We start from the raw sequence: 57,671 nt of genomic DNA, 5'->3' as shown, positions 1-57,671 counted from the left end.
CAGGTAGCCCTCGGCTTCGTAGACGCCGTCCGGGATGTTGCGCACGGTCGCACGCTCGATTTCCTCCGTTTGGCGGAAAATCTCATCCCTGGCGGCATCGAGCTGTTCCATCCCGTAGCGACCCACGAGCTCCTTCATTCGGGTGGTCCCCATCCGGAGGGCGGCGATCATCGCGTGCATGTCACCAATGGTCTGGTAGGGGAAGCGCACGTTGGTCCGGATCAAGTCCACAACAGAAGTTTCAACTCCGGCCTCGACCAGCTTGACCGGACCCATCCTGAATCCCTCTTGAAAAATGTCCGTCGAGTCCATCGAACCGCCGACATCCTTGGACCCCATGTCCATCCAGTGAGCACGTGTGGCAGCGAATCCGACCACCGCGCCTTCGTCGAAGATCGGAGCAAAAATGGTCACGTCGTTCAGGTGGGTGCCGCCCAGGTATGAATCGTTGAGAATCCAGATGTCCCCTTCCTGCCAGACCGTGCGGCCGTACAGCTCCTCCACGGCAATGGAACAGGTTTCCAGGTTGCCTAGGAACAGCGGCAAACCGGCGGACTGTCCGAGCACGCGGTGCTCGGTGTCAAGCAGGGCCACAACGCAGTCCCCGCCCTCGTAGAGGATGGGTGAGTAAGCGGAGCGGATCAGGGTGGCGTTCATGTCGTCCGCGGCGCTGGTGAGCGCATTGCGGATGATTTCCACCGTAACGGGATCCAGGGTTTTGACTGCTGTAATTGTCATTTTTGTTACCTCACTTGCTTTCGACGTCTTCAGAGCGGATGACCAGGGAGCCGAACTCGTCGACCTTGACGTTGAACCCGGGGGGCACCACGGTGGTGGCAGTCTGCTCCACGATGATGGCGGGTCCTTCGAATGTGTGACCGGCGCCGAGGTCGTCACGGCGGACGACGGTGGTGTCGTGCTCGAAGTGGTCAAAGACCACCCGGCGGATTTCGTGCTTGAAATCCGGTCCCTGCGCGGTTTTGTAACTCGGAGCTTCCAGCCGTCCCAGGTCGCCGACGGCCTGCGTGCGCAGCGTGACGATTTCAATCGGGGCGCCGAGATTGGAATGGCCGTAGCGCTCGTGGTACATCGCGGAGAAACGGACAGCGAGGTTGGCGACGAAGTCCGGAGACTCCGGTTCGTCAGCGGAAGTCAGCGGAACGTTCAGGGAAAACTCCTGCGACTGGTAACGGACGTCCACGGACGCCGTGGTGGCGCGGTTTTCCTCCAGCACGCCTTCCGAGATGAGTGACGACAGGCCTTCGGCTTCCATGGAGCGCAAGATGCCGGCCATGTCTGCGACGTCGATGTCATCGTCGAGGTAGAAGTACGGTTCGGAAAAGTCCTTGCGGATGTTCGTCTGCAGCATGCCCCAGGCGGAGAAAGCACCGGGGAAACGGGGAACGACCGTTTCCGGAATCCCGAGTTCCTTTGCCAGGAACACGGCATGCATGGGTCCTGCACCGCCAAAGGCCACGAGGGCGAAGTCGCGCGGTTCGATGCCGCGGGAGATGGTGATGGTACGGATCGCCTGGGCCATCTGAGAGTTGGCGACGTCGCAGATGCCTTCGGCCATGGCGATGGGGTCCAGGCCCAGCTGATCACCAACTGTCCTCAGGGCTGTGATCGCGGCTTCACGGTCCAAGGCGACCTGCCCGCCGGCGAACCAGTCGGGGTCGACACGGCCGAGCACCAGGTTGGCATCAGTGACTGTCGGTTCCGTCCCGCCGCGGCCGTAGCAGGCCGGCCCGGGGGTGGCTCCTGCGGAACGCGGTCCTACCCGGAGGCCACCGGCTTCGAGCCACGCGACGGAGCCGCCGCCAGCGCCGACGGTGTGGATGTTGACGACGCTCATGAGCATCGGTAGGCCTTCAAGGTGGGCTTCCGTGGAGACGTCCGGCTTGCCGTCGACCACCAAGGACACGTCAAAGGATGTGCCGCCCATGTCCACGCCGATGAGGTTGCGGTTTCCCGAGACACCGGCCAGTTCGACATCGCCCATGGCGCCGCCGACCGGGCCGGAAAGCAGTGTCTGCAGCGGGCGCTTACGGGCGGACTCGGCGGTAAGCACGCCGCCTGAGGACTGCATGATATGCAGCGGGGCTTCCACTCCCCGGTCACCGAGTTTTTCTTCCAAGTCCAGGAGGTAGTTGCGTACGACTGGCCCCGTGTAGGCCTCGACGACGGCGGAGGACGTGCGCTCGTATTCGCGCCACTCCTTGGCTGCTTCGTGCGAAAGGGAGACCGTGAACTCTTCCCCGAGTTCCTCGAGCAGGATTTCGCGGGCCCTGAGTTCGTGTGAGGGGTTCTTGTAGCTGAACAGGAACGCAACGGCGACGGCGCCGTAGCCCTCCTCCACTGCCCGGCGCGCCGCTTGGCGGACTGCAGGTTCGTCCAAGGGCACGAGTTCCTGTCCTTGACTGTCCAGTCTGCCACTGACGCCGATGACGTCCTTGCGCTCGATCAGCGGGGCAGGCTTGCGGTACTGGGCATTGTAGAGCTCAAGACGGGGGCCACGTGCAATGTGATAGGTATCTTCGATGCCGGCGGTTGCCAGCAGTAGCACGGGAACCCCCCGGCGTTCCAGGAACGCATTCAGCCCCTGGGTGGTGCCGTGTACCAGGAAATCGATGTCGGCTAGGTCAACAACAATCGATTCGAGGCCCGCGATGACTCCGGCGCTCAAGTTCCCCGGAGTGGTGGACGCTTTCGTGGCCGCATAGGTTCCGGCGGCTTGGTCGTACGCCACAATGTCTGTGAAGGTTCCGCCGATGTCCATCGACACCCTGTAGTTCGGCATGTGTATCTCCTGATAAGTCCGGGTTTGGAAGGTGGTGTGTGGGAGATCACGCTACCTACAGGGCCGAACCAGACGATGGGCAAAATGCACGATTGGACACTGCTCAAAGCAGCGGCATGCATAAATGGTGGGCGAGAACGCGGCCACAGATGACTCTGCCCGGCACCTCGGAAGTTCGGGTTCGACCCAGCAGTGTGAGGTCTCCTCGTGATAAGCATCACAACGGAATGAGTGAAATTTCCATTTTCCGGACATCATGAATCCTTGTGTCCCCATGAAACACCTGATCACTTTTTCGGTGACAGTGCTTCATGCCCAAAGAGGTGCTCCAAATAAGTGCAATGTGAATACTTCCCGGCAGCCCTCATTTGTAGTGTGAGTGCAATCACTCCGCGGCAGGCTTGGACGAGCTGCTCCGAGGTGCCCCGCGCTTGCATTGATACCCGGCCCCTGTGACCGAAAGCGCTGCATGTCCTTCCCACCCTGTCCTTATTACCGGAGGTCAAAGTCATGTCCAATATCGACCCACGCATTTCAGGGCCAGCACCCGGGACCGCGCGTCCACCGGGCTCCATGGCTGTTGGGCACGCGTTTCGCGACATGCCCTTTGGGTCCATTCACGTCAAGATCGGAGCCGTCCTCTTCTTCGCTTTCGCCATAGAAGCCTGGGAGATGCTCATCCTCACCTACATCGCCGGTGATTTGGCGACCAGCCTTCAAGTCGGCGCAACCCAGGTGGGGATCGCTATCTCGGCGCTCTTCCTCGGCATGATCCCCGGATCACTCCTTTGGGGCCCAATTTCCGACCGGATCGGCCGGAAAGCTACGTGTGCATGGAGCTTTGCCGGTTACGGAGTCATCACCCTTCTCAGCAGCTTCGCACCGAACTTTGAGACCCTCACGGTAGCTCGCTTCCTGTCCGGGTTCTTGTTTAGTGGTCTCTTTACCATCACGTTCCCGTATTTTGAAGAACTCCTGCCGGTCAAGAGCCGCGGAAAGGCTGCGGTTTATCTCGCTGCAGGGTGGCCGGTAGGCATACTGGCAGCCCTCGGAACCACGGCCTTGGTCGGAGACCATGGTTGGCGGTGGGTCATCGCTGTCAGCGCTCTTGCGAGCTTGTGGGGCATCGTTTTGCACAAGGTCGTTCCGGAATCCCCATATTGGCTCGCTCGTCAACACCGCAACGAAGACGCCCACAATGTCCTCGAACGCCTCGGCGCCCAAGGCATTGTCCGTGGCACCGTTTTTACGGTCTCGGAGGGTAAGACGCGGTCCATCTGGAGTCTATTCAAGGGGAGGATGGGCCGGATCACCATGGTCCAAATCCTCATCAACTTCACGTTCTCGTGGGGCTACTGGGGTCTTCAGACCTGGATGCCAACATTGCTTGAAGGCCGAGGTTTGAGCGCCTCATCGAGCCTGTCATTCATCGCACTGAGTGCAGTGATCATGATTCCCGGATACATGACGGCGTCCTTCCTGACAGGAAAATTCGGCCGCAAGTGGGTCTTCACCGCCTACATTCTCGCGGCAGCCGCTGGCGGTTTCTACTTCGCGACGGCCTCAACGGCGACCGAGATGTACATCGGAATGTTCCTCCTAGCATTCTTCGGTCAGGGAGCTTGGGGCGTCTGGGACACATGGATGGGCGAGCTTTACCCCTCCACCATGCGTGGCTCTGGCTTCGGACTTGGCGTCTTCGGCCAGCGCGTCGCGAACACGATCGCACCGAGTCTCGTCGGTTTCCTGCTCGCCTCCGCGACGGGAGTAACGTCGACAATTTTGTTCATCAATACGTTCTTGTTTGTCACGGTCGTCCTCGGCTTGTTTTTGCCCGAAACAGAAGGAAGTGAATTGGAATGAGCACCACTAACAATCTCGACGCCACATCTGACACTGCTCGGATCCTGTGGATCAACCCCCTCTACACCGATGCCTACAACCGTACGATGTCGGACTCCTTCCGGCAGATCGTCCGTCCCGGCACCGAGGTCGACGTCGTCTCCCTCGACGGAGAAGGCCCTTCCCACGTCGAATACAACGCATTCGAAGCACTCATGCTGCCACAGCTCTTACGCACCGTGCGGTGGGCGGAAGAAGAAGGTTATGACGCGACCGTCATAGGTTGTTTTTATGACCCGGCGCTACGGGCGGCACGCGAAATCACCGATCGTATGGTGGTGGTAGGCCCGGCACACTCGGCGCTCAGCATCGCAGGAAGCCTGGGTGAGCGATTCTCCATTCTCGTCGGGCGGAAAAAGTGGATTCCCGAGATGGCCGAAAACGTCCATCGTTGCGGCGCCTCAGAGCGTCTTGCTTCATGGCGCGTGCTCGAGATGGGAGTGGATGACTTCCAGCAGGATCCAGCACTTACCGAAGACCGAATCATGACCGAAGCCCGCAAAGCCGTGGAACAGGACGGCGCAGACGTTATTATCCTCGGCTGCACAGCAGAGTTCGGGTTCTTCCGAACGGTCCAGGAGGAACTTGGCGTCCCGGTGATCGATGCGACCGTTGCGCCGCTAAAACATGCCGAACAGCTTGTCGACTCCGTCCGTCGGTTCGGTTGGACGCATAGCAAGCGTCTGGGCTACGACGGTCCCACCGCCCAGGAACGCGAGCGGTTCTTCCCGGCCTTGGAGCCAAAGCACATGGTGTCAATGACTGCATTGCCCGTGTAAATTTTCCACCTGCCACGCGGACTGCTTGCTCGTATAGAACGTTCATCCACCCGAGGGCAACTAGGGGAGCACCCAAATATGGTGGTTGCCTTGGCTTCCCGGTGGCGAGGCAGATGAGCGGACCCCTAACCCCAACACCATTGCGGTGAGGGTTAGGGGTCCCGCCATCGCCGCGGCAGTACCTGCCCAACCTCATCGCAAGGTCAGTTTGGCATGGACCGCCCCACCACCACTTTGGAGATGAGGTGGACGGACAGCAGCTCGGAGGGGACATCCAGCGGGACGCCAAGATCCCGTGCCCGGTTAAGCCGAGCCTGGAGGGTGTTCCGGTGCAGGTTAAGGGATTTCGCGGCGAGACTGACTGAGCCCCGGTGATCGAGGAAGACAGCCACCGCGGTCAGTATCACGTCGCGGTCAGGCGAGGCCATCAGCCGTGGCAGTGCCAGTTCGGCCACCATTGCCACCGAATCCATGTCGAGGAAGGTCATGGCCGCTGCCACCCCTAGGCTGCCGAAACTTAGGACCGTGCCTGGACCCGTGGAGCGAGCTGTTTCAGAAGCCAGCCGGGCCTCACGCACGATCACGGTCAGGGGCGGGGCCTCCTCATGACATCGGGATAGTCCCGCCACCAAGCCAAGCTCGGCAAGAGCTGGACCAAGACGCGTTCTGATTCGTTTGCCGATCTTGGTCGAGGCGTCTTGGTCGTCGGCTGGTACGAGCGTCAGCCAGCCATCTCGGACCTCGGCTAAGGGGCTGCGTACTGCGACCTTGCGCCAGAGCAGCCGCAACACGGCGGTCAGACCGGGTCGATGGTCTTGCTCCGGCCCACCACGGAAAAACACCGCAATGTAGGGAAGTCCGTCGCGCCAGCCCAACTGGTTCAGCAGATATCGGTGTTTTTCCTCAAACCTCGCGCCTGACGAGTCAGGGTCCGCGTCCAACGCCGCGATCGCCGCTGTTGGAACGGCCTGGGCCGTGCTGAGAATGTCCTCCAGCAGCCAGGCGGCCTTCACCGCGGGGGCGGACACCTCAAGGATCGATTGCACGAGCCGCGAGTTCTGGACGCCGGAGGCGGGCACACGGGCTGTGAAGTCGAAGTGGACGGCGCTATTGGCCTCGCCAACTTCCATGGTGATGACTTCGTCAGCCTCGCGGGCAGGCATGCCGGCGGAGGCCACCTCCACGCCGTCGTATTCCAGCGAAAGTCCAACCCCGTCCAGTTCCCTGGAAATGGTCTTGAGGACATCAGCGAGGTTGGCGTCCTTTGCGACCGTCTTGGCGACTCGCACCAGTTCCGCGTCGACCACCGATAGCGCTGCTCCGATCTCGGCCGCCAACGCCAAGGCAAGCGCCGCAGGGTCCCCATCAGTCGCAAGCAGGGTGACGCCCAGTCGTTCCGCCAGCCCGACCGTAGCGTTGGCATAATCACTGCCGGCAACGACGACGGCACTTGCCCGCCGCTCCCAGGCATGGCGCAGGGCCGCGGACACCAGCCAGCCCCCTGACCCCATCTCCGAGGACAGAACGACCACAGTATTGGGCCGCACCTCCCGGATTGCCTCAAGCTGGGATACAAGAACGACGCTTTCCACTAACCCGCCGGACGGAGTGAGATACAACGGGGTGGTGCCGCGGAGGGAGCCGTGTGCCAATAACCCGGCGACATCGAGGCGGGTTTCGTTCTTAGGTTTGCGCACGTCGCCTCCTCGGGTGCCCGATCGGAATGCCAAAAGCCTTTGGTTCGCTGAGATCAAGCCCTGTCTCGGTATACCATGCCGCATCTGCAGTGATCTTTAAGATGTCGATGACGTCGCCCACCTGAACGTCGTCGATATTTACCACCGTGCCCTGTTCGGAACTGAGCAGAGTCACCATATCCGGAACTGCGGCTGCTACCCCACCATCCACGAGGACCAGCAGAATCTCATTCTGAATTTCAAGGCGAACGATACGTCCGGTGGTTAGGTCTTCGAGCGTAACGCTCGACGGCTGCGCGGGGAGTCCGAGATCGGTGGGCCGGGAGAGGCTTTCGATGTGGCTTACGCGCGCCCGGGCGATGAGCGTGGTCCCGAGGAGATCGGTGAGCAACAACAGCTTCCTTTCAACCGGAGTGGTCGCATTGAGGATTTGCCCGATCCGGATCATTCGGCTGATGGTGCCATGGACGCCATGCTCCTTCAACTGTTGCGCAGAACATGGATACATGGCGGTGGCTGCCCAGCCGCCGAGTTCGGTCACAAGTGCCCGTACCAGGGTTTCGGCCCGCTGCGGGCTTTCGGCCTCAATCACCGCCCGGTCCCCGGTTACCCCCATCAGCGCAATCGGGCCGATCGGCACGTTTCCAATGTTCAGCGTTGTTTGGCTGATCAAAGGGAAGACGCGGCCCATGGGGTCGGAATCGATGACAGGCAGCGAGGACTGCAGCCCAACCATGAGAGGGGCGATTCCGTTGATGTTGGCAGCGGCGAGAGGATAGATCGCCCGCACGGACCGGCCGAGGCTGGTCTCGATGGCACGGATGCAGCCGAGGAATTCGTCGCCCACTGGAGGCATGTCGGCGATGAATAGGCCCTGCGTTACCATTCCGACCGCCACCACCAGGTCGTCGGGAGCGAGCTCATCAACGGTGATGAGTTCCAAGGATCGGTCCTTCATCGCCCGTTGGATCATCTCTGCGTAAATGTAGATAGCCGTTGGGTCGATGGTGCAGGCCAGGAAGTGAGCTCCGGTACGGAGATTCCGGACGTCCTCGGTAGTGAGTACCGTGCTCATGGCGTGGCTCCCGACGTGACTGTGGGTAGCAAGCGAGCTTCCGGCGCGGAAGTTTCTCCTGCAGCTTGGACCCGAATTCGAACGATTCCGGGATTGCCGTAGGGCATGGCATAGACGTTCGATTCAATAATCCGGGTTTGCCCGGGGACAGCGCCCAACTGGACTGCCGCTGAGTGGGCGTCCTCTTCGGCCAGGTTCTGTACCCGTTCCAGATCCAATCGACCGCTGACGGTCGCCAGCCTGTCGATCCATGCTGTCAGTGGCGCCGCGGCGGACCCTACCAGGGCGGCGTCCTGCGCCGCCGACAGTGTGGGCACCAGCCCGAATGGCAACTCAGTCTCCTGCGACTCGCGGAGGTCGGCGATTACGGAGGGGACATCTGTCCGGACCGGATGGTGGACGGTGTACGGCTCGAGAATCGCGGCGTTACTGGCGAGGCTGGCGTCAAATCCTTGGCGGATGAGGCTTCTTGCTACAGGTAGGCCTCCACGGGTGTGGCCAACGGAGACCCCATTCTCTGTGCAGAGAATAACCTCCCCCTCGTCGATTCCCGCCAATGTAATCGCGCCAAGGATTCCCATCGCAGGCTCGGGGCGCAACCCCTGCACAGGAGCCAAAGCCAGTCGGGACAGTGGTGAGCGGCCGCCGTCGTTCTTTGCAAACGACCATTTGGTGGCCGGGAATTGTCGTCGGCCTGCCTTCTCAAGCATGTCCGACAGCATTTCCCCCGTCTCCATGAGAGCGCTGTTCAGGATTGCCGTGTAGTCCCGGTCCCGGAAAACGCTCGAATAGAAGTCACTGGAAATACTGATCCGCATGTCCCTGTCCTTGCCTAAAATGGCGTCGGCTATGCGCGTTTCATGGTCCTTTGACGCCGTCGAACCGACGGAAGTGATCGCTACGCTTCGTACACCGCTACGAAGGACGCCGGGCAGATCGGCTAAAAACGCTTCCAAATCCAACCGAGCCAGAGGCCGTCCACGCAGGTCGTGACCCCCGCCAACATGCAGGGTGCGGCCCACCGCCGGCTCAACCAGGGATGGCAGCACGGTCATGTGGAATACATCCGCGGAGGGACGGGGGGAAATGCGGATGGCAACGACATCGCCCAGTTTCCGCTCCGCCAAGACCCGTCCAACGTCGGCGGTGATTTCCGTGATATTTGACCCGAACTCACGACGGAGCTCTGACAAAGAAGATTCCAGTGCTTCCGGCAAGCTGTCCGCGTGCTCCTCACGAACAGAAGAAACTACCGTACGTCCGTCCAGTACAACGGTCCGGCAGCTGGTTCCCTGTAACCGCAATCCCACTCTCATGCTTCAGTTCCTGCCTAACGGTTACCAACAGTGAGAAATTTCAGATTGGTGAGTATCTATTATGTATAGAGTCCACCAATGGCTTATGTCGCCTAACCAAGAGCCTCGGAATAGACATTCACGACATCCTACGACGGTGATCCGGGATTGAGCCGACCCCTGCCACCTCTGATGTGTTGCTTGGGGAAACACACTTCAACGACAACGGGGAAGGCATGCCCCAACGGAAAGCTCCTTCATTGAGGGAAGGCCGGTCGCGGCACGCGGCGGACCCATTGACGACTCCGATCGTAGCTGCCGCTCAGCGCGCAATAGCTGCCACGGCTCTATACGCAAACGAAGGCGTTCATGGACGCTTTCAGCGTTCATTTAGGCTGGTTTGACCTACTGAAACGCCGGAATCGTTGATACATGGGAGTTCTTGCAACAGCGGGGCCTTGCGAGCGGCCCGGAGTTCGAACCTCAGGCGCTATTACAGTGTTCCCATTTGTGCTCTGACACCTCAGCCCTACGGGCGATTTCGTGAAGGCGTTCTCGTGTCCAGGCTGCTTCGATGGAGCAGACACTTTTGTAATTTAATACCAAAACTGTTCTCTGGCTCGGTTAGACCTGTCGCCTTCTGTGATTACCGACCTTAAGCCCTCGTAAGTCAGTTGTGATCTGCATCGCTGGAGCCTCACGGGCTTGGCGTAAAGACAGTCAATGCCCGCGGAATGCCCCCTGCGCAGTGGACGCGGTGAAGGGAGTACAGGTGGTAGCAACGCAAATCGCTTGGCGTATTTACGACATCTGCGTGGGTGGCAAGGACGATGCTGGAACACTGTTGGTCTATGCGGTCACCTGCAACCGCATCATGATCCTCGCGATCCGAGGGCTCGAAGAAGACAACTCAGGGCGCATCTTGACTTTGACAGAATCATCTTGCTCCCCTGTACCATGTCACATATCAGAAAAGTGGCTGAGGTCACATTTACGAAAAGGGAAATGATGCCAGCTTCTGTTCGAGTCAAAGCGGCGCTATCCATTCTTGGGGCTGCGGTCCTTATAACCTCATCGGCGGGATGCAGCCTAGATGATGCGCAAAACAAAGGGAACACAAAGGGTGAGCCCATAAAAGGCGGGATCCTCAAGGTCGGATCCAACGGAGACATCGATCGACTCGATCCGGCGCTGACCGCCTATGTGCCCGTGAGCGCTCTTATACGTTCAGTCACCCGACAACTCGTCAGCTACGAAACCGCGGAGGACGAATCCGCGCGCATCACTCCCAAAGGCGACCTGGCCAGTGAAGTGCCTGCACCGACCGACGACGGCCGCGCGTATACGTTCAAGTTGCGTGAGGGGGTGCAATGGGACACTCCTAACACAGCGAGGCCCATCGTCGCGGAAGACGTTGAACGCGGCATCAAGCGCCTCTGCAACCCTTACCAGGCAAGCGCACACGTTTCTTATTTCAGCACGCTGGTTAAGGGGATGGACGAGTTTTGCGAGGGTTTCTCGGGCGTATCCCCCGAGCCGGCAGCGATGAAGGAATACATCGAAAAGAACGACATTGCGGGGATCTCGACACCTGATCCCACGACAGTTCGTTTCGATTTGAAGGAGCAGGCAGGTGACTTCGTTTACATGTTGTCGCTGGCTGCCGCTACTCCCGCCCCAGTTGAGGTCTTGGATTACCTTCCTGATTCACCGGAGTACCGCAGCAACTTCATCGCCAGTGGACCCTACAGGGTCGCATCATACACACCGGACAAAGCATTGACGCTGGAGCGCAATCCTTCGTGGAGAGCCGCTTCCGACCCGCTGAGGGCCGCTCACGTCGACGGCGTAGAGATGACGATGGGGTTGTCATCGGACGCCGTGACCCAGCAGCTCCAGACCGGCTCCCTGGATATGGCCTTTGACACCACGATTTCAAGTTCCGTGGCCCAGCAGCTTCGGGCCGCATCGGACCCCAAGATATCGACAGTAGCCTCGGGGCAGGTCAACCCGTTCATTTGGATGAATACCAAAACCGGCAACAACAATGGTGCGTTGAAGAACCTCAAGGTACGGCAGGCTCTTCAATATGCAGTGAACAAGGCGGCAGTTGTGCAGACCTTGGGTGGGACCGAAAACACCAAAGTTCAGCACGGCATTTTTGGACCCGGAATCCTCGGTTTTCACGAGTTCAATCTGTACCCAACTCCGGATGACAAGGGAGACCCAGCCAAAGCCAAGCAACTCCTCGCCGAGGCCGGATACGCAAACGGTCTAAAGCTGAAAATGCCTTACCGCACCAAGGACCTCGAAGCGCAGGTCGCGCAGACCATTCAGGCGAGCCTCGGTGAAGCCGGAATCGAAGTCGAATTGATCCCGGTGAACCCAACTGACTACTACTCGAAGTTCTTGACCAACCGTTCGTCCACAGCCGAGGGTGCATGGGACATCGCTCCCGTGGGTTGGACACCCGACTGGCAAGGCGGGGCGGCCCGTTCCGTATTCCAGCCGCAGTTCACCTTTGATAAGACTCCGCAAACTTACAACTACATGGATTACAACAACACGGAAGCGTCGGCTTTGGCCGCGAAAGCGATCGCAGCAGAGAACCCGGAAGAGTCCGCCAAACTTTGGGGTGAGGTCGACGAAAAGGTCATGTCAGACGCCGTGGTCATCCCGATCGCTGCACCGAAAGCAGTGCTGTATCACAGCAAGCGAGTACAGAACTTCCTTCCCTACGCACTCAGCGTGCAAGGTGACTGGGCGAACGTCTGGCTCGAGAAGTAACTCCGGCTGAAGCCGGGGCGCCTTGCACCGATGCTCGTGCGCCCCGGGCTCACTGCAGCCCCAAATCAGCAAACCCACCTACACACAGGTATCCATGAGCGTATTAGAAGTACAGAACCTCAATGTTCAAATTCCCACAGAGGACGGCACCATCCACGCGGTGCAGAACGTTTCTTTCACAGTGGAAGCCGGAGAGTTTTTCGGCGTTGTGGGTGAATCCGGATCAGGCAAAAGCGTGATGGTGCAGGCGGTTCTCGGTCTGCTTCCCGGCGCAAAGGTCTCCGGTCACGTGTATTTCGAGGGCAGGGATCTGCTAGCCGTCTCCGCAGAAGAGATGCGGAAACTGCGAGGACGGGAGATCAGCATGATCTTCCAGGATCCGCTAAGCAGCCTTCACCCTCAGTACACAATCGGCAAGCAGCTCTGCGAGCAGATCCACATCCACGAACGAATTTCCAAGGAAAAGGCAAAGAGCCGTGCCATTGAAATGCTCCGCAAAGTGGGCATCCCTAGCGCCGCGGCACGTTTCGACAGCTACCCCCATCAGTTTTCAGGCGGCATGCGTCAACGGGTCATGATAGCGATGGCGCTCATCCTGAATCCCAAACTCATCATCGCTGATGAACCCACCACCGCCCTCGACTCCACCGTCCAAGCGCAGATCCTCAACCTGATGAACGAGATGCGCAAGGAGTTCAACACCACCATCATCATGATCAGCCATGACCTCGCGGTCCTGTCACGCGTGGCCGACCGAAGCATGGTCATGTACGCAGGCAACCGGCTTGAGCACGGCAACACACAAGCCGTATTCGAACAACCTGCTCACCCATACACCGCGGGCCTGCTTCGCTCCACACCAGCCAACTACGAACCCGGAAGCAAATTAGTACCCATTACAGGGCGCCCCCCAAGCCTGCTCAACCTGCCAACAGGATGCGTATTCGCCTCCCGATGCCCGGACGTGATGGCCAAGTGCCGCACCCAGCAACCACCTCAACGTGTCTTCAGCGACGGAGGAGAAGCCGCTTGCTGGTTAGACGACAGCCCCAGCACGCCGATGCCAATCACAGAAGAACACGGCACCGGGGCAAATACACCAACTGGTGAAGCAGTCATAGATGCCAAGGGAATCACCTTGGAGTACACCTCCGGCGGATGGGGCCGCAGACGGCAGAACCAAGTCCTCAAAGGGATAGACCTCACCATTCAGCGCGGCGAAACATTGGGCCTCGTCGGTGAAAGCGGGTGCGGGAAATCAACCTTGGCCCGTGTCCTCGCCGGGCTCATACCTGCAACTAGCGGCACTGTCACCCTGGCTGGACACGAACTCGCAAACATAGACCACAAAGAATGGCGCAACCTCCGCAAGGAAGTCCAGCTTGTATTTCAGGACCCCTTCGGCGCCCTGAACCCGAGACGACGAGTCGGCGCCATAATTGGCGACCCGTTCCGTATCCACAACGTCTGCTCAGGTGCAGAACTCAAACGCCGGGTTCAAAACCTGATGGAAATTGTGGGGCTAAACCCGGAGCACTACAACCGCTTTCCTGCTGACTTCTCCGGTGGTCAACGCCAACGCATAGGTATCGCGCGTGCCATAGCTCTGAACCCCTCCATCGTGATTTACGACGAACCCGTTTCCGCCCTAGACGTATCCATCCAAGCGCAGATCCTCAATCTAATGGATGATCTGCAAAAGGAATTTGGAATGACCTACCTGTTCATCTCCCACGACCTTGCCGTTGTCCGCCATGTGTGCGACCGCATCGCCGTCATGGATGAAGGCAAGGTCATTGAGCTCGCCACAGCAGAGCAGATTTACGCCAACCCGCAAACGGACTTCACGAAAGCTCTACTGGCCGCAGCCATGCCACCTGCGCAGTCGCTAGAACCGAAAGTCCGAAAGCAGATAGCAACGAAGCCAGCCGTGGGGGTGTCGGCATGAGCCAGGAAATCTTAGTCGGCAGCGAAGGCAACACGCCACCACAGCAGGCAGTCGTACAACGCGGGTCCTTCGAACTCACCCTTCGAAGACTGCGCAAAGACAAGGCTTCCTTGGCGTCCGCGATCTTCATCATCGTGCTCGTTTGCTTTGCCATAGCTGCGCCCCTTTTTGACCAACTCACCGGGCACGACGTAAACCAGCAGTTCAGGGACACTGGTCTGGGCTCGGCAGGTATACCAACGGGCCCCAACGCCGAGTTCGTCCTGGGCGCGGACCAGCTAGGCCGCGACGTCCTGGTGCGCCTCGCTCACGGTGCCCGCGTTTCGCTACTGGTCGGGGTGGCGGCGTCACTGTCGGCAGCGTTCATTGGAGTCGTTGTTGGCCTCGTCGCTGGCTATTTTGGTGGCAAGACAGACACGATCCTCAGTCGTCTGATGGACCTCGTCATGAGCGTGCCATTCCTTTTGTGCGCCATTGCACTTGTTTCAGTTTTCGGGCCCAGCCTGCCGCTTAGCATCAGCGTCATCATCTTCTTCAGCTGGACAGCCATGGGCCGGGTAATCCGAGGTCAGGTCTTGTCGCTGCGGCAGCGTGACTACGTTGAAGCGGCCCGCTCCATGGGCGCCAACCACGTATCCATCATGTGCAAGGAAATTGTTCCCAACTTGACCGTACCCATCATCATCTACGCAACACTCATGATTCCGAACGCCATCGTTTTCGAAGCGACACTCTCGTTCCTGGGCATGGGAATAGTGCCTCCCGCCGCGAGCTGGGGCGGAATGCTGTCAGAGGCGGCATCAAACTCGATCTATCTCACAGCGTGGTGGTTGGTCGTCTTCCCTGGCTCCACCCTTCTGCTGACAACCCTTGCCTTCAACATTCTTGGCGATGGTATTCGTGATGCCCTCGATCCCCGTGCGCGGAGGAAGGCCTGAAATGCTGTCATTCCTCGCTAAACGTCTTGGCTTTGGGCTCCTCGTCTTGGTCTCCTTGAGCATCTTCGTTTTCGTACTGTTCTATGTCGCACCCGGCGACCCGGCGCGAGTCATCGCCGGCGACAAAGCCACCCCTGAGATGCTGGCTCAAATCCGCGCCAACCTAGGCCTCGATCAACCCATCTACGTCCAGTACCTGAATTTTATTGGCCAGCTCCTCCAGGGAGATCTCGGATTCTCCTACAGAAGCCAGCAACCGGTTGGGGAACTAGTCCTCGACCGGCTGCCGGCCACAGTCTCCCTCGTTGCCGGCGGTGTAGTCCTGTGGCTGGCCATCGGTATTCCTATCGGAGTCATGTCCGCCAGACGCCCTGGCAGCCTAAGGGACCGTCTGGGGGTGGCTTTCGCATTGGCCGGCATCAGCTTTCCCACCTTCGTCCTCGGCATGCTTTCGCTCTACCTGCTCTACTTCCTGCCGACGAAGGCCGGGATCCTCCTCTTTCCACCCAGCGGCTATTCTCCCTTCACCGAGGGCCCAGTCCTGTGGGCATGGCATCTGGTACTGCCTTGGGTCACCCTCGCTCTTGTCACAGCGGCAACCTATGCCCGCCTTACGCGCGGCCAGTTACTTGAGGTGCTGGGCGAGGACTACATCCGAACTGCCCGCGCCAAGGGCTTGAAGGAACGCGCAGTCGTGTATCGCCACGGCATGCGAAGCGCCATGACGCCTCTCATCACTCAGCTTGGAACTGATATCGGCCTTCTGCTCGGCGGGGTGATCGTCATCGAACAAGTCTTCGGCTTGGCGGGCATCGGCAACCTCGCCGTCAGTGCCGTACAAAACCAGGATAGGCCCGTCGTCATCGGCATCGTCCTCGTAGGTGGCGCATTCATCGTTCTAGCAAACATCGTCGTCGACATCGTCTATGTGATGCTCGATGCACGCGTGCGCGTTTCAAAGTAGGAAATCTCATGATCACAGCTGAATACACTGTCCCGGGCATCCACGTGCGGGACCACCAAGTGCCAGTCCCCCTGGACTGGTCTACACCCAACAGCACCGAGGGGATCACCCTGTTTGCCCGGGAACTCGTGGCCCCGCATCAGCGGAACGAGACCTTGCCGTGCCTCCTGTACCTGCAGGGAGGCCCGGGAGGCAAGGGACCTCGTCCGCTGGATACCAGTGGGTGGCTGGGGCCAGCCCTGAAGCGCTACCGCGTGATTCTCATGGACCAGCGCGGGACCGGCCGCAGCTCCCGGATTGAAGGCGGCCAGATGGCGCGCTTTGGCTCGCCGGAGCTCGCAGCGCAGTATTTGATGCACTTTCGGGCCGACTCGATCGTTACCGACGCCGAGCACCTTCGCCGTACCGTCTTCGGTGACGAACCGTGGTCAACACTGGGGCAGAGTTACGGTGGCTTTCTGACTCTGACGTACTTGTCACAGGCACCTGAGGGCCTGAAATCGTGCTTCGTCACTGGAGGATTGGCGAGCCTGCACCCAGACGCGCGCGAGGTTTACCGGCGGACCTTCCCGCGTGTGGAAGCTAAGAACAGGTTGTTCTACGAACGTTACCCTCACCATATTGAAACGGTCGCCAATATAGCGGACACACTCAACGAATCGGACGTCTTCCTTCCCGACGGGGACAAATTGTCCGTCCGCCGATTCCAGGCTCTTGGTCTCGACTTTGGTATGCAGCAAGGCTTCGAGAGGATGAATTGGCTTCTGGACGAGGCCGTCGACTACTCGGACCATCCGGGGCGGTTCCCGGCGTCTTTCCTGAATCAGGTCATGCATCGAACGAGCTTCGGAGACAACCCGCTTTTCGCTGTGATGCAGGAGAGCATTTACGGTCACGGCGTTGCACCATCAACCGGCTGGGCTGCAGGGCAGGAACTTGGCGAGCATCCGCAGTTCGACGAGCGTCAGCGACCCCTGCTATTCACCGGGGAAATGATCTTCCCCTGGATGTTCAACGACATCAAAGCCCTTCAGCCCTTCGCTGGAGCAGCCGAGATACTGGCAACGAAACCTGAATGGTCTACTCTCTACGATCTCGACCGGCTCGCATCAAATGACGTACCGGTAGCAGCAGCAATCTACTTCAACGACATGTACGTTGACGCTTCGCTATCCCTGCGCACGGCACATGAAGTCGGGTCAATGCACGCATGGGTCACGAGCGAGTTCGAGCACGACGGCGTCTCAAATGCACGCGTGTTCCAACACCTCAGCCAATTACTGTCCTCTACCGGAAAAGGAGTCTCCCTTGACTGAGCAACACCATCACCGAGCGGCATCAATGCCCGCACCCACACAAAAGGACCCACGCATCCCGAAACTGGCGGACACCGAATCCTTCATCCATTACATGGGACAGGGATGGTCCGAGCCCGACAGAACACCCCAAGTCATCCCCGGCGCCCCCCAAGCAGCCGCCCGGCACCGCACCCAACTCGAAGAAGTGTCCCGCGGAACGACAATGCTGATCGGGTCGGGGCGTGCTCCCGTCAGGAGCAATGACACTAACTACGATTTCCGGCCTGACAGCAACTTCTATTGGCTCACCGGCTGCGCTCTCGAAGACGCTGTTCTGGTGTTGCGGCCCGGCGGCGCTTCACATGACGCAGTGCTGTACGCCCCGACACCTGCATACCCCGGTGAGCGGGACTTCTTCGCCGATGCCGCCCGAGGAGAGCTGTGGGTAGGTGCTGCGCCGTCCCTTGCAGACTGGTCGGAGGCTCTAGGCATTGCTGTCAGGCCGCTAACGAAGCTACAGGAGGATCTGGCCGGGGTGCGCGGTGCCCTTCAGGTAGGTCAGCTGCCGGCAGGAGTGAACGTAGAGAGTGACCGCCTCCGGTCCGTGGACCTGGAACGCCAACTTTCCGAGCTGCGCATGGTCAAGGATCCATGGGAGATCGAGCAGCTCCGAGAAGCAGTCACCCATACCATCGGCGGATTTCGAGCGGTCATTCGGGAAATCCCCGCCGCGGTTGCCGGGTTAGGCGAGCGTTGGTTGCAGGGGACCTTTGATCGACACGCAAGAACGTTTGGAAACGGAGCAGGCTACGCGACCATCATTGGCAGCGGCGAACATGCGCCCACCCTCCATTGGGTACGGTGTGACGGTCCTGTGTTGGAGGACAAGGTCCTGTTGCTCGATATGGGTGTAGAAACGAGAAGCTTCTACACCGCCGATGTGACCCGAACCTTCCCGGCATCGGGCACCTACACTGCCGAACAGCGGCACGTCCATGATTTGGTGGAGAAGGCGCATAGGGCCGGGCTCGCCCAGGTGCGGCCCGGCAAGGTCTTCAGCGACTTTCATACCTCAGTCATGGAGGTTATCGCTCAAGGTCTTCACGATTGGGGGCTCCTGAAAGTGTCGGTGGACGAAGCCCTCTCCCCCACCGGGCAACAGCACCGCCGCTATCTGGTGTGTGGCGTGGGTCATCATTTGGGCTTGGACGTTCACGATTGTGCCAGGTCGTCTTACGCCGCTTACCAAGACGGCATCCTGACTCCTGGCATGGCGCTGACTGTGGAGCCTGGGCTGTATTTCCATGCGCATGACACAACAGTTCCGCCGGAGCTCCGAGGAATCGGTGTCAGGATTGAAGACGACATCTTGGTAACGGAGACTGGCAGCGAAGTTCTTTCCGACGAGCTTCCGTTGGATGCAGCCGGGTTGGAACGCTGGATGCGCAACCAAATGCACGTAGTAGGGGCTGCACTGTAGAGGATAGCTTCTACACCCTGCCGCGCATGTATATGAAAGAGCGGGGTCTGGATCGATATTCCTGACCCCGCTCTTTCGTTCCTGAGATGGACGTCTTAGGCAGTGGCGTAGCAATTGGAAGGGTGGGACCCGGCTGCACCGGATCCCACCCTTCAATGCTTGGCGTCATAGCGGTCAGGACGACAGCACCCTCTTAGACGCGAGCCCTTTGCGCCTCCGGAGAACCATCTAGCAGCCGATTGAGGCGCCATGGATTCTCATCCTTCAGAGCAGCGGGAAGGAGAACATCTGGCACATTCTGGTACGCCACGGGCCGGAGGAAACGCTCGATCGCGAGGGTACCCACCGATGTGGTTCGCGAGTCCGAGGTCGCGGGGAAAGGGCCGCCATGTACCATGGCGTGTCCGACCTCAACTCCGGTGGGCCATCCGTTGACGATGATTCTGCCGACCTTAGCTTCGAGCATCGGTATGAGCGCAGCAGCGCCTACATGATCACTTGTACCTACTTGCAGAGATGCAGTCAGCTGGCCTTCCAGCCTCTCGATCGCCTCAACCAGATCCTCCATCCCGGGGTACCTGATTGCCAGGCTCGTTGAGCCGAAGACTTCTTCATGCAAGGCAGGGTTCTGAACAAAGGCATCGACTGAGGTTTCAAATACGGCCGGTGCGGGCGCGTTCTGGGTCGGGCCGTCCCTGCCCTCAGCCACCATGTGGACCTTCGGGCCTTCTTTGAGAGCCTGAGTTCCTTCGGCCCAAGACGCCGCGATGCCTTGAGTCAACATCGTCTGCCCTTCCACACTGCGCACTGCTTCCGACACTGACCGCAAGAAGCGATCGCCGTGTTCGCCGGTCGGCACGAAGATCAAACCCGGCGACGTGCACAGCTGACCTGAGCTGGCCGTCACCGATGTGACGTACCCTTGCGCCAGGGAGTCAACATCGCCGAGAATGGCGCCTGGGAATACGAACACCGGGTTGAGTGAGGACATTTCCGCATAGACAGGGATAGGTTCCGGACGGCTAGCAGCAGCCTGCATGAGGGAAACGCCAGCCGCCCGAGATCCGGTGAAACCCACGGCTTTGATGGCTGGGTCCGTGGCCAGAGCCTGCCCGATGCTTCTTCCGGGCCCGAATACTAGCGAAAATACGCCAGGGTGGAGCTTAAGGGAACTCGCCGCCTCGACAATGGCGTGCCCGACGAGCTCGCTTGTCCCCGGGTGGGCATTGTGTGCTTTGAATACCACGGGGCAGCCTGCAGCAAGCGCTGAAGCGGTGTCGCCGCCTGCTGTTGAAAAGGCCAGTGGGAAATTGCTTGCCCCGAAGACAGCAACAGGGCCCAGAGGCACCCGTCGTTGCCGGATGTCCGGACGCGGTAGTGGTGTACGGTCCGGCACGGCAGGGTCGATGCGGACCCCTCGGAAGTCGCCTTGCCTGACAACAGCAGCGAAGAGTTTGAGCTGGTTTACTGTTCGGCTGCGCTCTCCTTCCAGCCGCGCGGCGGGAAGACCGGTCTCTTCCATGGCACGTTCTATGAGTGATGATCCGAGGGCTTCGATGTTGTCAGCGATTGTTTCAAGGAACGCGGCGTGAAGGTCAGGAGCGAGGCTGTTGAAGGACGGAAAGGCATCGGCAGCTGCCGTGGTCGCCAGCTGTAGCTGTTGTTCATCAACGAGTGTGAACGTAGGCATGATGGATTCGTTCGTGGCCGGGTTCACTGCCGCAGTCGTGGCGCCGTTGCCGGCAACCGTCTCTCCTGCGATGAGCGAGTGTCCAGTGATTTTCATGTACTCCCCTATGAGTTGATGCGGACTAAAACGGATTTGAGATAGGCGGTGCTTCAGAGGGCTTCACCCTTCAGCCAGGGTCAACCACTGCCTTACGGCATGCGTCTCTTTTGTTTCGAAGCGATGCGGGTTTCAGCCTCTGTGTCTACGACCCGAAGCGACTTTCCACGGGTCTCCTTTGCTAGGGAAACCGCCGCAATAGAGATGACGGCGGCGCCAACAAGGTACAGCGAGATAGGCACGGACGAGTGGTAGTTGTTCAGCAGCGTGAGAGCGATCAACGGTGCCAAGGAACCGGCGAGAATCGGTGCTGCCTGGTAGCACAATGACAACGCCGTGTAGCGGACCCTCGTAGGGAACATTTCCGCCATGAGCGCCGAGTATGGGGCATACGTCATGGACTCAATGGCAAGGCCCAGAATGATGGCAGCCATGATCATCCAGTCGTTTCCGGTGTCCATCATCGGGAACCCCACGAAGCCCCAGAAAGCTGTGAGGACGGCACCCACGAGATAGACGGGTTTCCGCCCGAAAACATCCGACAGGTGGCCCATTAGCGGGATCAGAACGAAGTGCACAGCGTGGGCAGCAAACATCAGCAGGAGAATCCGACTCGTATCAACCTGAACGACCAGCTTCAAGTACGTAATCGAAAAAGTGACGACCAAATAGTAGAGAATGTTTTCCGCGAATCGCGCACCAATGCCGATGAGGACCGCCCGCCAGTGATGACGGAGCACTTCGACAACACCAAGTTGTTTGTTGGCTTCAAGTTCCTGCTTGGCCTGCGCCTCTTTGAAGATCGGCGCATCATCTACTTTTGTCCTGATCCAATACCCGATGAGGACAACAACCGCGGAGAACCAGAAAGCTACCCGCCAACCCCACGTAAGGAAATCAGTCTCCGCAAGAATGGTGGACAACCCAAGCAGCACAAGAGTCGCCACAAGGTTCCCGGCAGGAACACCCGCCTGAGGCCAGCTAGCCCAATAGCCGCGACGGTCGTCCGGACTGTGTTCACTCACCAAGATGATGGCACCGCCCCACTCGCCACCGAAGGCGAAACCCTGGACGAGTCTGAGGAAGACAAGTAGCCCAGGCGCCCAGTACCCGATCTGATCGAACGTGGGGAGGCATCCCATGAGAAACGTGGTTACTCCGACGACGACGAGGCTCAGCTGCAGAAGCTGCTTTCTGCCGACCTTGTCACCAAAGTGCCCGAAGACCAGTCCTCCAATGGGCCGCGCGGCGAATCCAACGGCATAGAGGGCAAAAGCTGCAATAATCCCGTCGATCGGGTTCCCGGTTTGCTTGAAGAAAAGCGTTCCGAAGACCAGAGCTGACGCGGTCCCGTAAAGAAAGAACTCGTACCACTCTGCAACCGTCCCTGCCATCGCTGCAGCAACCACGCGTTTCAGTCCAGATGGTGCTTGGGGCGCCTGCCCGTTTTCTACGGTTTGAGAATTGAGATGGAATGATGGGGGCATTTTTGCTCCTAGGTGATCTGGGCGGTAGGAGCGCCGGACAACAGTTGGTGCGCGCCGTGCCGCGTATGGGTTGTCCGTCTCCTGAGAAGTTCTGGTGCCGACGGGCAGGGGCCGCTATCCGTCCTGCCCCTCGGCGGCAAGGCTAGGGTTTTGCGGCTTGGTTGCGTCGCCGTGGGGCGAGCGATCATAGACGAGTGAGGCCAGGACCAGGTCCTCCCAGGCCATTCCGGTGCTCACGTAGAGACACGGTTTCGCCGGATCCCGCTGGAAGTGTCCCATGACGAGTTCTTTGAGGTTCACAGGGCGGATCTGTTTCCATTCCTCTGCGCTGCGCGCCGGAATAAGGTCTCCTGCTTCGCGCATCGCGGCTGCTCGGCCTTCCACAACTACGTCGCTGCGCTTCACAAGCGTGGCGTCTACTTCCCTCGCGTTCAACCCGTGCTGCCCCACGGCCGCTACTATGCTTCCCGCCTTCGGCGAAGCCCCGTCAAAGAGCGGAACGGTTGAGGAGGTGGCGCAAAGGATGATGTCCGCGTCAGCCACACATGATGGTTCACCTGAGGAAACGTCAATTCCCTCCGCGGCGAGCTCCCGCAGTAGGCTTTCAACCCTTGCCTTCCGTCGACCAACGATCTTGAAGGTTGCGCCGGGGAAGATGCTGTGTGCTGCGCGAACATGGTTCAGAGCCTGAATACCAGCACCGAAGACGAGAACCGCGGGTGACGTAGGCAGCGGGCGGGCGCCGGGCGCCGAGGCTATGTGCTTAACGGCCAGAAGCGTCGTCGCTGGTGTCCGCACAGCAGTCAACGCTGTCCCGTCAAGCGCTGCGAGAGGAGCAGAGGTCAAGGAATCGAAAAGCAGGAACGTTCCCTGGATCTTTTCCAGCCCTTGACGAGGATTATCGGGTGCGATGGTCAGCACCTTCACTCCGCTGTACCGCCGACCACATCCCGGCATCATAAGAAATTCCCCTTCAGGGGACGGGCTGAAGAGCCTCGGCGAATCGTCCTCAGGTTCCACGTCCCGGGACAACGCCGAACTCAGCGCCCCGATGGCCACGGTCCAGGGCGCCGTCTCGTAAATATCAGCAAGGGTCAGAAAGGGCAGGCTCATGTTGTCCTAGTCAGCTCGGGTGCAGGAGAGATGCGCGCCGGTGATGCCATCGGGCTGTTTGGCGGAGGTCACGAGCGGTATGTCGTCGCGTTGTGTAAAAAGTGCCGGTGCCGTCGAAGCGGCACCGGCACCGTGTTTGTCTTACTTGTAGCCCTTGGCGAGGACCGCTTCGGTGTCGCGTACTACGGCGTCGTGGACGGCCGGTGAGAGCGGGCCGCGGGGCGGACGGCAGACTCCACCGTTCAATCCCACAACATCCATGGAGAGCTTGATTGACTGTACGAATTCGGTCTTGCTGTCCCAACGGAGGAGTGGGTGGAGATCACGGTAGATCTCCGTCGCCCGCTCCAGGTCTCCCATGTTTCCCGAGGTGGAGAGCCGGTAGAGCTCCAGCGTTGACGCGGGGATCGCGTTGGGGTACCCGGCGACCCATCCGACAGCTCCAGCTACACCCATTTCGACGACTGTGTCGTCGGTGCCGATCAGCAGGTCAACTTCCGGGGCGAGCTCCTTGATTTCGTAGGCCCGCCGAACGTCTCCGGTGAACTCTTTGACTCCGACGATGAGGCCTTCCTGGTGAAGGCGGGCGATCAGCGAGGGAGTGAGATCGACTTTGGTGTCGATGGGGTTGTTGTACGCGACGATGGGAAGGCCGACGGTCGCTGCCAAACGGTAGTGTTCGACAACTTCCTCTTCAGTTGCGCGGTAAGAATTGGGAGGGAGCAGCATCAAAGCGCCTGCCCCAGCTTCAGCGGCCTGTTCGGCCCATTTCAGGGTCTGCAGTCCGCCGTAGGCGCCGACACCCGCCATAACAGTGAAGCCTTCCGGGGCCGCTTCAACGGCGGTCGTGATGACACGGGCGCGTTCCTCTTCGCTGAGGGTCTGGTATTCGCCGAGCGAGCCGTTGGGCGCTACTCCGTCGCATCCGGCTCCAGCGAGGAAGCGAACATGTTCGGCGTAGGCGTCGTAGTCGACGTTGAGGTCGGTGTCGAACGGGAGCGCCGTAGCTACCAGTACGCCGTGCCAGGGTTTGCGTGTTTCAGTCATTTTCGGTCCTTCCGACCAAGTGGTGGATACACTAACTGTACCATGTGACATTTTACTGATGAGCTTTAGTTTGCGGGTACTACATATTGCTCGTCGGCCACCTTGCCCAGCTTGGCCGAGAGGCCAGCGTCGGTCAGGAGCCGCTCGATGGTTTTATCTTCACGCTGAGCAGCGATGCCCTCGCTCAGTGCCACCTTCAGGCTTTCGTTGCCCTTGGTCATGGGGAAGGCCGCTTCTGGCGCCTGGACAATCGCCTGAACCCGCTTGTCCGGGTTCTCGTTAGCCAACGCAACGTTGACTCCATCGGCGCCCTTGAACTGACCAACCTGAACACCGTACGCGTCCACCGCTGCCTGAAGGCGGCCAGAGTCGAAGTCAGCCTTCAACTCGACACTGCTCGGGTACGTCACGAGCCGGTCGCCGAGAATCTTCTTCAGGTCTTCTACCCAGAGGTACCCGTCGATGGTTCCCACTTTGCTCATCGACTCAAGTTCGGCCACCGTTGTCGCGCCCGTCTTGGTAGCGATCCCCATACCGTCGAGATATGTAGACGCAGAGAAATCTACCGCCTTCATCCGCTTCTCGGTTGCATCGATCGTGCCCAGAGCGAGATCGATGTTGCCTCCGGCGATCGACTGCACAGCGTCCGCATATGTGGCTGGCTGGTATGCCGGTTCCAAACACTCGTCGGCGGCTATTTTCTCGATGATGGACACATCGATTCCGCTCGGTTTGCCACTGTTGTAGCTACTAAATGGCGGGATGTCGATAACACCAATTGACAGCTTTCCCGGGACCGTTGTCTTGAGGTCAGCATGCTTCGGTTTGCAGTCTCCAGCTACGGAGGAGGCCGGACCGGAACAGGCTGACAAGGCCAGCGCGGCAGACGCAGCTGAGATGGACAAGACGGCAAGGGTTTTAATGCGTCGACGGGTCATTGGTTCTCCTTTATTGGATGGGTGAAAAACGTTTCATGCATACCGGCGACCGAGGCGCTTTTCGAAGAAGACGGTAATCCAGGTCGCTGGCATCGAGATGGCGGCGTAGACAAGTCCGGCCAAGGCAAAAACTTGAAGATAGTTAAAGTTTTCGCTGCCGATGTTGTAAGCGGTCTTCATTAGCTCTGGGACAGCAATGGCGTAAGCCAACGACGTTCCCTGAAACGTCTGGATGGCGACCCCCATAAGACCGGGAACCGCTGATCTGATGCCCTGGGGCAAGACAACTCTGAAGAAGACCGACTGCCGAGGAAGGGCAAGCGCCTGCGCTGCTTCCAACTGACCGCGGGGCACCGATTGAAGGCCAGCTCGAATTATTTCGCTGGAATACGCTGCGGCGTTCCAAGTGAGTGCGAGGCATGCTGCCGTGATGCTTTCAAACGCGATACCGAACTTTGGAAGCCCGTAATAGAACAGGTACAGAATCACCAGCGCCGGCGCACCGCGACCAACTTCGACGACCGCGAGGGCGATGGACCGCACAGCTAAACTCTTGTGCGAGACCATAAGGCCCAGCAGTAACCCCAGTGGGTATCCGCACACAATCGCGACAAAAGCGATCAGCAGGCTTGTCTGAAGGCCGTTGAGCATCGTTGGAAGATAGGTCAGCCAGTCATTGATCCAGCTCATACGTATGCGTCCTTCCTAAGCCGGGCGTCCATGCGCCGTGAGAAATACGCGACAGGCAAGCTCAAGGCAATGTAGAGCGCTCCGGCGATGATGTAGGGAAGGACACCTACGAGAGTGGGGTTCTGTCGCGCAAAGGCTTGGGACTGGAACACCATTTCAGCCACGATGATGGTCGAGGCAATGGAGGAGTCCTTGAGCAAGCCGGTGAAGTAAGTAGCAACCGACGGCGAAACTATACGGAACGCCTGCGGCGCGAGCACCCGGGCAAAGGTCGTTCGGCCGTCGAGGCCCAACGCATGTGCCGCTTCCAGCTGACCGCGAGGGACGGCTTGCAAACCGCCTCGGAAGATTTCCGCCAAGTACGCGATCGAAACTACGCCCAGACCAACAATAGCGGCGCTAATGGGGCTGAACTTAAAAGCGCCAATCTGGATACCGAACTTCAGAAGAAAGAGCCAAACAATTATCGGTACACCGCGGACGAGATCGACGAACAACCTGGACGCCAGCCGTACGGGCATCAGCCTGGACGACAGCCCCAGCGCGAGCGGCGCGCCGCCAGCAATTCCTATGATGAATGCAGCCAGGGTCAGGATGACGGTCATGGGCAGACCGCTTACTACAGCTGTCAACGGGTCCATTTCACCGCTCCAAGACAGCCCGTAGAAAACGCCGAGTCCGCGCCTCCTGAGGGTCGGTCATGATTGCCCGCGGATCTCCCTGTTCGATGATCTTGCAGTCGGCCATCACCACAAGCGTGTCGGAAACGTCTCTTGCGAACTGCATCTCATGGGTTACGACGAGCATCGTCATGCCGTCCGAGGCGAGTTCACGCATGACAGCAAGCACTTCCAGCCCGACCTCAGGGTCAATTGCGGACGTGGGCTCATCGAAGAGCATGATGCTCGGATCCAGCGCCAAAGCCCTCGCGATGGCAATGCGCTGCTGCTGTCCCCCAGAGCAACGACCAGGGTGGGCCGCTGCTTTCTCTTCGAGCCCTACTCTTTCGAGAAGTTGCATCGATCGAGCGTCTGCTTCCTCGCGACTTTTACCCAGCACCCGCTGCTGAGGGAAGCTGATGTTATTCAGCACCGACATGTGCGGGAAAAGATTGAAGGACTGAAAAACCATCCCCACGGTTCTCCGCAAGGCGGCGAGGTCCTTCGGGTTAACAGACTTTCCCGGGTGGATGGTGTGGTGATCGACTTGGATAGTGCCCGAGTCGGGACGCTCCAAAAGGTTGATGCACCGAAGAAAAGTGCTCTTTCCGGCTCCCGAGGGCCCGATGAGCGCTGTTACGCTGCCGGGCTCCACGTGCAGGGAAACGTCGTCGAGGACGACGTGCTCCCCGTACTTTTTTGAGATGTTGTCGAGTCTGATGCCGAGCTGAGTCGGCACCTTCTCCTGAGCGGATGTGGATGGGGTCAAGGCGATCCTCCATTGCAGGAAATGCTTGCGCGCAGTCTCGTACCATGAGCTGCATCAAGTTCTGTAGTATGTGAAATAGTACACAGCACTAACAGTGACGGCAATACCCTTTAGGCCCACTCACGCAACCGTCGTCAGGCCCGAGGCCTTGGATCCCAATCTGCTCTCAGCGATAGCGGGCCGCTACCGTTCCGGGGACCAATTGGCCCTGACTAGGCTGACTGAATGAGCCAACCCGGACAGTCGCCCACCCGAGACATGCGGGTACAGATAACCCATCCAGAGCGTTTCTGGTTGGCTGCCCGAAAGGATCTTTTCTGGGCCCGCGCTGCAGCCAAGGACGCAGCGGACGCCGAAGCGAACCTAGCTACCCGCTTCAGATACAGCTGCGGCGGGTATGGCGGCCGCGACTACAAGAGCTACAAGGAAGTCTGAGGAGGTGGAAACTACAAGGACGGAGGCGCGGCATGCACCATCAGGATCGTAGGTTCTCCATCGGAGATGACCGACCTGCTTCCGAGCGAGCAAAAGCTCGTCGAGGCGGCCGCATCCAAAGGCGGCGATGTCAAGGATCCTGTGGCCTTGCTCCAAGGCATCATGAACCTCAGCCGAAGCTGGACAACACCCGGGGCGCCACTTACATGGACAGGCCGACAACGCCCACATCGAAAGCTGAAGCGGCGGTCGCTCTGACCGTGTGTCCGGACGCCCCGCACGCCGCGGAGCTTCAGTACACCGTCAGTAGGTCCCGGGTCGTCGCCGGGACCATGATCGTTGACCAAACCATGAAGCCGGGAACTTGGAAAACCACGCCCGGTGTGAAGCTCTGCTAGGGTCCCGGAACAGTGGCGGCGGCGACACGATCGCCAACGACATCGTCGATTTTGCCCCCGACGGGGTGACGGTCACCGTGTCGGCCGGCGACGGGTTCAAGTCCAGCAACTGCGGCACCTGGTCGAAGGTCGGATAAGCAATTCAGAGATGTAGGTGTCGGTGCGGAAGGCGCCGACACTTACAACAACAACGGCGGACGCGAGACGCGGGTCGATACCGGCCGCCGGAGTCGTCGGCCACTAGGCCAGTATGAACCGTAGTTATGAGGACGCGAACCGGCTGACCACCGAGGTTAGCTAGAAGTACTGGGCATAGGAACAGCCAATGCTCTCGTCAACACTAATTGGACGGAGAGAGGCTATATCACCTCTTCGCCGGGTCGGCCCACATACCCCGAACCTTACCTATGTGCCGACGCATAAACTCCTGAGCAGCTGCACCGTCACGCGCTTCCAGTAAGCCGACGAGGTCCAAATGTTCTAAGGCGGAGGCACCGAGCTGGCCACTCTGTGACAGAGGAAGGAGACCAAGGAGTCTGGTGCGGGCACGCAGATCAGAAACGATTTTCACCAAGTGGGCGTTTCCGCTGTACTCGAGGATGCGGAGGTGGAAGACCCTGTCAGCATCTGTGTAATTGACCAGGTCGCCCTGATCAGCAGAGTCGACGATGGTCTGGGCAAGCCTGCGCAACATCGGGAAGTCCGACTCTGGAATTATGTCGGTCACCTGCCGCACAGTAGGCGGCTCCAGCATCATGCGGATACTCGTGATGCTGTCGAGGTCTTCTTCCGAAACCTCAGTTATGCGAAATCCCTTATTGGGCGCCGCGACTACGAGCCCCTCCGTTGTCAGGTCCAGCATCGCTTCCCTGACCGGCGTTGCTGACACTCCGAACTTCTCACCGAGAGTCGGTGCCGAGTAGAGGCGCCCGGGAAGGAGTTCTCCGGAAATGATGGCCGCGCGGAGGGCGTTCGCTACACTCTCGCGGAGGCTTGTCTTCTTGAGGACTTTGAACTGCGAGGTTGTGGCACCGGCCATCGTAAACTCCGAAGATAGTGGACTGAATATATGACATTCTACTGACGACTGTGGGTATACGTCCGTCGTCTGCCTGAAGAATTACCCGTTCGCCCATCGCCTGGCCGGAGGTTCCTTGCTGCCAACGTATGCCGACGATCTCGGGTAGCTTCATGTCCGTCACGGAGAGTGAAGGAAGCGTTGGGTGCAGCGGGCTACTGAGACATGGCCGCCGACGTCTTTTCCCGGGTAAATCCGCAGGGGACCTGAGGGTCGACTTCAATAGTGAATTCGGCATGCGACGTCCTGGTGACGAGGATGCCCTCACGTTGCTTCAAGGCCGCCGGGATGAGTTTGGCGACGGCGTCACTGAGAAGGTGATCCTTGTCGGCGGAGTTCTTGGCGTTGACTTCGATGCGCAGCATAGTGCCGTTCTCCACTTGATTCTCCTACGGTGTTGGGCATGCACACGGTTTGGTGCGTGCTGGGCTTTGAACGTTAGTTGCCAACGCTGGAGGCTGCAGTCCAATGCTGCTTCCTGGGCAAGTTAATTGAGCGTCTCGGTTCAATGCTTGATAGAAACGGTTGTTGCCCCCGCGCCAGCTTCCACGGCATTAGAGACCAGAGCGATAGCAGCTTCGGCAACGATTGGCATCAGCATGTGATGATCGAGGCCATTCGGTGGCCAACTTCCGGCAAGCCGGCAAACGCTGACTGGCACTTTTCAGCTACATCCCGATTCCGGGATGCTTGGGCCAACACCTGTAAGCAGAAGCTGGCCAGGATGGTGTCTTTTGCTATTGCGCTGAGGAGCGCATGCAAGTCATCGACTTTGTGCCTATTGGCTTGTCAACGTCCGAATCTGGTCTCGCCAACTCGTCTACAAGTGCATCGACGCAGGCGAAGAGGAAAAATTTTCATGGTCCCGAACAGTCGAAAAAGGTACGACGGCGATATTTGCAGACGCTCAGCGACGCGATGCATTCCAGCTGTGTTTATCCCGTGCTCTGCGAATGCTGAAATACCGGCTTTAGCCGCCCGTGTCCGGTGCTGCTCAGGACTGGCGGCAGAATTACGGCCTCTGCGGCGGGGTTGAGCCGACACCCCCCGCTGTTGCGGGGGCGGGGGGTGGCGGCGGCCTTTATGTGCAGGCGAGAATGATGATGGAACTCGCTCTGTCACAAGATTTCGAAATCGAGTTCGTCACTGCGGAGGAAGATCTTTCTCTCATTGCAGTCGCTTAGCCGTATCCAGATGATGTCTTTGTTTGAGGTATGGTCCTCAACCGTACCGCTGGCCACCACCTCGATTCCTTCCCGGATTTCGACAGTGTCACCGGCGGACAAAGTTGACCACTTTCTGGCTTCACCGGTTCGGCCGTTGGCACTTTTGGTCATGGTTCGAGTCACCGCTTTGTGTCTGTGGAACAAGATGCGGCGGTCTCTGGCGTATCGGGCTTGCCGCTTGTAGTATGTGAAATATTACAGAAATTAACGGGTATGGCAAGACCTGGTAAGCCCCCCCCACGGAAGGACGACAAGTTGTGACAGTCGCAGCCCCTCAATGCTCTGCGTCCGACAGGCCCGACGGGACGCTCAACGCGTCAACCAACGATCCCGCCTCGTGCCAAGACCACCCCTGCCACTACTGCCTTGGCCCGGAGACTGACTGACGCATCACGCCGATCCCCGGCGGATAGTCTGCATGGAGCCGGGTTAGCCGAAATCATGCCCCTGATGGCTTCCCCAGTCGCCCTTTCGGCCTCTCACACGTTTACGAGCTATTCTCCCCGTGGCAATGAAGTCACGGAGCGACAGAAAGGTTTTGCATTGCGAACCAAGCGCGTCTTCCATGCTGTTGACACTCACACCGAAGGAATGCCCACCAGGGTTATCACGGGAGGCATGAGAGTCATACCAGGCCAGTCCATGGCTGAGCGAAGGTTGTGGTTCATGGAGAACTGCGATGACATCAGAACGCTGCTGATGTACGAACCACGAGGCCATGCCTCGATGAGCGGAGCCATTCTTCAGCCCCCAACGCGCAAGGACGCAGATTTTGGTGTTCTCTACATTGAAGTCTCAGGCCTTCTCCCCATGTGTGGTCATGGAACCATTGGGGTCGCCACGGCGCTGGTTGAGACGGGAATGGTCGAGGTTCAGGAACCCGTGACAACCATCCGGCTGGACACGCCGGCGGGCTTGGTTGTCGCCGAAGTTGAGGTGGAGCAGGGGTCCGCGAAGTCGGTCACCATCCGCAACGTTCCCTCGTTCGCCGCAGCGTTGAGTCAAACCGTAGAAGTCGATGGCTTTGGCGAAGTTAAGTACGACCTGGCTTTCGGTGGGAACTTCTACGCCATCGTTAAGCTCGACGACCTTCAGTTGCATTTTGACCGCAGCCACAAAGATGAGTTGCTTTCGGCAGGGCTCTCCATCATGGATGCCATCAATGCCCAAAACCCGCCTCAACACCCGACTCGACCGGACATCACCGGTTGTCACCACGTCTATCTGCAGGCCCCCGGATCAACCGCGAGCCATTCCCGTCACGCCATGGCGATACACCCCGGCTGGTTCGACCGCTCCCCCTGCGGGACCGGAACCAGTGCTCGTATGGCGCAGCTTCATGCCAGAGGTGAGCTGCTGATTGGTCAGGACTTCACCAATGAATCTTTCATCGGCACAACGTTCACGGGCAGACTCATCGAGGAAACGACCGTAGGCGATCTACCGGCCGTCATCCCCACCATCAAGGGCCGAGCATGGGTAACAGGTACAGCTCAGTACTTCCTGGACCCAGCCGATCCGTTTCCTGCCGGGTTCCTCCTGTGAGCGGTAACAACGCCGACGTGATTGTTATCGGCGCCGGCGTCATAGGAGCCGCAACAGCTTACTTCGCGACACAGGCGGGCCTAAGCGTGATCGTCCTTGAGCGTGGCACTATTGCGAGTGGCACCTCCAGTGCGTGCGAGGGCAACATCCTTGTCTCTGACAAGGAGGCCGGGCCTGAACTCGACTTGGCGTTATATGCACAACAGGTGTGGCGAAAAGACCTTGGAGAACACGGGCACCTGTGGGAATTTGAGAACAAAGGCGGACTTGTTGTTGCCGCCAAAGCTTCCAGTGCTGCATCTCTGTTGGAGCTTACGATCAGCCAGCGCCAGTCCGGCATCGAGGTGACCGACGTCCCCGCCGACAGGCTGCGGGACTACGAACCTCATATCGCTGAGGACCTGGTTTCCGGTGCGTACTATCCCCAGGACGCCCAAGTGCAGCCGATGCTGGTCGTCGGGCACCTCCTTCGGTTAGCCCGGGCCCAGGGCGCCGTGGTGCACACCGGGACGGAGGTTACAGGATTCCTTCGTGACGGAAGATCCGTCAATGGCGTCACCAGCAACCGCGGTATCTTCTCTGCCTCGGCGGTTGTGAACGCCGCCGGCACGTGGGCAGGGAACGTGGCCTCCCTAGCGGGGGTAAACGTACCAGTGAAGCCGAGAAGGGGCTTCGTCCTCGTCACTGAGCCCCTTCCGCTTACCATCCACCACAAGGTGTACGCGGCCGAGTACGTCGCCAACGTCGCAAGTTCTGACGCCGACCTGCAGACCTCCCCCGTGGTCGAAGGGACGCAAGCCGGTACCGTCCTCATTGGTGCATCTCGGGAACGAGTCGGGTTCGATAGTTCTCCTTCTCTACCGGCGCTTGGGCGTCTGGCTGAACAAGCCATACGGCTGTTCCCGGTGCTCGCCCAGGCGAAGGCCATCCGCCACTATCACGGGTTCAGGCCGTACTGCCCGGACCATCTGCCGGTCATTGGTGCGGACGATTCGGCACCGGGTTTATGGCACGCGGCGGGCCACGAAGGAGCCGGCATCGGGTTGGGACCCGCAACGGCGAAACTGCTAGTGCAGAACATAACCGGAGAAAGCACAGACCTTGATCTGTCACCGTTTGCCGCCGGACGATTTCAGGAGACAACATTATGACCAAGACCGATCACAACTACGGTGAGCGAACGTTCGAGTTTGACGGGCGTCAAATACCCTTCAACGCAGGCCAGAGCGTTGCTGCTGCCCTAATGGATGCTGGCATCAAATCGTGGCGGACCACGCGCAAGACAAACACGCCTCGGGGCCTCTTTTGCGGAATCGGAATTTGCTACGACTGCCTCGTCACCGTAGATGACGAAGCGAACCAACGCGCTTGTCTCGTTCCTGCAAAACCGGGCCTCATTTTGGCTTCCGGTCCGTTATCACCAGACCAGGCTGGTGATAACGCATGAGCGCCGGAGCAACCTACGACGTTGCCATCGTGGGAGCAGGCCCTGCCGGACTGGCAGCGGCAGTCACTGCAGCGGAAGCGGGACTCTCCGTGGCGCTGGTGGATGCTGCGGCCCAACCCGGCGGCCAGTACTGGCGCCACCCGGACGAAAAGGAACTCCCCCACGCCGACACGTCTGAGCACCATGACTGGGGCACTTTCACGGAACTTCGCACCCGACTGCATAAACACGCAGGAAAGGCGCTTACGTATCTGCCGAACAGACAGGTTTGGTCAATCTTCGGCGATGCGAACACTTCCTTTAAGTTAAGGCTGACTCCGTCAACTAGCAGCACCGTCAGCCCCCCTCCTGATATTTCCGCACGCCGGGTCATCCTCTGCCCGGGCGGATACGACCGCCAGCTGCCGGTCCCAGGCTGGACCCTCCCGGGCGTTATGGCAGCAGGCGGCGTACAGGCTTTACTAAAGGGTCACCAGACTTTGGCGGGTAAAACGGCCATTGTCGCTGGCACCGGCCCCTTCCTCTTGCCCGTCGCCGCGGGTCTCGCGAAAGCCGGCGCCTCAGTAGTCGCTATCTGCGAATCTTCAACCCCTACCAAGTGGTTGCCAAATGCTGGAGCCGCGGCACTCGTCCCAAGCAAGGCCATGGAGGGAGCCCAGTATGCGGCAGTCCTCGCCAAGCATCGGATCCCCTACAAGGTACGGACCGTTATCACGGAAATCCATGGGGAACAGGCGGTCACGGGGGTTTCCCTGGGAAAGATTGGCAAGAACGGCGAACTGATCACGCACCCCTCAAAGACCTACGACGTCGACCTCGTAGCACTCGGTTGGGGGTTTTCACCGTCGTTGGAGCTTGTTGTCATGGCAGGAGCTGCAACGAGGATAGATATCGACGGTTCTCTTGTCGCGGACGTGGACGAGACGCAGCGTAGCAGTGTTGAGGGCTTGTACATTGCGGGGGAGGCAACGGGCGTCGGCGGCGCGACGCTGGCAGTGGCTGAAGGTAAGCTGGCCGGTTTCAGCGCCGTGAGTGATTTGACCGGTGACGGAACACATTTGGGTTCGCCCGCCGTCAACCGGCTGCGGAAATCGATCGGCCGTGCACGGGGGTTCGCGCGGGCCATGCACATCGCCCATCCCGTTCCCGTTAACTGGACTGACTGGCTCGAACCCGCAACGACGATTTGCCGGTGTGAAGAGGTTTCGTACAGCGACATGTGCTCAGCTCACGAGGAGTTGGGGGCAACAGATCCCCGGACCATGAAGTTGATGGCCAGGCCAGGGATGGGCTGGTGCCAAGGAAGAGTCTGTGGTTACGCCGTCGCACATATCGCCGCTGAACTCGACGATGGGCGGCGTCCGGTAGAAAACGATCTAAGGTCTACGTCGAAGCGAACCTTCGCGGCCCCGGTGTCGTTGGCGGCCCTGGCCCAATTGGCAGATACGCCTGCGCAGGCACCTCCCGCAGAGGACTAGCGGCGACGTCATCCCTTAGCTCCTGCCCCTTAGCTCCTGCGGATCCGGTTCGGGCAGGTCGCCGGTTGTTCCCCGGTCAGTCCATAGGTACGCTCGTGTTGCTCCTCGCTGGAGAATCACGAGCGTTCCTTTTATTGAGTGCGTCTAGCGTCCGAGGTGCGCGATGTGTGTACACGGGCAGGGACCGTCGGGGGCTCCTGCGGCCCCGCAGTGCCACACGCCGGGGCTTGCACCGGGACTGGCCGCGTAAAGCGAGCACGCGAAGAGCAGGCTCTCGGGAGTGGGGTGACCGCATTGTTCACAGCGTCGTTGTTTTGGGGTGCCGCTCCTAGCGACCGAGCGTGCGAACATCGTCGGCATGTAAGCGGACCTCTCTGTCAACCTCCATCGGCCCTACTCTAGTAGGGTGTGATGTTTTACAGTGTACTTGAAGACTAGGCACTCTGAACGAAGCGTTCGAGCGCTGTTTCAGGCCGCAAGCGGTCCTCCGGGGAGATATCGTCGGCGAAAGCGAGCCAATGGTAGAACTTGTCGCCGCGAGCAATCAACTCCCTGTAGAGACGCAACCGGAGGTCCGCGACTTTGCCCTTGTAAGCAGGCACGGATATGACATTCAACAGCTCGTCCGGGATCGGCAGCTAGGTGTACTGCTCAGGGAGGTTGTTTAGCCGGCTGACGGGTGGTTTGTTCCCGAGTGCGGTGTGGGGCCTGTGGTGATTGTAGTAGTGGATCCAGCCGGGTAGGGCTTCTCTGCGGGTTGTTTCGGTGCCGTAGAACTTGGCGTAGGCCCAGCCGTCGTTGAGTGTTCGGTGGAACCGTTCGATTTTGCCGTTGGTCTGGGGCCTGTAGGGGCGGGTTCGTTTCGCGGTGATGCCGAGGTCGGCGCAGGCGGCTTTCCAGGCGTTGGAGACGTAGGCGGATCCGTTGTCAGAGAGGACCCGTTTGGTGATGATCCCTTGCCCGGCGAACCAGGCCACGGCGCGCTGGAGAACGGCGATGGCGGTGACGGCTTTTTCATTCTGGTGGATTTCGGCGTAGGCAACGCGGGAGTAGTCATCCAAGACTGTGTGTACGTAGGCGGTGCCGTTTCTGGGGTGTTTGCTGGAGCGGGTGTAGCCGCTTCGTGCTGCTGAGGTTCTGGAGTTCTTTCCGCCTTCGACCCTGCCAAGGTAGCGGTGGCCGCCGCCGTCGGGGATGTTCCCGAACTTGGTGACATCGACGTGGAGCATCTCGCCCGGGGCCGTGTGTTCGTAGCGGCGGATCGGTTCGCCGGTGAGCCGGTCGATGTAGCGCAGCCGGTTGATCCGGCAGCGGACCAGGACGGCGTGCACGGTCGAGGCCGGAATGCCCAACCGCCCGGCGATCTGCACCGGCCCCAGCCGCTTGCGCCATCGCAGGGCAACGATGCGTTTGACCAGTTTCCCCGGGGTCCGGTTGGGGCTGCGGCGGGGACGGGATGACTTGTCACCCATTCCTTCGGGCCCGTGCTCGAGGTAGCGGGTGACCCAGCGTTTAGCGGTGGGCCAGGAGACCATGTAGTGCTTGGCTGCCTCGGTGATCGTCCAATGGTGTTCAACGACCAATTGGGCGAGCTTCAAACGGGCTTTTGGGGTCAACATTGCGTTAGCGTGGGACACGAAGGCCTCCTAGGTGTGCAGCGGTTTCTTAGACAGCTCCACTCCACACCGGGAGGCCTTCGTCATCCCGGAAATCTCACGCCGTGTCCTCACACGGCCTCAACCAACCTCCCCGGGCAGTACAGCTAGGTCGGAAAAATCGTCTATGCCTGCGGGGTTTGCCACATACTTATGGCGCTCAGTCCGGATCATCCTTTGCGCGTAGGGAAAGTGATGTCCGTGGAATTCACAACGATTTCCGTTCGCCACCCTGAAGGCAATGGGCCCTGCGTGGCAGGCATGAACGATTCTCCCCGCACGCCGCTTGCATCTCCCCCGGCGACGTCGATGAAGGTAGCTGTGAAGTCCTGCAATGAGATGAATTTGGGCTTACGTCGAGACTTCCCTCCGAGGCAGACAGAATGGCAGGGATCCTATAAATGTCCTCGTACATCGCGGGGCCTTTGTCGTTAAGCCTGTGTGCGCCGGTAAATTCACCGTGGTCCGCGGTGAACATGATTACCGTGGACTCCGTTAGCCCCAATCCAAGGCAGCGAGTATCCGGCCCACCTCGTGGTCGATCATGGCGACGTATCCCCAATACACGGCAGTCAACTTCTTCCACTCGGCCTCTGAGAACGAGTCCGTTGACCAGTACTCCGCATACCCCTGCTGCACCATCGGCTTACCCTCGAACGTTTCAGCGAATGAGCGTGGCAATTCGATGGGTCCGGATCTACCAGGTTGTACCACTTCTCCGGAATCAGATACGGAAGTTGAGGGCCAAAGATGTGACAGGAGAAAAAACGCTTCTGGTTCCAAATTGCCGTCAGGAGTGGGTGTGGCTGCCATCCCTCGAAGCTTTTCGATGGTGTGCTCAGCCAACCGCACGGGCGAGCAGCAGGATGGCCTCGATTGTGCTGGCGCGGAGATCGAAGCCGGTGTTGGTGTCTCAGCTGATGCTTCGACCGCGAACGGCGTCCGCCATTGCCCCGGACATCATGAACGGTGCGAAGGAATCTCCCACGGTCTTGAAGACAATGTCCCGTGTTGGGGCGGATACTTGCGCCGTGCTTTGCCCCAGCAACGCAAACAGTTTCGACAGCCCGGTGAGAAGGACAACTCCGTACGATCCGGTGCACGGCTGTTGCTGTTGTTGGAAGCGCACGATTCCCACCCACTCGGTGCTAATGTAGCGTCGCGCATCCTGGAACAGGTTCACGATGCCCCTGCTGTGGGGTCGATCTGGGATGTACTGCACCCGTGGTGCGGCGGCGAAGAGCCGGAAGAGACTCAGTGTCAGCTCGGGCGGACGCTGGCCTATGTCCAGCTGAAAGACGCCATCATTGACCGGGAATCGGGTGAACTGGTCCTGAGCCTCTTAGAAGCCGGCGACATCCCCGTGGATCGGGTTCTCGCCCTCATCCGGAAATCGGACCTTCTCTACCCTGACAAGTGGCAATCCCTCGAATGGGAGCGCACGTGGCATCCCGAGCTGCCGCCCATCTCAACGGCCTTGACCGCCTTCACAGCGGTCGTTGGGGCTATCGCGGAATCTGCAACTCTGTAATCCGCCGATGCCTCGGGCGGGGCCGCCAACCCCAGCCGCTCCGCCCTCCGCGGAGCATCAACCCAACACCCACTGCCCCGTTCGCTGCCCGGCGTCCACTAAATACCATATTATGTGTGACATTGCAGCGCCCTCTCGTGCGCAGGGTTGATGTCAGCCCGGCCGAGGTTCTCAGGTTCTGCAGCCTAATCAGAGTCACCCCTTGTCGCTGTTCAACCGGCGGTCTTCCCAAGAACGTGAGGACTTAGTGAACGTTTCATCCTTTAACGACCTAACGGACCAACTTGAATATCTGGCCCACGGTGCGAGAGCACTTCTGGGCCACTCGGGCGGTCAGTTGCCAGCGCTCGGGGCAGACCTTGAGCCAATCACCTCTCAACGCCACCTTGATGGCGTTTTCTCCGACCTGCAGCACCGGGCCCGGGAGTCCGTAGACGCCTTCGACTACGGCATGCACGGACCCGAAACCAAGGGACAGTCGGGTGCACAGCCCCCTGCGCTGGCAAGGGGCGTACGCTACCGAGTCATCTACGACCCCTCGGTGTTCAAGCGCGAATCACTTCGAGAAGCCATGCTCCTCTCTGTACGGCAAGGTGAGGAAGCGCGCGTGTCCACCATCGTCCCCACGCGCACCCTCATTGGAGACCGGACGGAATGCCTGGTCTTCAGCCGGTCACCGGAACAGAGCGGATTTCTCGCGATCAGGTCGGAGTCAGCCTGGTTCGCCGAATTTCTCAATGAAACATTTGAGTCGATATGGAGGTCGGCGCTGCCCCTCACCAACGAACGGCTGGAAGACTCCCGCCTCCTCACCGAGGATGAAATGGACATATTGCGGCTTCTGGCCGCAGGTCTCACCGATGAATCGATTGCACGCTCCTCCGGGGTGAGCGTGCGGACCATACAGCGCAAGGTTCAGGCAATCCAACGACACTTCGGTGCCTCAAGTAGATTCCAACTCGGAGCGATGAGTGGTCTGCAATCACGTTAAACCCGCTTACCCCCACAAAGGATGTGGGGGTAAGCGGCTTCCTTCTAGTAGGAGACCTGCAGGGTCAGTCCTGCGAAGTTGTTCTTGCCTTTCACGTCGATGTAGTTGTACCCGGCCGGCGGGTTCGGAATGACGATCGTTTCACTGTTCGTCGTTCCGGTTGAGCGGTAGTTGTGGCTCGTGGACGATGCCCAACCCCAGGGGTTGTAGTAGACGTCAGCGTTGCCTGTTCCTCCGCTGGTCTTGATCGTCAGCTGCTTGGTGCCGGCCGGAACCTTGATGTAGAAGTGGTTGTCGCTTCCAGCGGTTCCGGACAATCCGGCCCTTGCGCAGTTCGGGGTCACCTCGCGCGGATCGGTAACGTCGCAGGGGGTCTCCGGGTTTTCCGGGGTCCCTCCGCCATCACCGGGGACCGGGGGCACGGGTTCGCATTTCCCGGCCGCGCAGGTGGTCAGGAACTGGGCAAACTCAGCATCGTAAGTCGAGCCGATGGAGTTCTTCAGGTAGGAGCGTGCTTGGGTCCACGCGCCGGTCCTGTAGTAGCCCAGTACGGTCTTGAGTTCCTGGGGGTGTTTGTTGATCATGAAGTTTGCTGCCAGATAACCCCACCGGTAGATACGCTCGGTGTCGTGGTCGTAAGTGGTGTCGAACAATTGGCTCAGCTTGTATGCCCCGGTGGCTGCGGCCGTTTGAGCTGCGGTGTAGGGCTCTCCGCGGTAGCCGTAGGAGATGTACTCGGCGAAGCCTTCTACCCACCAGATTGTGGGGGTGGTGATGTTGGCTCCGAAGTCGCCGTACATGTTGAATCGGCCGTCGAGGTAGTGGGTGTACTCGTGGTTCAGGTTCCAGATTTGGAAGTTCGGCTTCTGCCATTCAGCTTCGTAGGCGATGAAGACTGGCCTGTTTCCGGGGACTGCGGGGTCGCCTTCGAGGTACATGCCGCCGTTGTTGGTGTCGATGCCGAAGATGGCACCGGCGTATGTTTGGTAGTCCTTGCTGGAGTCGAACACTACGACGTCGATGCTGGTGTTTTTGTCGTTGGCGACGGGGCCGGGGTCTTTAGCGACGGCGTGGAAGTATGAGTCTTGGCCGGTCAGGCTCGTGCAACTTGCGCCGTACTCTGCGTCGGACACTGCCTGAGTGACGAACTTGATGCTGGTGCTGCACTGGCGTTCCTGTGACAGCACGGCGGCGCGGAGTTTGGTTTCGAGGTTGCAGGTCCCGTAGTCGGCGCAGTTGGCTGCGTCGTAGTAGGACGTCATTTCGGCAAGTCCCACCCATAATGCTGCGGTTTCACCCACCATTTGGCTCTTGGACAGCAAATCGATGACGAGCGGTTTGGTGCGCGCTTTGAGCGCCGGCTGGCTCAGGAAACGGCCGAGTTCCCGCCCGGCGTTTGATACGAGGTAAGAGTTGTCGGTTGCCAGGACGCTGATATTGCGTTTAGCGAAAGCATGGACCGTGTCAATGAGGCTGGGGTCCTGCTGGACGGCGGTAACAAATTCCGGTACTTGGTGGCCGCGGAAGAGAACCGTGAATGTGTTGTTCACTGCGTTCAGCATCCACCAAGAGGCGTTGTAGCTCTGGTTGTAACCATTGAGCAGGCGCTTGATTACAGGAATGAACCTGGCATTGAGTTCTGCCGAGTCAATAAGTGTTATCGCTTCTGACAGGATCTCGCCGTTTGCATCGTTTACATTATTTGACTGAGGCGAATTGAAAAATTCATTGAGGGCATCCCCGACTTTCTCCTTCAGAGCGGGCGAGTACGTCCCCACGGTCGCGGACTGGTAGAACTGCACGTAGTAGCCCGCACGGAGGAAGAGCACGAGTTGCACTGCACTGTCCCTGTTGTCACCTGCGTAGCTGCTGGCATTCGACAGGAACGCCTGGGCGATGGTCGACATCTGGGCTTCTGAAAACAGCTTCGCAGCATCGGCACCCTTGGTATTGAAAAGTGTGTTGATGCACGAGGTGGTGCTTCCTTTGACCTTTGCTACGAGGGCGGTGCCGGAGAGGTTTGCGAAGTCCGCTGATGCGCATGACTCAGCAGCGCCAAACGCACGCTGCTTGTCCATCGGAGCCGAGGGGCGCTGATGGTCAGATGCGTCGCCGTCGTCTTTTGTGAGCGCGGACTTGTCCGCGAAGATCGGGCGGGGTGCGTCCGTGGATTTCTCGTGCTGAATTTCAAGCGGTGAGAGCTGACCGGCGATGTATTCGGGTGCCGTCTGGTCGGTCTTGTTCTTTGATTCCCCTTTTCCTGGTTCGGCAAACGCGGCTACGCTTGAGAACCCGGATATTGATAATGCCAAAATCGAAGCTGCAGCGGCGGCGACGTTGAGGCCGCTAACCTTACACCTCGATTTACTTAATACTGAACTCCCATGTTCGAGCATGCAAAACCCCTCAAAAGAGTATGAATTCCGATTAGCAGATAAGGCTAATCCGAAGCGGCTTGAAATAGCAGCCTCAGAAGAACGGTAGATTTGCATAAATGCCCTGCGCAATAGATTTAGCCATATTGGCGTGTTCTGGACAATAAGGTCGTGAAGACGCCGCGGTGAAATGCGTACGGGTCGTTTTATATGTGCATGGTTCGAAGCAGGAAAATCACTACCTCGAACATACGCCCGGCGCCTAGAGGCTTCCACGGCCGAAACCGTGCCTCCCACCGTCAGCATGGCGCGCAGAACAAGCCTCATCGGAGCGGGCACAATATTCGGTGCCAGCGGATCGACGGCTATAGTACGGCGAGAATTGCTAGCGCGGTTTTGATCCGAGCCAGGAAGGTCATCCGCTCGTCGGTGACCGACAATTGGTAGTCCGTCATCCTGCCCGCGCGTCTCCCGGACGGTTCGTTCACGATGTCCCTCCCGGTCGGGTGCCCAGGGCGCGATTGACCGTCGGCGATCCTGTCGGTTGCAGGGGGAAGGATTGCAGAAGCGGTGAGGACTCCGAGCAGTGGTGCGGTGTAACATGTTATACAACGGCATATTGGAAGTCATTGATGATCTTTAAGCCACACTCGCAGATAGTGAGCGCCTCCCCGTCATAGCCATTCCTACCGCCCTTCGCCAACTCGCTAACTCGCTAACTCAGTGAATCGCCCTTCTACTGTTCATTACTTCCAGTGGCTGGTACATCGCAGGAAAGATCCCGGGAGCCGTCCCGGTGGCTGTGAAAGGTTCAACCCCATAGGGAAAGGTGGAATTGTATGACGACAACACCCAACAACGAGGGCCAGACCAGGAGGCCGGTTACCTGCAGCGCGGTCGATTACCACACGGCGGGCGAACCATTCCGGATCGTTAACCTTCCCTGGGCACTGCCCGGGGACACAGTTGCTGCGCGCCGCATGTCCGCACTCGACGACGACGACACCCAACTCCTGCGTCGTTCGTTGTGCCACGAACCGCGAGGGCACGCGGATATGTATGGGGGTTTTATCGTCCCTCCAGATGACGCAGAGGCTCATTTCGGAGTGCTGTTCTGGCACAAAGACGGCTTTTCCACGGCCTGCGGCCATGGCACTATTGCCCTCGGCGCTTGGGCCGTTCAAAACAAGCTGGTGGACTCGGATCCGGAGGGTATTACCGAAGTAGTGATTGATGTTCCGTCCGGCCGTGTTAGGGCTTTGGTGCGCAGCGTGGGCGGTGAAATTCAGGACATCGACTTCGTCAGCGTCCCAAGTCATACCAAGGCTTTGGACGTCCGCGTGGAAACGTCTCAGGGCACAGTGAATTGCGATCTCGGTTTCGGTGGGGCCATCTACGCCCAGGTTAACGCAGCCGATCTCGGCCTGGAGGTGGTCCCTGAGAATCTTACCCGGTTCATTGATTTAGGGCGTGAGATCCAAGGCGTACTCAACGAATCAGCCCACGCGATACACGATGAAGACGACAGGATCCGGGAGATCTACGGCACGATCTTCTATGAAGACCGCGGCAAAGTAGCTTCAACTTTGACGCAGCGGAACGTCACTATTTTTGCGGACGGACAAGTTGACCGTTCACCCTGCGGATCTGGAACAGCGTCACGCGTGGCGGTACTGCACAGCCGGGGGCTTCTGACTGAAGGGGATCAGCTGGAACATCAGTCGATCATTGGTTCGCGCTTTTCGGCCATCTTTACCCGCAGCAGTCCTACGGGCGACACTGTGGAGGTCGTACCGACGATAACGGGCACCGCTCGAATCACAGGCCGGCACGAGTTCGTTTTTGACCCCCAGGATGATCTCGTTTCGGGTTTTGTTCTCAGATAGTTCGAAGACCAAACAGCAATACATTGCAGTAGGCAGGCATCGAGCGCTGCTGCCCATGGAAAACAACGTGCACAGACCGAAGGCGTGCCTGGTCATAGAGGCTGGTCACGATATTAACGTCTTCTCGCACAAATTGCGGCCGGTGAAGGAACGGACGTGCTGAGCACACGTTGTCGATTAAAGGGCTTGCGTGCCGCAAGGGGCAATTTGGTAGATCCGGCAATCCTCGACCCCGGACCTCCCGGCGCTAACACCGTAGAAAAAATTCGACGGCTACGAAGGCTCTCGGCGGCTCCACTTGTGGTTGTTGAATCCCATTCCGATGTCATCGTCAAATGCGTCGTCGCCGCACTGCATGAGGCTGTGTTCCCAGCAAACCCTTCAAACCCGCCTGCCTCCGCGCGCTGATCCGCCGGATTGGCGCCGCGGCTATTGAAGGGCTCCTTCGGACATCGATGCCGGCAGAACAGCCATCATGTGCAGCGAAACCCTCTGGTGGCGGTGTCTTCGGCGACCCATCGCCGACTACTGCCGACTTGTTCATGGAATCGAAGTCGCCCACCTTATGCCAAGGCCTAAGCTCACCCCCACGCGCCAACTGCCGGGCCAGATCTTTGAAGGACAGTTGTTCTACGACCTCCCGCCTGATCCAACTGATAGCTTGCCCGGCCATCAGGCTTCTAGCCGCATCATGAAATGCTGTTCGGCTCGCTGGATGAGCTGTTCGGGACGTCTTCTTCGAGCCGGACGCCGTGACCCAAGAAGACTGCGTTTCCGGCGAAGCACTCGTCAAGGCCGCCTAGGATTCTGCCGCGACAGGCCTACAAAGCGCGGCGCCTTGCACACACTGGCCCTATCCCGGAACAGGCGAAAGCCGACATTGGCCTCCAGGTTCGGCCAGCACGCGTTGCTTCCGGGAGCAGCCCGGGCGAGGATAAAAAAGTAAGCAACCTTAGCTATGGTCGGGGCATGAACAAGGCATTTTTTAACTCATCCCGGTGGCGCTGGCGCTGCTCCTGTCCCGGGTCGCGATGCAGATCCCAGCAGATCCCGACGGAACGTTTGGCCGGGTCTCCGGGGCAACAATCCGCGTCGGGATCCCGGCAAACCCTCCCTGGACGCAGATCCCGGAGAGCGGCACGCCGTCAGGAAGTGAAGTGGAACTCATACGCTGCTTTGACCTGAGCATCGACGCCGACGTTGAGTGGGTCCACGTCGGGGAGGAAGCCCTCATGGAAAAACTTGACCGGGGTGAGCTGGACGTTGATATCGGAGGGTTGGCCGCGATATCACCTTGCCCTGACCCGGCCCTACACCACCGCACGCTCCGAATCCACGGAGGAGGAAAAGGAGCTTGTCTTGGCAGTGCGGATGGGCGAGAACGCCTTCCTGCTCAGGTTGGAGACAATCCTCCTGGATGTCGGTACTGATCAAGACCTGTGCCAAGATGAGGCCAACCGGTCATCTCGGCGAACCGGAGCACGCTACCAAGACCGCGTTGCGTCGTCTGGCACGTCGTCACCAACACCTCACAGAAGAGATCGCAGAGACCGACATTGAGCTTAAGGACCTCGTCACCGTAGCCGCACCACACCTGCTTGCTCTTCCTGGACGCCTGCGCTACGACGCACGAACCCGCACTTACGCTGACCGGCGAACTCAGCAAGGCCTGTCCAAACCCGAAATCATCCGTTGCCTCAAACGCTACGTCGCACGAGAAATCTACGCCGCCCAGCAACCTGCCAACACCACAGAGGAACTCGCCAAAGCCGCTTGACGATCCATAGGAGCATCGGTTCGTCAGCGAACGCCGTGTTAAGAGCGGTTTCCCAAAGCATCAACTTCGTAGATGATTTCCAACCCGTCTTCGTCATCCCATTGAACGCCCACCTCAATAAAACCGAAGTCGTCGATGAGTGTCTTCGAAGCGATGTTTCCCGGGCTGATCGTGGCACGGACGACCCGTACGTCAGGCTGGCGACTTGCAACGTCGAGCAGGATTTCCAGAGACTTCCTCGCGTATCCCCGCCTACGAAATCCTGGATCCACAAGATATCCGACTTCGATCATGCCCCTGTAGTCCGGGGCGCCGTGAAATCCCGCAACTCCGACAGGTGGTGTAATCTCTGGGTCGATAATGAGGCGGGTCACCCATGGAGCGTCCGTCGGCGTGTTGTTGACCTGTTCACTCCTCATGCGCCATAAACCAAGAGCATCTGGACCCGCCAGGAAAGGCGATACATATCTAAGTGGCAGGGATGCTGACTCGCCAGCCGCGAGAGCATGTAGTACGCCGCTGGGAACAACGTCAAGGTGAATCTGTGATCGCTTGGGTATGGGGTGGTCCCAAGGGGTATTCCTAATGGTCATCAGCAAAGCTTCCCACACCAAGGCATTCGATCGTGAGAGTAGCCTCATAGGCCCCCCGCGTTCAACGCCGCACAATACTCACCCCATTGAGGTGATTCCCGGCGTCGTCAAGGAGGACTGGCGTCCATTGTCCAGGGCGTCGATGCCTGGGCCTTGTTCCAGCCCCTGCTCGAATTTGTCGATCAGCATCGCCTGATCACTGCTGCCGCCAGCGGTGGGGGGCCGCTTCCATCTTCCCAAGGTCACGGCGCATTCGATGCGGATACCGGTCGAGCGGGATGTTGCTGTCGCACCAAGACCGGCCATCCCAGAGAGGAAGTCCTCAAGCTCAAAGCTTATTCCCTGGCTCGACGTCGTCAGCGAGGTACGTGGCTGACGTAATTTCGAGAACGTGGCCGAACTGAGTGCGGCCCGACATGAACGGTGCCCGAAATGCCGCGGCTACGCTTTGGCGAACAGCGTCAGCATACGTGCGGACTCCAGCACAAGGGCATCCCGGCCGGCCTTGATGTATTTCCGGGAATCCACCACTGCAGGGTTGGCATCGAGGTACTCACGGACGGCGCGGGTAAAGAACCCGTTCAAATGTGTGGATACGTTGATCTTCGTCATACCGGCGCCAATCGCGGCTACGATCATCTTGTCGGTGACGCCAGAGGAACCGTGAAGGACCAGCGGTTTCCCGATGGCGGACTTCAATCGGGTGATCAGATTCAAATCCAGCGCAGCGCTGCGTTCGGTCATGGCGTGCGAGGATCCCACTGCCACGGCGAGGGCGTCCACGCCCGTGACCTCTACGAAGGCAGCGGCCTCGCCCGGTTCCGTGCGGACGCCCGGCGCATGGGCCCCGTCCTTGCCTCCGACCTTGCCGAGCTCGGCTTCAACGTACACGCCGCGCTCGTGGGCATACCGGGCCACGCGCTGTGTGACTTCGACGTTCCTTTCGTAGGGCAAGTGGGCACCGTCGTACATGACCGAGCCAAAGCCAAGGTCCACGGCGGTCAGTGCCAACTCTTCGGATTCGGCATGGTCAAGGTGGACAGCGACGGGCACGGCGGCGTCCCGGGCGATTGCCAGGGCCGCAAGGCCGATCGGGTCGAGGCCGCCATGGTATTTGACGCAGTTCTCGGAGATCTGCAGGATCAGCGGAACGCCGGCCGCCTCGGCGCCCGCGACGAGGCTTTCTGCGGTTTCGATGTGAATGACGTTGAAGGCACCTTGCCCCGTGCCGTTCGCCACGGCCTTGTCCATGAGTTCGCGCGTGTTGACCAGGGTCACCGGGTCTCCTTCCATGTCAGGATCAGTTGTTGTTCGAGTTCCTTGTAGCGCGGGGAAATCTCTCCCGCGGCCGGCATGAGGACAGCGGCCGCGGACCAGGCGGTGGCGCGCCGCAGGATCTCGCGCGGTTCGGTGACGCCTTCGGCGAGGGCGGCGGCGGCTGCTGCCACAGCGGCGTCGCCCGCCCCCGTGGGGTTCCCGCTGAGCGGGGCCGGGAGCCGGGCACGCCAGTATCCGCCCGGAGCGGCGTGGTCGAAAGCGAGCATGCCGTCGGCGCCGGTGCTCACCAGCACTGTCCGGGCCCCCGATGCGATCAGTGAGAGCGCCGCCTTTTCGAGGCCCAGTTCCCCTGTGGCTTCGGCGAGTTCGTGGTGGTTGGGTTTGAGGACATCGGCCCCTGCCCGTGCTGCCGCGATGATCGCCGGACCGGAGGTGTCGATGATCACAGGGATACCGGCGTCGTGCGCGATCCTCACCAGGGACGGGTAGAAGTCCGAGGGTGCATCCGGAGGCAGGCTGCCGGACCCGACCAACACAGCGGCAGTGCCCTGGCCGCCACCTCCCTGGACGGCGTTCACGACAGCGGCAGACAACGAGCACCAGTCCTCAGGCAAAAGGGCCTGGCCTTCCTCATTGAAGATGGAGGTTTCGCCCGCGACGGTATCCACGAGGGCGATGCTTCGCCGGGTTTCCGCGGCCACGGTGACCAACAGGTGCGGTACGCCGCTGGTCCACAACTCCGCAGCCAAGGACTGTCCGGCCGCACCGCCCGTGGGGGAGACGGCAAGGACGGGATGCCCCGTCTGGTGGGCGACCCGGGCAACATTGAGTCCTTTGCCGCCGGAACGGATCAACGGCGTGGGGACCCGGTGGCTGCCTCCTGCGGTGATGCCGCGGACCGTGTAGGTCACGTCAATGGCAGGGTTGGGTGTGACAGTGACAATGCGGTTCACTGTGTCCCTCCCAGGAGGGCACGCCCGTTGAGGGCGGCGCCGAGGAGGCCTGCGTCCTGGCCGAGCTGCGCCTTGACGAGTTTAGGCCGCCATTGGAAATCCAGGATCCCGTCGACGCGCCGACGTAGCGGCACCAGCAATTCGTCCCCTGCTTCGGCGAGGCCACCACCGATCACCACGGCTTCTGTGCCGATGACGTTGACGCACTGGCAAATGGTGAAAGCCAGGGCGTCCACGGCATCCTGCCAGATCCGGGCCGCACGGGGTTCTCCCGCACGGGCCCGGACCAGCACTTCCTTTGCGCCGTCCACGGGGTCTCGGGACTGCGCGTTGTACCGCTTGGTGATGGCTCCTGCGGAGCCGATCGCTTCCAGGATGGTGGATCGCCTAGGACCTTCATCCGGGTCTGGGACCTGGGCGTGACCGAGCTCTCCAGCGAACCCTCCGGCGGTGACGGCTCTGCCGCCGGAGAAAACCGCAGCGGCAATCCCGGTGCCGACCACCATGACCACTACTTCCGTGAACTGCCGGGAAGCACCGAACCGGTGTTCCACAGCGGCGGCCGAGCGGACGTCATGATCGATGGCGGCAGGAAGGCCCAATTTCTTTTCGGCCTCGACCATGAAGGGAAAATCCCTCCAGCCAAGGTTGGCAGAGTACACCCCGATGCCCATCGCAGAGTCGACAATGCCGGGGACAACGATCCCCGCAGCCCTTGCGCGGACGTCCGGAAATTCCGTAGCCAATTCACCGGCCAGGCCCGCAAGCCGATCCAGCACGGCTTCCCCCGGACGTGTACTGTCCAAGGGTGTGGGGACGCGGCGCATACCCAGGACGTTTCCGTCAGCGTCCACAAGGCCCGCCTTGATGTCGGTACCGCCGACATCAAAGGCCAGCACCGCCGCTTCAGCTGCTCCGAGAACCATGAGGGTGACCTAGGCGGAAGTGTCGAGAATGACTGAGCGCGTCAGATTTCGGGGCAAGTCGGGATTCAGCCCGTGCACACGCGCGCGCTCCAAAGTTACCTTGTGAACACGAGCCAGCTCCGCCAGTGGATGCTTGTCCGTGCGGATGTAGAGAGCTCCGGTCATGGCCATATCCTGATCCAGGCCTTCGGGCTGGTCGCCGAACAGCCAAGTGACGCGCCCGGGCGCGGCGATGGAGATCGGACCGTGGCGATATTCCATCGCCGGGTAGGACTCGGTCCAGCCCTGGACGGCTTCGCGCATCTTCAGCCCTGCCTCGTGGGCCAGCCCAACAGTCCAACCGGTGCCGAGGAAGGTGAACTGCTCGGCGTCCAGGAGGTCCTGGGCCACGGGAGCGCTCACGGCACAGCGGGCGTCGCTAATGGCCGACTGGAGGTCGATGCCCAGACTGCTCAGCAAGTACACGAGCGCCGTGGTGGCAAAGCGTGTCTGCACCACGGAGCGTTCGTCGGCGTAGGGCAGTCCGATCACGGCATCGGCCAAGCTAGCAATCGGGGACGAGGTATCCCCGATGAGCGCCACAGTGGGGACCACAGCCTTCAGCGCGGCCACGATCTCCAGTACCTCAGTAGTGGTGCCGGACCGCGTAATGGCCACAACGGCGTCATACCGGCGTCCTGCGCTGTTGGAGTTCAGGAACGCCTCGGAAGCAGCAAAAGCATCCGTGACACCCTTCCCTGCGGATTCACGCGCCGCAGCGTAGCTCTGGGCCATGAACCAGGAGGTACCGCAGCCAATAACGGCGATCCGCTGGCCGTCCGCGGGAAGCAGGTCTTCAGCGCCGGATTGCTCAATGGCGCGCTGCCAGACATCCGGCTGTGAGACGAGTTCCTCTTCCATGAAGGCACCAAGTGTGTTGTTGCTCATAGTGTGTTTCTCCAATATCTTGTTTCGGCTTTGAAAGCTGCGCTCAGAGCAGCAGGTCAATATTCCTAGGTCTTCAGCACGGAGTTGAAAAGTTGACCGCGGGAAAGGCGGAGTACTTCCTGGATCGCGCCGGCAACGCGGAGACTGTCCGTCGATGGTTGTGCAGGTGGCGGGGTCAAGGAATCCGGTTCGCGCACCATCCGGCTCACCAAGACGGAAATCCATTTTCCCGTCACGAACTTGTCAGGCAGGATCCTTTGCGGGCCGTGTTTATTGAACCCGCGGCGAGGAAGTCGTCGATGTTGCCGGCGTTCGGCGGTAGGCACTGACTTCTCTATCTGTGTGTTCCCTGCGTCCCTTTGATAGAGGCGCAGGGGCCACACGCAGATTAGCCGTCGATGAACCGTTCCACGGCCGTCTCGGGCCGGAGCCGGTCTTCCGGGTCGATGTCACCGGCGAAGGCGAGCCACTGGTAGAAGCGGTCGCCACGATCAATGAGTTCCTTGTAGAGCCGCAGCCGCAGGTCCTTCACGAATTCCCGGTAGACGGGCACGGCAATGGCATTGTTAAGCTCGTCCGGGTCAGCCTCGAGGTCGTAGAACTCGTCGATGCCCTCGGGATTGGCTATGTACTTGTAGCGTTCGTCGCGGATCATCCGCTGCGCGTACGGGAAATGGTGGCCGTGGAATTCGCACACCATCTCGGTCCGCCAGTCTTCCGGCAGACCGCCGTCGGTGGCAGGCATCAGCGAGCGGCCCCGGACACCGTCGGCGTCCCCGCCAGCAATGTCGATGAACGTCGCGGTGAAGTCCTGCAGGGAGATGAACTTCTGTTCACGGTGGGCCACCTGGCCAGGGGCGGCAAGGATGGCGGGAATCCGGTAGATGTCCTCGTACATGGCCGGTCCCTTATCGTTCATCCGGTGTGCACCGGTGAACTCCCCGTGGTCCGCAGTGAACATGGTAGTGGTGGAATCAGCTAGTCCAAGTTCCTCTACAGCGGCCATGATCCGGCCTACCTCGTGGTCGATCATGGCCACGTAGCCCCAGTAGACGGCGGTGAGTTTCTTCCATTCCTCGGTGCTGAACGATTCCGTGGACCAATATTCGGCGTAGGTCTGCTGGACCATGGGTTTGCCGTCGAACGTCTCGGCGAAGGAGCCTGGCAGCTCGATGTCCGCCGGATCCACCAGGTCGTACCACTGCCGGGGGATCAGGTACGGCAGGTGCGGGCCGAAGATGTGGCAGGACAGGAAGAACGGCTCGACGGTGGTGCCTCCGTCGCGTGCGGCGGCGAACTCGCGCAGCTTCGCGATGGTCTGGTCCGCGAGCCATGCTTCAAAGGTCGCCTCGGTGGGTTGGTCCGTGACGCCGGCGATGAGGTGGCCCTGGGTGCCGTCCCGCTGTGTGGTGTAGAGGGGGTCAACGATCCGGAACTCCGGGAAGCCGTTCTCTTCAAGCCAGGAGACATATCCGGGGTGGTCGAAGGTGTTTAGGGCACCGGCCAGGTGCTCCCCTTCGAAGCCGTAGTAGTCAGGTCCGCGGTGTCGGCCCACGTGCCATTTGCCCACGTGTCCCAGCCGGTACCTCTGCTTAATGAGTTGGTCGGCGAAGGTGGGTGTGCCGTCCGGTAGTTCTTCCCGGTGGCCCGAGTTCCATTCGTAGTTGGATAGCAGCCCGTGTTCAAAGGGGTGCAGCCCGGTCAGCAACGAGGCGCGCGCCGGGGTGCAGATTGCGGTGGGGGTGTACGCACGCTCGAACACGGTGCCGCGGGCTGCCAGGGCATCCAGGTTTGGGGTATGGCCGCTGGTGTTGCCGTAGCAACCTAGGGTGTCGATGCGTTGCTGGTCGGTCATGAGGAACAGGATGTTGTTCCCGCGGGGAGGCGTTTTCTCTGACACGGCGAGCTAGGCCTTCTTCGCGTTGACGTACAGGGTACTGTTATAGAACTTTTCCGGGCTGGTCACTGCGGTGAGCTTCTTGTCGGCCACGAACTGTTCCTGCAGGCCGGTAAGCCACTTGCCCACGGTGCCGTCCGTGCTCAGCCGTTCCAGCTCGGCGCTGGTGAAGGTCTTGGCGATATCGGCTTGGGGCTTCAGCACGTCCTCACCGAGCTTCAGGAACCCGGCGGTGGCGGTGATGGTGGCGGCCTGGTTGTCCTTGCGGAAGTCGTTGGATGCCTTGACCACGCCAATGAACCGGGTGGCGAGCTCCTTGTCCTTTGCGGCGTGTCCGGGCTGAGCCACGTAGGTGCTGGGGAAAGTCAGGTCAGAGACGTAGTCCTCGTTCTTGGCGAGCTCAACCATCTCCGGAATCCGGACCTTAATGGTGTCGATCAACGGATACCACAGCGCGGCGCCGTCGATCTGCTTCGAAGCAAATGCCGACACTGCGGTGGAGGGATCCATGGGCACGATGTTGAAGTCGCTTCGTTGCAGGCCATCTTTCTTCAATGCGAGGCTGAGCAACTGATCGCCGGAGGTGCCGGCGGGGACGCCGATCTTCTTGCCCTTGAGCTCAGCGAGTGAAGTAACGCCGGGCTGGGCGATGATGCGGTCGGCGTTGGAAACCGAATTGATGGCCCAAATTTCGGCCTTGCCGGAGGCAGGAAGCCACAGTGCGCCGGAACCGATGTACGCGACGTCCACGTTGTTGGTGCCCAGGGCCTGGATGGCGAGCGGTCCGTTGGTGAACGGCACGAACTCGGGCTTGAGGCCGGCCTTGGCCCAGAAGCCCTGCTTGTCTGCCACAGCAAGGAGGGCAGCACCGTTGTAGTCCGCGATGTAGCCCACCTTGATGGGCAGCGGTGACGGCGCGCCGGAAGGGGAGGGCGCGACCGAGGTGCCCGCGCAGGCGGACAGTGCGGCGGCGGCGCCGAGGCCGAGTCCGAAAGTGAACAAGTTTCTGCGGTTGAAGTCTTTCATGGGTGCCTCCAGTGGAATACGTGAATGAAAGTGTTGGTGGTGCTGAGGTTCAGTTGTCGTCGGAGTGACAAGGCTGGTTGTAGACCGCGTCCCATACCTGGGCGCGGAGGTCGGCGTATTCGCGGGTGAGGCGCAAGTTGTTGTCCCGCGGGTAGGGAAGGTCCACGTCGATCACCTTGTAGATGCGCCCTGGACGGGCTGCCATGACAATCACCCGTGACGCGAGGTATACGGCCTCGTCGACGTCGTGGGTGACGAACAGTACGGTGCGGCGTTCCCTGCCCCAGGTTTCCAGGAGCTGTTCCTGCATGTGGACCCGCGTCAGGGCATCGAGTGCGCCGAAGGGCTCGTCCATGAGGAGGATCTCCGGGTTCACGGCGTAGGCGCGAGCGATGGCGCACCGTTGCTTCATGCCGCCGGAGAGTTCCTTGGGCAGGGCTTCCGCGAAGCGGCTCAGGCCAACCAGGTCAAGGTAGTGGTCCACGATCCTGCGGCGTTCGGCGGCCGGCTTCTTCTGCAGTTCCAGCCCGAATTCGACGTTCTTGCGGACCGTGAGCCACGGGAACAGAGCGTACTGCTGGAAGATCACACCGGTGCGGGGGCTGGGTCCGTCCACCGTCGTTTCGTCCACCACCACCTGGCCGCTGGTGGGTTGCAGCAGGCCGGCGGCCGCATTGAGCAGGGTGGACTTGCCGCAGCCGGAGGGACCCACCACTGTGACGAATTCGCCGTCGGCGATGTTCAGGGAGACGTCCTCGACGGCCGTGAATGTGGTCTTGCCGACGACGAATTCCTGGTGGATGTTTTCAAAGCGGATCATGGGCTTTGTTTGGGTGTTCATGGTCACTTCCTAGCGGCGCTCTTGCCATCGGGTCAGCCGGGCCTCGACCAGCAGCAGTGCACGGTCCATGATGAGGCCCAGGGTGCCGATGCAGATCAGCTGTACGAAAATAGTCGGGAGGTCGTAGTACAGCTGTGCTTGCTGCATCCGAAAGCCAAGGCCGCTCTGTGCGGCGATCAGTTCCGCGGCCACCACGGTGGCCCAGGATGCGCCGAGGCCGATCCTCATGCCGACCAGGATGAACGGGCTTGATGCCGGGACCACAACGCGGCGGAACACCACGAAGCTGGAGGCACCAAGGACGCGGGCCGCGTTGATCAGGGTCTTGTCCACCGTCACCACGCCCTGGAATGTCGCCACAACGCAGGACAGGAACGATGCCAAGAAGATGACGAAGATCTTGGGGGTCTCGTCGATGCCCATGATCACGATCGCCAGCGGGATGATCGCCAGTGGCGGGACTGTGCGGAAGAACTGAACGTAGGGTTCCACAACGGCACGGATCAGCGGATACCAGCCCATGAGGAAGCCCACGGGGATGGCCAGGATGGTGCCCAGCAGGAAGCCGGTGAGGACGCGGGCCAGGCTGGTGCCCAGGTCGGAGGGCAGCACTCCGGTGCTGGCCAGCTCCACGGCCTTGCCTAGGACAGCCCGCGGCCCGGGGATGACCACGGCGCCGGTGGCGGAGGCAAGTGCCCACAGGCCAATGCCGCCGATGACGGAGAGAACGCTGATGACCTGCATGGATTTGCGTCCTATGCGGCGTTCGCCGCGTGCGGAGCGTGTGGTCGGTCTGGCGGAGGACGACGTCCCCGGCGAGAAAGGGGAGGGTCCCCGCTTGCTTTCAGGGACCGGTGGTCCTTCTCTGGTGGTGCCTTTGGCGGCGAACTGCGGTGTCATGCGGATCACTCTAATGCGTGATTCAAATAACGACAATGAGTTTTACGTAAATCTTGAAAATTCCACTTCCAGGCAGTCGCCCCGAGGTCCGCAGCGGCTATGATGTTTGTATGCCCGAGCTAACAGAAGCAGGACCAACCGAGCGGCAGCTCGTCGAAATTCTCCTGGCGGAAGGGCCATCCACGCGCCTCGCGCTGCAGCGTCGCCTCGGAATCTCCCGACCCACGCTGTCCAGCGCCGTGATGCGGCTGATCGAACGTGGTCTGCTGGAGGAAAACGGAATGGCCGCCTACGGCCAAGGCCGCAATGGGCGTCCGCAGGCGCTGTTGGCCCCCAGGCGAAGCGCGGGCGCTGCACTGGGCATCGAGCTGGGGCGCGCACGCGTTGCTGTCACGGTCGTCGCGGTCGACGGCACGGTCCACGCGCAGAAGCTCACGGCCGTGGATGACACACTGTCCCTGCAGCGGCGCCTCGGCGTGGCCCTGCAGTCCGTCCGGACACTCATCGCCTCGGACACCCTCAGCCCGGCCTCAGTCCTGGGGATCGGGGTGGGGGTGGCGGGGCGGCATCTGCCTTTTACAGCGGAGGGGGAAGCGAGGGGTTCCGAGCCTGAGGGCCTTAAATTCGACAAGCTCCGGGCCCTTTTCTCCGCCCCGCTTCTCTGGGACAACAACACCCGGCTCGCGGCATTACGCCATCTGGGCGAACTGTCCGCGCGCCTCCCCAGTACCGGGTTCCTGTATGTGGTGCTGTCCACGGGCATCAGCGCCGGCATCGTCGACGGCGTCTCGACGTTCCGGGGCAGCCATGGCACTGCGGGCGAGCTGGGGCATATGTGCGTGGATCCCGCGGGTCCGCTCTGCTGGTGCGGCTCGCGTGGGTGTCTCGAGGCCTGCATCGGGGTGGGTGCGGTTGTCGAACGCGCCCAGGCGGCGGGGCTCCATGTCGGCGATATCGTCGGACTTGCGGCATTGGCCAACAAAGGCGACGCCGGCGCTCTGAGGCTTGTCGCCGAGGTGGGCCGCACCTTGGGCACCGCCCTCAGTGGAGTGTCCATGTTGATCGATCCGCGCCGCATTGTGCTCAGTGGGCGTTTGGCCGGACTGGGTGGACCAATGCTTGCGGCGGCCGAGGCCGAGGTCCAGGCGCGGCGCCATGCCGTCGGGCTTCCTTGCCCTGAATTGGTGCTGCACGAGGGGTCCGAGTTCGACTCAAGCCACGGGGCCGCCGTCAGCGCATTGCACCGCTGGGGTGCAGACTTTATGTTCCACGATTCGTAGGGCGCCGCCGTCGGGGGTGGAATCGACTTATGTCGCGAGCGTTGACTTTAATCAAAATTCGCTCTAACTTTAAGGATCTTCGTCCCGGGATGCTTCCCCCCACCGGCTTCCGATCAGGCCCCATCACTGGATGAGGAGTAGTCGCATGATCCCTGTGCTGAGGTTTCCCTTGCGTCTGGCGGCGCGTTGGCTGCCGCCTGCCGCTTGGTTGTCACATGGGAAACGCGGCCGGCAACTACCATGCCACGCTAATCCTGAAGCGGGACCTCCGAGGACAAACCGGCCACCCCGTACTGCTCGTTCTCTGCGTAAACGGCCCATGCGTATCGACCCTTCACTGCCGATTCGATCACGGCCCTCACCACGCACACACATAGGAGATCAAGGGAATCGATGAAACCTCCACAGAGTAGTTCAGCAGCCTCCAAACATCCGAACATTTGCTGTACGCCATCACGCGAGACCATCGCGAACAAGAACACGCATGCGGACCATCTTGCCGCATTCACTGAGCGAAGCCGTCAACATCAGGATCAACCGGTTCCCTTCGGAGCCTTCCAAATGGGAGATGCTTTTGGTGAAGGCTACCCGGAAGACGGCGAATCCCCCGTGCACCTTGTCACTTTGGACGCTTTCCGGATCGACGCCACCGCCGTCACCAATAACATGTTCGGCACCTTCGTTCAAGCCACCGGATACAGGACTGAAGCGGAACAGTACGGTTCGTCGGCCGTGTTCCATCTTCTCTCCACCGCGAACCATGACGATGTCCTCGGCACCGCAGCAGGGGCTCCATGGTGGCTGAATGTGCGAGGCGCCGATTGGGCACACCCCACTGGACCTGCATCGGATTTCAGGGAATTCCTCGATCATCCCGTAGTCCACGTCTCGTACAATGACGCACTCGCGTACTGTTCCTGGGCCGGAAGACGGCTACCCAGTGAAGCTGAATGGGAGTACGCCGCCCGCGGCGGCTTGGAAAGCAAACGCTACGCATGGGGCAACGAGCTTATGCCTGGAGGTGAACATCGCTGCAACATCTGGCAAGGCACCTTCCCCACGGCAAATACCCTCAAGGACGGCCATCTGGGAACCTCACCCGTCCGGTCCTTTCCCTGCAACGGCTACGGGCTCTACGAAATGGCTGGAAACGTCTGGGAATGGTGCGCTGATTGGTTCCTGCCCAAGTACTACCGCAATTCCCCCGTTAACAACCCCAAAGGGCCAACCATCGGAGCAGGCCGCGTCATGCGTGGCGGTTCATACCTTTGCCACGATTCGTACTGCAACCGATACAGGGTCGCCGCCCGGACTTCGAACACCCCTGATTCCTCCAGCGGTAACTGCGGATTCCGGACCGTGGCACTACCAACTGATAGCCACAACCGCAAACCAATGGAGGACTAGCTTGCACGAGACGCATCCCGACCTGTCAAACAATTCACGAACCGCCTTCTGGTTTCCGCGTAAGATTTCCGTCCCGGATGTTATCTCAAAAGGTCTGCCGTGGGCAGCAGTCACAGAGACAACTTCCGGGACTCAGCTGTGTGGCCTCAAAGAGTCCATACCCAAGTACCGGTAGACGGTCGCTCGGCTAGCTCCAATGATCTTTCCGATGTCCGATGGTTTGAGGCCTCGGGCTTTCAGCTCATGTGCTCTCTTGACCTTTCGTGATCTGTAGTGATCTCCCGGCGTCCTGCCTTCCTTCCGTTTGCAGTTGCTGCCGCCATGCCGGCTTGGGTGCGTTCGGAAAGTTGGTCTCGTTCAAGCTGGGCG

At 60.0% G+C, this 57,671-nt stretch carries 51 protein-coding genes (2 of these 51 cut by a window edge); 20 read left to right on the top strand and 31 right to left on the bottom strand.

Features of this window, described 5'->3' with window-relative positions:
- A protein-coding gene (locus ARUE_RS22520; RefSeq protein ID WP_014923515.1) for a hydantoinase B/oxoprolinase family protein crosses the window boundary here: on the bottom strand, positions 1-738 show its 5' portion. The gene continues 936 nt to the left of window position 1, outside the view; only the first 738 of its 1,674 coding nucleotides appear in the window; it begins with the start codon at positions 736-738; its stop codon lies beyond the left edge, outside the window.
- Positions 739-748: 10 nt separating this feature from the next.
- Positions 749-2,800 (bottom strand): hydantoinase/oxoprolinase family protein, encoded by a 2,052-nt coding sequence (locus ARUE_RS22515; protein ID WP_043471895.1) that lies wholly within the window; start codon positions 2,798-2,800, stop codon positions 749-751.
- 510 nt (positions 2,801-3,310) lie between these two features.
- On the opposite strand from ARUE_RS22515, the gene ARUE_RS22510 reads away from it, so the two are divergent.
- Together ARUE_RS22510 and ARUE_RS22505 are read left to right on the top strand one after the other, a co-directional pair.
- Positions 3,311-4,663: an MFS transporter gene (locus ARUE_RS22510; RefSeq protein ID WP_162486266.1), complete on the top strand. Its 1,353-nt coding sequence runs from the start codon at positions 3,311-3,313 to the stop codon at positions 4,661-4,663.
- Positions 4,660-5,481 (top strand): aspartate/glutamate racemase family protein, encoded by an 822-nt coding sequence (locus ARUE_RS22505; protein WP_014923512.1) that lies wholly within the window; start codon positions 4,660-4,662, stop codon positions 5,479-5,481. The genes ARUE_RS22510 and ARUE_RS22505 overlap by 4 nt, the downstream gene beginning before the upstream one ends.
- A gap of 203 nt (positions 5,482-5,684) precedes the next feature.
- On the opposite strand, the gene ARUE_RS22500 is transcribed toward ARUE_RS22505, so the two are convergent.
- From ARUE_RS22500 to ARUE_RS22490, 3 genes are read right to left on the bottom strand one after another with little or no spacing between them, the layout of a single operon-like run.
- Positions 5,685-7,178, bottom strand: a complete 1,494-nt coding sequence (locus tag ARUE_RS22500) for a PucR family transcriptional regulator (protein WP_071162418.1) — start codon at positions 7,176-7,178, stop codon at positions 5,685-5,687.
- Positions 7,165-8,253 carry a DUF917 domain-containing protein gene (locus ARUE_RS22495; protein WP_014923510.1) on the bottom strand — a complete coding sequence of 363 codons (1,089 nt, stop codon included), beginning with the start codon at positions 8,251-8,253 and terminating at the stop codon, positions 7,165-7,167. Before ARUE_RS22495 ends, ARUE_RS22500 begins: the two co-directional genes overlap by 14 nt.
- Positions 8,250-9,446 (bottom strand): hydantoinase/oxoprolinase N-terminal domain-containing protein, encoded by a 1,197-nt coding sequence (locus ARUE_RS22490; protein WP_286140399.1) that lies wholly within the window; start codon positions 9,444-9,446, stop codon positions 8,250-8,252. Before ARUE_RS22490 ends, ARUE_RS22495 begins: the two co-directional genes overlap by 4 nt.
- 1,077 nt (positions 9,447-10,523) lie before the next feature.
- Between ARUE_RS22490 and ARUE_RS22485 the strand changes: the two genes are divergently transcribed.
- From ARUE_RS22485 to ARUE_RS22460, 6 genes are all read left to right on the top strand, one after another.
- Entirely contained in the window at positions 10,524-12,335 is a 1,812-nt protein-coding gene (locus tag ARUE_RS22485) for an ABC transporter substrate-binding protein (protein ID WP_286140398.1), read from the top strand.
- Between the two features lie 94 nt (positions 12,336-12,429).
- Entirely contained in the window at positions 12,430-14,283 is a 1,854-nt protein-coding gene (locus ARUE_RS22480; RefSeq protein WP_014923507.1) for a dipeptide ABC transporter ATP-binding protein, read from the top strand.
- Complete coding sequence (locus ARUE_RS22475; RefSeq protein WP_014923506.1) at positions 14,280-15,221, top strand: ABC transporter permease; 942 nt, start codon at positions 14,280-14,282, stop codon at positions 15,219-15,221. Before ARUE_RS22480 ends, ARUE_RS22475 begins: the two co-directional genes overlap by 4 nt.
- Position 15,222: 1 nt before the next feature.
- Entirely contained in the window at positions 15,223-16,185 is a 963-nt protein-coding gene (locus tag ARUE_RS22470) for an ABC transporter permease (RefSeq protein WP_014923505.1), read from the top strand.
- A gap of 8 nt (positions 16,186-16,193) precedes the next feature.
- Positions 16,194-17,501: an alpha/beta fold hydrolase gene (locus ARUE_RS22465; RefSeq protein WP_014923504.1), complete on the top strand. Its 1,308-nt coding sequence runs from the start codon at positions 16,194-16,196 to the stop codon at positions 17,499-17,501.
- A gap of 25 nt (positions 17,502-17,526) precedes the next feature.
- Positions 17,527-18,963: an aminopeptidase P family protein gene (locus ARUE_RS22460; protein WP_014923503.1), complete on the top strand. Its 1,437-nt coding sequence runs from the start codon at positions 17,527-17,529 to the stop codon at positions 18,961-18,963.
- A gap of 193 nt (positions 18,964-19,156) precedes the next feature.
- Here ARUE_RS22460 and ARUE_RS22455 read toward each other — a convergent pair whose 3' ends face one another.
- From ARUE_RS22455 to ARUE_RS22420, 8 genes are all read right to left on the bottom strand, one after another.
- Positions 19,157-20,749 carry an aldehyde dehydrogenase (NADP(+)) gene (locus ARUE_RS22455; RefSeq protein ID WP_014923502.1) on the bottom strand — a complete coding sequence of 531 codons (1,593 nt, stop codon included), beginning with the start codon at positions 20,747-20,749 and terminating at the stop codon, positions 19,157-19,159.
- Between the two features lie 92 nt (positions 20,750-20,841).
- On the bottom strand, positions 20,842-22,236 hold the full coding sequence (abaF, locus tag ARUE_RS22450) for a fosfomycin efflux MFS transporter AbaF (RefSeq protein ID WP_043471892.1): 1,395 nt from the start codon (positions 22,234-22,236) through the stop codon (positions 20,842-20,844).
- Between the two features lie 114 nt (positions 22,237-22,350).
- Complete coding sequence (locus tag ARUE_RS22445) at positions 22,351-23,349, bottom strand: ornithine cyclodeaminase family protein (RefSeq protein ID WP_014923500.1); 999 nt, start codon at positions 23,347-23,349, stop codon at positions 22,351-22,353.
- A 141-nt stretch (positions 23,350-23,490) separates the two neighbouring features.
- Positions 23,491-24,396: a dihydrodipicolinate synthase family protein gene (locus ARUE_RS22440; RefSeq protein WP_014923499.1), complete on the bottom strand. Its 906-nt coding sequence runs from the start codon at positions 24,394-24,396 to the stop codon at positions 23,491-23,493.
- Positions 24,397-24,461: 65 nt separating this feature from the next.
- Entirely contained in the window at positions 24,462-25,334 is an 873-nt protein-coding gene (locus ARUE_RS23485) for a substrate-binding periplasmic protein (RefSeq protein ID WP_014923498.1), read from the bottom strand.
- Positions 25,335-25,367: 33 nt separating this feature from the next.
- A complete protein-coding gene (locus tag ARUE_RS22430) occupies positions 25,368-26,024 on the bottom strand; it encodes an amino acid ABC transporter permease (RefSeq protein WP_014923497.1) in 657 nt (218 codons plus the stop codon).
- On the bottom strand, positions 26,021-26,665 hold the full coding sequence (locus ARUE_RS22425) for an amino acid ABC transporter permease (protein WP_014923496.1): 645 nt from the start codon (positions 26,663-26,665) through the stop codon (positions 26,021-26,023). The genes ARUE_RS22430 and ARUE_RS22425 overlap by 4 nt, the downstream gene beginning before the upstream one ends.
- A 1-nt stretch (position 26,666) precedes the next feature.
- Positions 26,667-27,458: an amino acid ABC transporter ATP-binding protein gene (locus ARUE_RS22420; RefSeq protein ID WP_502691483.1), complete on the bottom strand. Its 792-nt coding sequence runs from the start codon at positions 27,456-27,458 to the stop codon at positions 26,667-26,669.
- A gap of 219 nt (positions 27,459-27,677) precedes the next feature.
- On the opposite strand from ARUE_RS22420, the gene ARUE_RS24315 reads away from it, so the two are divergent.
- Positions 27,678-27,887: a hypothetical protein gene (locus tag ARUE_RS24315; protein ID WP_162486265.1), complete on the top strand. Its 210-nt coding sequence runs from the start codon at positions 27,678-27,680 to the stop codon at positions 27,885-27,887.
- Positions 27,888-28,649: 762 nt separating this feature from the next.
- Here ARUE_RS24315 and ARUE_RS22415 read toward each other — a convergent pair.
- The 3 genes from ARUE_RS22415 to ARUE_RS22405 all read right to left on the bottom strand — a co-directional run bounded on the left by ARUE_RS22415 (position 28,650) and on the right by ARUE_RS22405 (position 30,700).
- Positions 28,650-29,324: a GntR family transcriptional regulator gene (locus tag ARUE_RS22415; protein ID WP_014923493.1), complete on the bottom strand. Its 675-nt coding sequence runs from the start codon at positions 29,322-29,324 to the stop codon at positions 28,650-28,652.
- Between the two features lie 194 nt (positions 29,325-29,518).
- Positions 29,519-29,743, bottom strand: a complete 225-nt coding sequence (locus tag ARUE_RS22410; RefSeq protein WP_014923492.1) for a hypothetical protein — start codon at positions 29,741-29,743, stop codon at positions 29,519-29,521.
- A 738-nt stretch (positions 29,744-30,481) separates the two neighbouring features.
- Positions 30,482-30,700: a hypothetical protein gene (locus tag ARUE_RS22405; RefSeq protein ID WP_014923490.1), complete on the bottom strand. Its 219-nt coding sequence runs from the start codon at positions 30,698-30,700 to the stop codon at positions 30,482-30,484.
- A gap of 432 nt (positions 30,701-31,132) precedes the next feature.
- Between ARUE_RS22405 and ARUE_RS22400 the strand changes: the two genes are divergently transcribed.
- Genes ARUE_RS22400 through ARUE_RS22385 form a run of 4 tightly spaced genes read left to right on the top strand, consistent with a single transcriptional unit; the run spans position 31,133 to position 35,059 of the window.
- Positions 31,133-32,134: a proline racemase family protein gene (locus ARUE_RS22400; RefSeq protein WP_014923489.1), complete on the top strand. Its 1,002-nt coding sequence runs from the start codon at positions 31,133-31,135 to the stop codon at positions 32,132-32,134.
- Positions 32,131-33,285 (top strand): NAD(P)/FAD-dependent oxidoreductase, encoded by a 1,155-nt coding sequence (locus ARUE_RS22395; protein WP_014923488.1) that lies wholly within the window; start codon positions 32,131-32,133, stop codon positions 33,283-33,285. Before ARUE_RS22400 ends, ARUE_RS22395 begins: the two co-directional genes overlap by 4 nt.
- Positions 33,282-33,581: a (2Fe-2S)-binding protein gene (locus ARUE_RS22390; protein WP_043471889.1), complete on the top strand. Its 300-nt coding sequence runs from the start codon at positions 33,282-33,284 to the stop codon at positions 33,579-33,581. The genes ARUE_RS22395 and ARUE_RS22390 overlap by 4 nt, the downstream gene beginning before the upstream one ends.
- Positions 33,578-35,059 carry an NAD(P)/FAD-dependent oxidoreductase gene (locus tag ARUE_RS22385; protein ID WP_014923487.1) on the top strand — a complete coding sequence of 494 codons (1,482 nt, stop codon included), beginning with the start codon at positions 33,578-33,580 and terminating at the stop codon, positions 35,057-35,059. Before ARUE_RS22390 ends, ARUE_RS22385 begins: the two co-directional genes overlap by 4 nt.
- Before the next feature lie 434 nt (positions 35,060-35,493).
- Here ARUE_RS22385 and ARUE_RS23915 read toward each other — a convergent pair whose 3' ends face one another.
- The 3 genes from ARUE_RS23915 to ARUE_RS25125 all read right to left on the bottom strand — a co-directional run bounded on the left by ARUE_RS23915 (position 35,494) and on the right by ARUE_RS25125 (position 37,356).
- On the bottom strand, positions 35,494-35,661 hold the full coding sequence (locus ARUE_RS23915) for a hypothetical protein (RefSeq protein ID WP_014923486.1): 168 nt from the start codon (positions 35,659-35,661) through the stop codon (positions 35,494-35,496).
- A 36-nt stretch (positions 35,662-35,697) separates the two neighbouring features.
- Positions 35,698-36,696: an IS481 family transposase gene (locus ARUE_RS22380; protein WP_081589180.1), complete on the bottom strand. Its 999-nt coding sequence runs from the start codon at positions 36,694-36,696 to the stop codon at positions 35,698-35,700.
- A gap of 513 nt (positions 36,697-37,209) precedes the next feature.
- Complete coding sequence (locus tag ARUE_RS25125; protein ID WP_502691481.1) at positions 37,210-37,356, bottom strand: hypothetical protein; 147 nt, start codon at positions 37,354-37,356, stop codon at positions 37,210-37,212.
- A gap of 160 nt (positions 37,357-37,516) precedes the next feature.
- Here ARUE_RS25125 and ARUE_RS25120 point away from each other — a divergent pair, with 160 nt between their 5' ends.
- Both ARUE_RS25120 and ARUE_RS23480 read left to right on the top strand, forming a co-directional pair.
- Positions 37,517-38,245, top strand: coding sequence for a sugar phosphate isomerase/epimerase family protein (locus ARUE_RS25120; protein WP_502691480.1), 729 nt, complete (start codon positions 37,517-37,519; stop codon positions 38,243-38,245).
- 247 nt (positions 38,246-38,492) lie between these two features.
- The gene (locus ARUE_RS23480) at positions 38,493-39,236 is read left to right on the top strand and encodes a helix-turn-helix transcriptional regulator (RefSeq protein ID WP_014923480.1); all 744 of its coding nucleotides are present in this window, start codon (positions 38,493-38,495) and stop codon (positions 39,234-39,236) included.
- 44 nt (positions 39,237-39,280) lie between these two features.
- Here the strand turns inward: ARUE_RS23480 and ARUE_RS22360 are convergent, their stop codons facing one another.
- Positions 39,281-41,632, bottom strand: coding sequence for a M9 family metallopeptidase (locus tag ARUE_RS22360; protein WP_014923479.1), 2,352 nt, complete (start codon positions 41,630-41,632; stop codon positions 39,281-39,283).
- 818 nt (positions 41,633-42,450) lie between these two features.
- On the opposite strand from ARUE_RS22360, the gene ARUE_RS22355 reads away from it, so the two are divergent.
- The 3 genes from ARUE_RS22355 to ARUE_RS25115 all read left to right on the top strand — a co-directional run bounded on the left by ARUE_RS22355 (position 42,451) and on the right by ARUE_RS25115 (position 45,274).
- Entirely contained in the window at positions 42,451-43,497 is a 1,047-nt protein-coding gene (locus tag ARUE_RS22355) for a proline racemase family protein (RefSeq protein WP_014923478.1), read from the top strand.
- 1,031 nt (positions 43,498-44,528) lie between these two features.
- Positions 44,529-44,927, top strand: a complete 399-nt coding sequence (locus tag ARUE_RS25050) for a transporter substrate-binding domain-containing protein (protein WP_353580118.1) — start codon at positions 44,529-44,531, stop codon at positions 44,925-44,927.
- Entirely contained in the window at positions 44,915-45,274 is a 360-nt protein-coding gene (locus tag ARUE_RS25115) for a hypothetical protein (protein WP_014923477.1), read from the top strand. The genes ARUE_RS25050 and ARUE_RS25115 overlap by 13 nt, the downstream gene beginning before the upstream one ends.
- Positions 45,275-45,312: 38 nt before the next feature.
- Here the strand turns inward: ARUE_RS25115 and ARUE_RS22345 are convergent, their stop codons facing one another.
- The 10 genes from ARUE_RS22345 to ARUE_RS22300 all read right to left on the bottom strand — a co-directional run bounded on the left by ARUE_RS22345 (position 45,313) and on the right by ARUE_RS22300 (position 54,459).
- Positions 45,313-45,867 (bottom strand): GNAT family N-acetyltransferase, encoded by a 555-nt coding sequence (locus ARUE_RS22345; protein ID WP_014923476.1) that lies wholly within the window; start codon positions 45,865-45,867, stop codon positions 45,313-45,315.
- Between the two features lie 78 nt (positions 45,868-45,945).
- Entirely contained in the window at positions 45,946-46,173 is a 228-nt protein-coding gene (locus ARUE_RS22340) for a hypothetical protein (RefSeq protein WP_014923475.1), read from the bottom strand.
- A 135-nt stretch (positions 46,174-46,308) separates the two neighbouring features.
- Complete coding sequence (locus tag ARUE_RS22335; RefSeq protein ID WP_014923474.1) at positions 46,309-47,160, bottom strand: class II fructose-bisphosphate aldolase; 852 nt, start codon at positions 47,158-47,160, stop codon at positions 46,309-46,311.
- Positions 47,142-48,098, bottom strand: coding sequence for a 1-phosphofructokinase family hexose kinase (locus ARUE_RS22330; protein ID WP_014923473.1), 957 nt, complete (start codon positions 48,096-48,098; stop codon positions 47,142-47,144). The genes ARUE_RS22335 and ARUE_RS22330 overlap by 19 nt, the downstream gene beginning before the upstream one ends.
- On the bottom strand, positions 48,095-49,024 hold the full coding sequence (locus ARUE_RS22325; protein WP_014923472.1) for an ROK family protein: 930 nt from the start codon (positions 49,022-49,024) through the stop codon (positions 48,095-48,097). Before ARUE_RS22325 ends, ARUE_RS22330 begins: the two co-directional genes overlap by 4 nt.
- Before the next feature lie 9 nt (positions 49,025-49,033).
- Positions 49,034-49,951 carry an SIS domain-containing protein gene (locus ARUE_RS22320; protein ID WP_014923471.1) on the bottom strand — a complete coding sequence of 306 codons (918 nt, stop codon included), beginning with the start codon at positions 49,949-49,951 and terminating at the stop codon, positions 49,034-49,036.
- A 388-nt stretch (positions 49,952-50,339) separates the two neighbouring features.
- Positions 50,340-51,851, bottom strand: a complete 1,512-nt coding sequence (locus ARUE_RS22315; protein WP_014923469.1) for a sulfatase family protein — start codon at positions 51,849-51,851, stop codon at positions 50,340-50,342.
- A gap of 6 nt (positions 51,852-51,857) precedes the next feature.
- Positions 51,858-52,874 (bottom strand): aliphatic sulfonate ABC transporter substrate-binding protein, encoded by a 1,017-nt coding sequence (locus ARUE_RS22310; RefSeq protein WP_014923468.1) that lies wholly within the window; start codon positions 52,872-52,874, stop codon positions 51,858-51,860.
- 49 nt (positions 52,875-52,923) lie between these two features.
- Positions 52,924-53,715: an ABC transporter ATP-binding protein gene (locus tag ARUE_RS22305; protein WP_043471885.1), complete on the bottom strand. Its 792-nt coding sequence runs from the start codon at positions 53,713-53,715 to the stop codon at positions 52,924-52,926.
- 9 nt (positions 53,716-53,724) lie between these two features.
- Complete coding sequence (locus ARUE_RS22300; RefSeq protein ID WP_014923466.1) at positions 53,725-54,459, bottom strand: ABC transporter permease; 735 nt, start codon at positions 54,457-54,459, stop codon at positions 53,725-53,727.
- Between the two features lie 266 nt (positions 54,460-54,725).
- On the opposite strand from ARUE_RS22300, the gene ARUE_RS22295 reads away from it, so the two are divergent.
- Positions 54,726-55,895 carry an ROK family transcriptional regulator gene (locus ARUE_RS22295; RefSeq protein WP_014923465.1) on the top strand — a complete coding sequence of 390 codons (1,170 nt, stop codon included), beginning with the start codon at positions 54,726-54,728 and terminating at the stop codon, positions 55,893-55,895.
- Between the two features lie 393 nt (positions 55,896-56,288).
- On the top strand, positions 56,289-57,302 hold the full coding sequence (locus tag ARUE_RS22285; protein WP_014923464.1) for a formylglycine-generating enzyme family protein: 1,014 nt from the start codon (positions 56,289-56,291) through the stop codon (positions 57,300-57,302).
- Between the two features lie 236 nt (positions 57,303-57,538).
- Here the strand turns inward: ARUE_RS22285 and ARUE_RS22280 are convergent, their stop codons facing one another.
- Positions 57,539-57,671, bottom strand: the 3' end of a protein-coding gene (locus tag ARUE_RS22280) for a recombinase family protein (RefSeq protein WP_286140409.1). 185 nt of this gene lie beyond the right edge of the window; the window shows 133 of its 318 coding nt (coding positions 186-318); the start codon falls outside the window, past its right edge; it ends in the stop codon at positions 57,539-57,541.

Origin of the sequence: Arthrobacter sp. Rue61a (genome assembly GCF_000294695.2) — a bacterium.
Lineage (GTDB): Bacteria > Actinomycetota > Actinomycetes > Actinomycetales > Micrococcaceae > Arthrobacter > Arthrobacter aurescens_A.
Note: the sequence above shows the minus strand (reverse complement) of the source record. Positions and strands in the feature narration are given on the sequence as shown.

Excerpts from the sequence above, each read along its gene's own strand:
- ARUE_RS22360 (WP_014923479.1), bottom strand. The coding sequence starts at position 41,632 with ATGCTCGAACATGGGAGTTCAGTATTAAGTAAATCGAGGTGTAAGGTT.
- ARUE_RS22515 (WP_043471895.1), bottom strand. The coding sequence starts at position 2,800 with ATGCCGAACTACAGGGTGTCGATGGACATCGGCGGAACCTTCACAGAC.
- ARUE_RS22465 (WP_014923504.1), top strand. The coding sequence starts at position 16,194 with ATGATCACAGCTGAATACACTGTCCCGGGCATCCACGTGCGGGACCAC.
- ARUE_RS22355 (WP_014923478.1), top strand. The coding sequence starts at position 42,451 with ATGACGACAACACCCAACAACGAGGGCCAGACCAGGAGGCCGGTTACC.
- ARUE_RS22310 (WP_014923468.1), bottom strand. The coding sequence starts at position 52,874 with ATGAAAGACTTCAACCGCAGAAACTTGTTCACTTTCGGACTCGGCCTC.
- ARUE_RS22300 (WP_014923466.1), bottom strand. The coding sequence starts at position 54,459 with ATGCAGGTCATCAGCGTTCTCTCCGTCATCGGCGGCATTGGCCTGTGG.
- ARUE_RS22505 (WP_014923512.1), top strand. The coding sequence starts at position 4,660 with ATGAGCACCACTAACAATCTCGACGCCACATCTGACACTGCTCGGATC.
- ARUE_RS22340 (WP_014923475.1), bottom strand. The coding sequence starts at position 46,173 with ATGGCCGGTCTTGGTGCGACAGCAACATCCCGCTCGACCGGTATCCGC.
- ARUE_RS22480 (WP_014923507.1), top strand. The coding sequence starts at position 12,430 with ATGAGCGTATTAGAAGTACAGAACCTCAATGTTCAAATTCCCACAGAG.
- ARUE_RS23485 (WP_014923498.1), bottom strand. The coding sequence starts at position 25,334 with ATGACCCGTCGACGCATTAAAACCCTTGCCGTCTTGTCCATCTCAGCT.
- ARUE_RS22475 (WP_014923506.1), top strand. The coding sequence starts at position 14,280 with ATGAGCCAGGAAATCTTAGTCGGCAGCGAAGGCAACACGCCACCACAG.
- ARUE_RS22510 (WP_162486266.1), top strand. The coding sequence starts at position 3,311 with ATGTCCAATATCGACCCACGCATTTCAGGGCCAGCACCCGGGACCGCG.
- abaF (WP_043471892.1), bottom strand. The coding sequence starts at position 22,236 with ATGCCCCCATCATTCCATCTCAATTCTCAAACCGTAGAAAACGGGCAG.
- ARUE_RS22455 (WP_014923502.1), bottom strand. The coding sequence starts at position 20,749 with ATGAAAATCACTGGACACTCGCTCATCGCAGGAGAGACGGTTGCCGGC.
- ARUE_RS22405 (WP_014923490.1), bottom strand. The coding sequence starts at position 30,700 with ATGACCAAAAGTGCCAACGGCCGAACCGGTGAAGCCAGAAAGTGGTCA.
- ARUE_RS25050 (WP_353580118.1), top strand. The coding sequence starts at position 44,529 with ATGCAGATCCCAGCAGATCCCGACGGAACGTTTGGCCGGGTCTCCGGG.
- ARUE_RS22460 (WP_014923503.1), top strand. The coding sequence starts at position 17,527 with ATGCCCGCACCCACACAAAAGGACCCACGCATCCCGAAACTGGCGGAC.
- ARUE_RS22415 (WP_014923493.1), bottom strand. The coding sequence starts at position 29,324 with ATGGCCGGTGCCACAACCTCGCAGTTCAAAGTCCTCAAGAAGACAAGC.
- ARUE_RS22430 (WP_014923497.1), bottom strand. The coding sequence starts at position 26,024 with ATGAGCTGGATCAATGACTGGCTGACCTATCTTCCAACGATGCTCAAC.
- ARUE_RS25115 (WP_014923477.1), top strand. The coding sequence starts at position 44,915 with ATGTCGGTACTGATCAAGACCTGTGCCAAGATGAGGCCAACCGGTCAT.
- ARUE_RS22345 (WP_014923476.1), bottom strand. The coding sequence starts at position 45,867 with ATGACCATTAGGAATACCCCTTGGGACCACCCCATACCCAAGCGATCA.
- ARUE_RS22325 (WP_014923472.1), bottom strand. The coding sequence starts at position 49,024 with ATGGTTCTCGGAGCAGCTGAAGCGGCGGTGCTGGCCTTTGATGTCGGC.
- ARUE_RS22385 (WP_014923487.1), top strand. The coding sequence starts at position 33,578 with ATGAGCGCCGGAGCAACCTACGACGTTGCCATCGTGGGAGCAGGCCCT.
- ARUE_RS24315 (WP_162486265.1), top strand. The coding sequence starts at position 27,678 with ATGAGCCAACCCGGACAGTCGCCCACCCGAGACATGCGGGTACAGATA.
- ARUE_RS22425 (WP_014923496.1), bottom strand. The coding sequence starts at position 26,665 with ATGGACCCGTTGACAGCTGTAGTAAGCGGTCTGCCCATGACCGTCATC.
- ARUE_RS22295 (WP_014923465.1), top strand. The coding sequence starts at position 54,726 with ATGCCCGAGCTAACAGAAGCAGGACCAACCGAGCGGCAGCTCGTCGAA.
- ARUE_RS22470 (WP_014923505.1), top strand. The coding sequence starts at position 15,223 with ATGCTGTCATTCCTCGCTAAACGTCTTGGCTTTGGGCTCCTCGTCTTG.
- ARUE_RS22335 (WP_014923474.1), bottom strand. The coding sequence starts at position 47,160 with ATGGAAGGAGACCCGGTGACCCTGGTCAACACGCGCGAACTCATGGAC.
- ARUE_RS22440 (WP_014923499.1), bottom strand. The coding sequence starts at position 24,396 with ATGACTGAAACACGCAAACCCTGGCACGGCGTACTGGTAGCTACGGCG.
- ARUE_RS25125 (WP_502691481.1), bottom strand. The coding sequence starts at position 37,356 with ATGGTGCAGCAGGGGTATGCGGAGTACTGGTCAACGGACTCGTTCTCA.
- ARUE_RS22305 (WP_043471885.1), bottom strand. The coding sequence starts at position 53,715 with ATGAACACCCAAACAAAGCCCATGATCCGCTTTGAAAACATCCACCAG.
- ARUE_RS22495 (WP_014923510.1), bottom strand. The coding sequence starts at position 8,253 with ATGAGCACGGTACTCACTACCGAGGACGTCCGGAATCTCCGTACCGGA.
- ARUE_RS22285 (WP_014923464.1), top strand. The coding sequence starts at position 56,289 with ATGAAACCTCCACAGAGTAGTTCAGCAGCCTCCAAACATCCGAACATT.
- ARUE_RS22320 (WP_014923471.1), bottom strand. The coding sequence starts at position 49,951 with ATGAGCAACAACACACTTGGTGCCTTCATGGAAGAGGAACTCGTCTCA.
- ARUE_RS22445 (WP_014923500.1), bottom strand. The coding sequence starts at position 23,349 with ATGAGCCTGCCCTTTCTGACCCTTGCTGATATTTACGAGACGGCGCCC.
- ARUE_RS22390 (WP_043471889.1), top strand. The coding sequence starts at position 33,282 with ATGACCAAGACCGATCACAACTACGGTGAGCGAACGTTCGAGTTTGAC.